Origin of the sequence: Paenibacillus oryzae (genome assembly GCF_001675045.1) — a bacterium.
Classification (GTDB): Bacteria; Bacillota; Bacilli; order Paenibacillales; family Paenibacillaceae; genus Pristimantibacillus; species Pristimantibacillus oryzae.
The window spans coordinates 1-57,671 of record NZ_LYPA01000045.1; the positions used below are offsets into that span (position 1 = coordinate 1).

55 protein-coding genes and 1 other annotated feature (1 of these 56 running past the window's edge) are annotated in these 57,671 nt (G+C 48.1%); of the genes, 14 read left to right on the top strand and 41 right to left on the bottom strand.

Annotated elements, in window-relative coordinates; translation table 11 throughout:
• Window positions 1-614: 614 nt before the first annotated feature.
• The 4 genes from A7K91_RS07885 to A7K91_RS07900 form a co-directional block, all read right to left on the bottom strand.
• The gene (locus A7K91_RS07885) at window positions 615-881 is read right to left on the bottom strand and encodes a CD3324 family protein (protein WP_068681418.1); all 267 of its coding nucleotides are present in this window, start codon (window positions 879-881) and stop codon (window positions 615-617) included.
• A gap of 3 nt (window positions 882-884) precedes the next feature.
• Window positions 885-1,832, bottom strand: a complete 948-nt coding sequence (locus A7K91_RS07890) for a hypothetical protein (RefSeq protein ID WP_068681420.1) — start codon at window positions 1,830-1,832, stop codon at window positions 885-887.
• Between the two features lie 202 nt (window positions 1,833-2,034).
• A complete protein-coding gene (locus tag A7K91_RS07895) occupies window positions 2,035-3,564 on the bottom strand; it encodes a methyl-accepting chemotaxis protein (protein ID WP_245697339.1) in 1,530 nt (509 codons plus the stop codon).
• Window positions 3,565-3,834: 270 nt separating this feature from the next.
• Window positions 3,835-4,800 (bottom strand): helix-turn-helix transcriptional regulator, encoded by a 966-nt coding sequence (locus A7K91_RS07900; protein ID WP_068681422.1) that lies wholly within the window; start codon window positions 4,798-4,800, stop codon window positions 3,835-3,837.
• A 101-nt stretch (window positions 4,801-4,901) separates the two neighbouring features.
• Here A7K91_RS07900 and A7K91_RS07905 point away from each other — a divergent pair, with 101 nt between their 5' ends.
• The gene (locus A7K91_RS07905) at window positions 4,902-5,381 is read left to right on the top strand and encodes a GyrI-like domain-containing protein (RefSeq protein ID WP_068681424.1); all 480 of its coding nucleotides are present in this window, start codon (window positions 4,902-4,904) and stop codon (window positions 5,379-5,381) included.
• Window positions 5,382-5,403: 22 nt separating this feature from the next.
• Entirely contained in the window at window positions 5,404-5,868 is a 465-nt protein-coding gene (locus tag A7K91_RS07910) for a phage tail protein (RefSeq protein ID WP_068681426.1), read from the top strand.
• Window positions 5,869-6,010: 142 nt separating this feature from the next.
• On the opposite strand, the gene A7K91_RS07915 is transcribed toward A7K91_RS07910, so the two are convergent.
• Window positions 6,011-7,087 (bottom strand): ankyrin repeat domain-containing protein, encoded by a 1,077-nt coding sequence (locus tag A7K91_RS07915; protein WP_068681428.1) that lies wholly within the window; start codon window positions 7,085-7,087, stop codon window positions 6,011-6,013.
• A gap of 199 nt (window positions 7,088-7,286) precedes the next feature.
• Between A7K91_RS07915 and A7K91_RS07920 the strand changes: the two genes are divergently transcribed.
• Window positions 7,287-8,600 carry a hypothetical protein gene (locus A7K91_RS07920; RefSeq protein WP_068681621.1) on the top strand — a complete coding sequence of 438 codons (1,314 nt, stop codon included), beginning with the start codon at window positions 7,287-7,289 and terminating at the stop codon, window positions 8,598-8,600.
• Window positions 8,597-11,602 (top strand): DEAD/DEAH box helicase, encoded by a 3,006-nt coding sequence (locus tag A7K91_RS07925; RefSeq protein ID WP_068681430.1) that lies wholly within the window; start codon window positions 8,597-8,599, stop codon window positions 11,600-11,602. The genes A7K91_RS07920 and A7K91_RS07925 overlap by 4 nt, the downstream gene beginning before the upstream one ends.
• 118 nt (window positions 11,603-11,720) lie before the next feature.
• On the opposite strand, the gene A7K91_RS07930 is transcribed toward A7K91_RS07925, so the two are convergent.
• The 3 genes from A7K91_RS07930 to A7K91_RS07940 are packed head-to-tail and all read right to left on the bottom strand — an operon-like array spanning window position 11,721 to window position 13,043.
• Window positions 11,721-11,957 carry a DUF6953 family protein gene (locus A7K91_RS07930; RefSeq protein WP_068681432.1) on the bottom strand — a complete coding sequence of 79 codons (237 nt, stop codon included), beginning with the start codon at window positions 11,955-11,957 and terminating at the stop codon, window positions 11,721-11,723.
• A gap of 23 nt (window positions 11,958-11,980) precedes the next feature.
• Window positions 11,981-12,526 (bottom strand): hypothetical protein, encoded by a 546-nt coding sequence (locus A7K91_RS07935; RefSeq protein ID WP_068681434.1) that lies wholly within the window; start codon window positions 12,524-12,526, stop codon window positions 11,981-11,983.
• A gap of 46 nt (window positions 12,527-12,572) precedes the next feature.
• The gene (locus A7K91_RS07940; RefSeq protein WP_068681436.1) at window positions 12,573-13,043 is read right to left on the bottom strand and encodes a MerR family transcriptional regulator; all 471 of its coding nucleotides are present in this window, start codon (window positions 13,041-13,043) and stop codon (window positions 12,573-12,575) included.
• Window positions 13,044-13,251: 208 nt separating this feature from the next.
• Between A7K91_RS07940 and A7K91_RS07945 the strand changes: the two genes are divergently transcribed.
• Window positions 13,252-14,106 carry an SDR family NAD(P)-dependent oxidoreductase gene (locus A7K91_RS07945; RefSeq protein WP_068681438.1) on the top strand — a complete coding sequence of 285 codons (855 nt, stop codon included), beginning with the start codon at window positions 13,252-13,254 and terminating at the stop codon, window positions 14,104-14,106.
• Between the two features lie 5 nt (window positions 14,107-14,111).
• Here A7K91_RS07945 and A7K91_RS07950 read toward each other — a convergent pair whose 3' ends face one another.
• Both A7K91_RS07950 and A7K91_RS07955 read right to left on the bottom strand, forming a co-directional pair.
• Window positions 14,112-14,753: a suppressor of fused domain protein gene (locus A7K91_RS07950; protein WP_245697340.1), complete on the bottom strand. Its 642-nt coding sequence runs from the start codon at window positions 14,751-14,753 to the stop codon at window positions 14,112-14,114.
• Window positions 14,753-15,868: a hypothetical protein gene (locus A7K91_RS07955; protein WP_068681440.1), complete on the bottom strand. Its 1,116-nt coding sequence runs from the start codon at window positions 15,866-15,868 to the stop codon at window positions 14,753-14,755. Before A7K91_RS07955 ends, A7K91_RS07950 begins: the two co-directional genes overlap by 1 nt.
• 178 nt (window positions 15,869-16,046) lie before the next feature.
• Between A7K91_RS07955 and A7K91_RS07960 the strand changes: the two genes are divergently transcribed.
• On the top strand, window positions 16,047-16,814 hold the full coding sequence (locus tag A7K91_RS07960) for a class I SAM-dependent methyltransferase (RefSeq protein ID WP_068681442.1): 768 nt from the start codon (window positions 16,047-16,049) through the stop codon (window positions 16,812-16,814).
• Window positions 16,815-16,936: 122 nt separating this feature from the next.
• On the opposite strand, the gene A7K91_RS07965 is transcribed toward A7K91_RS07960, so the two are convergent.
• A complete protein-coding gene (locus A7K91_RS07965; RefSeq protein WP_156739409.1) occupies window positions 16,937-17,341 on the bottom strand; it encodes a nuclear transport factor 2 family protein in 405 nt (134 codons plus the stop codon).
• 97 nt (window positions 17,342-17,438) lie between these two features.
• On the opposite strand from A7K91_RS07965, the gene A7K91_RS07970 reads away from it, so the two are divergent.
• Window positions 17,439-18,176, top strand: coding sequence for an SDR family NAD(P)-dependent oxidoreductase (locus A7K91_RS07970; protein ID WP_068681446.1), 738 nt, complete (start codon window positions 17,439-17,441; stop codon window positions 18,174-18,176).
• A gap of 94 nt (window positions 18,177-18,270) precedes the next feature.
• On the top strand, window positions 18,271-18,942 hold the full coding sequence (locus A7K91_RS07975; RefSeq protein WP_245697342.1) for a DNA alkylation repair protein: 672 nt from the start codon (window positions 18,271-18,273) through the stop codon (window positions 18,940-18,942).
• A gap of 159 nt (window positions 18,943-19,101) precedes the next feature.
• Here the strand turns inward: A7K91_RS07975 and A7K91_RS07980 are convergent, their stop codons facing one another.
• The 12 genes from A7K91_RS07980 to A7K91_RS08035 form a co-directional block, all read right to left on the bottom strand.
• Entirely contained in the window at window positions 19,102-19,926 is an 825-nt protein-coding gene (locus tag A7K91_RS07980; RefSeq protein ID WP_068681448.1) for a carbohydrate ABC transporter permease, read from the bottom strand.
• Window positions 19,923-20,807 carry a carbohydrate ABC transporter permease gene (locus A7K91_RS07985; RefSeq protein WP_068681450.1) on the bottom strand — a complete coding sequence of 295 codons (885 nt, stop codon included), beginning with the start codon at window positions 20,805-20,807 and terminating at the stop codon, window positions 19,923-19,925. Before A7K91_RS07985 ends, A7K91_RS07980 begins: the two co-directional genes overlap by 4 nt.
• A gap of 247 nt (window positions 20,808-21,054) precedes the next feature.
• The gene (locus A7K91_RS07990) at window positions 21,055-22,338 is read right to left on the bottom strand and encodes an ABC transporter substrate-binding protein (RefSeq protein WP_068681452.1); all 1,284 of its coding nucleotides are present in this window, start codon (window positions 22,336-22,338) and stop codon (window positions 21,055-21,057) included.
• 119 nt (window positions 22,339-22,457) lie between these two features.
• Window positions 22,458-23,609: a response regulator transcription factor gene (locus tag A7K91_RS07995; RefSeq protein ID WP_068681454.1), complete on the bottom strand. Its 1,152-nt coding sequence runs from the start codon at window positions 23,607-23,609 to the stop codon at window positions 22,458-22,460.
• Between the two features lie 23 nt (window positions 23,610-23,632).
• Window positions 23,633-25,438 carry a cache domain-containing sensor histidine kinase gene (locus A7K91_RS08000; RefSeq protein WP_068681457.1) on the bottom strand — a complete coding sequence of 602 codons (1,806 nt, stop codon included), beginning with the start codon at window positions 25,436-25,438 and terminating at the stop codon, window positions 23,633-23,635.
• A gap of 253 nt (window positions 25,439-25,691) precedes the next feature.
• On the bottom strand, window positions 25,692-27,275 hold the full coding sequence (locus tag A7K91_RS08005) for a glycoside hydrolase family 43 protein (RefSeq protein WP_068681459.1): 1,584 nt from the start codon (window positions 27,273-27,275) through the stop codon (window positions 25,692-25,694).
• Between the two features lie 26 nt (window positions 27,276-27,301).
• Window positions 27,302-29,293: a YjhG/YagF family D-xylonate dehydratase gene (locus A7K91_RS08010; protein ID WP_068681461.1), complete on the bottom strand. Its 1,992-nt coding sequence runs from the start codon at window positions 29,291-29,293 to the stop codon at window positions 27,302-27,304.
• Between the two features lie 115 nt (window positions 29,294-29,408).
• On the bottom strand, window positions 29,409-30,869 hold the full coding sequence (gucD, locus tag A7K91_RS08015) for an alpha-ketoglutaric semialdehyde dehydrogenase GucD (protein WP_068681463.1): 1,461 nt from the start codon (window positions 30,867-30,869) through the stop codon (window positions 29,409-29,411).
• A 103-nt stretch (window positions 30,870-30,972) separates the two neighbouring features.
• Window positions 30,973-31,848, bottom strand: a complete 876-nt coding sequence (locus tag A7K91_RS08020) for a fumarylacetoacetate hydrolase family protein (RefSeq protein ID WP_068681465.1) — start codon at window positions 31,846-31,848, stop codon at window positions 30,973-30,975.
• Between the two features lie 104 nt (window positions 31,849-31,952).
• A complete protein-coding gene (locus A7K91_RS08025; protein ID WP_068681467.1) occupies window positions 31,953-32,711 on the bottom strand; it encodes an IclR family transcriptional regulator in 759 nt (252 codons plus the stop codon).
• A gap of 108 nt (window positions 32,712-32,819) precedes the next feature.
• Entirely contained in the window at window positions 32,820-33,482 is a 663-nt protein-coding gene (locus A7K91_RS08030; RefSeq protein WP_068681470.1) for an aspartate/glutamate racemase family protein, read from the bottom strand.
• Between the two features lie 27 nt (window positions 33,483-33,509).
• Window positions 33,510-33,848, bottom strand: a complete 339-nt coding sequence (locus A7K91_RS08035) for a winged helix-turn-helix transcriptional regulator (protein WP_068681472.1) — start codon at window positions 33,846-33,848, stop codon at window positions 33,510-33,512.
• A gap of 285 nt (window positions 33,849-34,133) precedes the next feature.
• Here A7K91_RS08035 and A7K91_RS08040 point away from each other — a divergent pair, with 285 nt between their 5' ends.
• On the top strand, window positions 34,134-34,664 hold the full coding sequence (locus A7K91_RS08040) for an NAD(P)H-dependent oxidoreductase (protein ID WP_068681475.1): 531 nt from the start codon (window positions 34,134-34,136) through the stop codon (window positions 34,662-34,664).
• A gap of 56 nt (window positions 34,665-34,720) precedes the next feature.
• Here A7K91_RS08040 and A7K91_RS08045 read toward each other — a convergent pair whose 3' ends face one another.
• The 4 genes from A7K91_RS08045 to A7K91_RS08060 all read right to left on the bottom strand — a co-directional run bounded on the left by A7K91_RS08045 (window position 34,721) and on the right by A7K91_RS08060 (window position 37,380).
• On the bottom strand, window positions 34,721-35,665 hold the full coding sequence (locus A7K91_RS08045) for an alpha/beta fold hydrolase (RefSeq protein WP_068681477.1): 945 nt from the start codon (window positions 35,663-35,665) through the stop codon (window positions 34,721-34,723).
• A 131-nt stretch (window positions 35,666-35,796) separates the two neighbouring features.
• Entirely contained in the window at window positions 35,797-36,360 is a 564-nt protein-coding gene (locus A7K91_RS08050) for a DUF4825 domain-containing protein (RefSeq protein WP_068681478.1), read from the bottom strand.
• Window positions 36,344-37,033 carry a hypothetical protein gene (locus tag A7K91_RS08055; protein WP_068681481.1) on the bottom strand — a complete coding sequence of 230 codons (690 nt, stop codon included), beginning with the start codon at window positions 37,031-37,033 and terminating at the stop codon, window positions 36,344-36,346. The genes A7K91_RS08050 and A7K91_RS08055 overlap by 17 nt, the downstream gene beginning before the upstream one ends.
• Window positions 37,030-37,380, bottom strand: a complete 351-nt coding sequence (locus A7K91_RS08060; protein WP_068681483.1) for a PadR family transcriptional regulator — start codon at window positions 37,378-37,380, stop codon at window positions 37,030-37,032. The genes A7K91_RS08055 and A7K91_RS08060 overlap by 4 nt, the downstream gene beginning before the upstream one ends.
• Window positions 37,381-37,604: 224 nt before the next feature.
• Here A7K91_RS08060 and A7K91_RS08065 point away from each other — a divergent pair, with 224 nt between their 5' ends.
• Together A7K91_RS08065 and A7K91_RS08070 are read left to right on the top strand one after the other, a co-directional pair.
• The gene (locus A7K91_RS08065; protein WP_068681484.1) at window positions 37,605-38,597 is read left to right on the top strand and encodes a YndJ family transporter; all 993 of its coding nucleotides are present in this window, start codon (window positions 37,605-37,607) and stop codon (window positions 38,595-38,597) included.
• A gap of 132 nt (window positions 38,598-38,729) precedes the next feature.
• Window positions 38,730-40,754 (top strand): right-handed parallel beta-helix repeat-containing protein, encoded by a 2,025-nt coding sequence (locus A7K91_RS08070; RefSeq protein ID WP_068681486.1) that lies wholly within the window; start codon window positions 38,730-38,732, stop codon window positions 40,752-40,754.
• A gap of 138 nt (window positions 40,755-40,892) precedes the next feature.
• Here A7K91_RS08070 and A7K91_RS08075 read toward each other — a convergent pair whose 3' ends face one another.
• From A7K91_RS08075 to A7K91_RS08085, 3 genes are read right to left on the bottom strand one after another with little or no spacing between them, the layout of a single operon-like run.
• A complete protein-coding gene (locus A7K91_RS08075) occupies window positions 40,893-41,525 on the bottom strand; it encodes a DsbA family oxidoreductase (protein WP_068681488.1) in 633 nt (210 codons plus the stop codon).
• Window positions 41,526-41,542: 17 nt separating this feature from the next.
• A complete protein-coding gene (locus tag A7K91_RS08080; protein ID WP_068681490.1) occupies window positions 41,543-42,187 on the bottom strand; it encodes an NAD(P)-dependent oxidoreductase in 645 nt (214 codons plus the stop codon).
• A gap of 39 nt (window positions 42,188-42,226) precedes the next feature.
• The gene (locus A7K91_RS08085; RefSeq protein WP_068681492.1) at window positions 42,227-42,886 is read right to left on the bottom strand and encodes an SDR family NAD(P)-dependent oxidoreductase; all 660 of its coding nucleotides are present in this window, start codon (window positions 42,884-42,886) and stop codon (window positions 42,227-42,229) included.
• 197 nt (window positions 42,887-43,083) lie between these two features.
• Here A7K91_RS08085 and A7K91_RS08090 point away from each other — a divergent pair, with 197 nt between their 5' ends.
• Both A7K91_RS08090 and A7K91_RS08095 read left to right on the top strand, forming a co-directional pair.
• A complete protein-coding gene (locus A7K91_RS08090; protein WP_068681494.1) occupies window positions 43,084-43,677 on the top strand; it encodes a TetR/AcrR family transcriptional regulator in 594 nt (197 codons plus the stop codon).
• Between the two features lie 230 nt (window positions 43,678-43,907).
• Window positions 43,908-44,360, top strand: coding sequence for a HEAT repeat domain-containing protein (locus A7K91_RS08095; protein WP_068681496.1), 453 nt, complete (start codon window positions 43,908-43,910; stop codon window positions 44,358-44,360).
• A gap of 263 nt (window positions 44,361-44,623) precedes the next feature.
• Here the strand turns inward: A7K91_RS08095 and A7K91_RS08100 are convergent, their stop codons facing one another.
• The 8 genes from A7K91_RS08100 to A7K91_RS08135 form a co-directional block, all read right to left on the bottom strand.
• Window positions 44,624-45,439, bottom strand: coding sequence for a GNAT family N-acetyltransferase (locus A7K91_RS08100; protein ID WP_068681498.1), 816 nt, complete (start codon window positions 45,437-45,439; stop codon window positions 44,624-44,626).
• Window positions 45,440-45,485: 46 nt separating this feature from the next.
• Window positions 45,486-45,724 (bottom strand) — a binding site (T-box leader).
• A gap of 208 nt (window positions 45,725-45,932) precedes the next feature.
• Window positions 45,933-46,685, bottom strand: coding sequence for an SDR family NAD(P)-dependent oxidoreductase (locus A7K91_RS08105; RefSeq protein ID WP_068681500.1), 753 nt, complete (start codon window positions 46,683-46,685; stop codon window positions 45,933-45,935).
• A gap of 142 nt (window positions 46,686-46,827) precedes the next feature.
• On the bottom strand, window positions 46,828-47,463 hold the full coding sequence (locus tag A7K91_RS08110; RefSeq protein WP_068681502.1) for a response regulator transcription factor: 636 nt from the start codon (window positions 47,461-47,463) through the stop codon (window positions 46,828-46,830).
• Entirely contained in the window at window positions 47,447-49,723 is a 2,277-nt protein-coding gene (locus tag A7K91_RS08115) for a sensor histidine kinase (RefSeq protein ID WP_082967303.1), read from the bottom strand. Before A7K91_RS08115 ends, A7K91_RS08110 begins: the two co-directional genes overlap by 17 nt.
• Before the next feature lie 101 nt (window positions 49,724-49,824).
• Window positions 49,825-51,861, bottom strand: coding sequence for a serine hydrolase domain-containing protein (locus A7K91_RS08120; protein WP_068681505.1), 2,037 nt, complete (start codon window positions 51,859-51,861; stop codon window positions 49,825-49,827).
• A gap of 233 nt (window positions 51,862-52,094) precedes the next feature.
• Entirely contained in the window at window positions 52,095-52,574 is a 480-nt protein-coding gene (gene rlmH, locus A7K91_RS08125; protein ID WP_068681507.1) for a 23S rRNA (pseudouridine(1915)-N(3))-methyltransferase RlmH, read from the bottom strand.
• Window positions 52,575-52,756: 182 nt separating this feature from the next.
• Window positions 52,757-52,924, bottom strand: a complete 168-nt coding sequence (locus tag A7K91_RS08130; protein WP_068681509.1) for a CxxH/CxxC protein — start codon at window positions 52,922-52,924, stop codon at window positions 52,757-52,759.
• Between the two features lie 177 nt (window positions 52,925-53,101).
• A complete protein-coding gene (locus A7K91_RS08135) occupies window positions 53,102-54,466 on the bottom strand; it encodes a S1C family serine protease (protein WP_068681511.1) in 1,365 nt (454 codons plus the stop codon).
• 148 nt (window positions 54,467-54,614) lie between these two features.
• Between A7K91_RS08135 and A7K91_RS08140 the strand changes: the two genes are divergently transcribed.
• Window positions 54,615-54,836, top strand: a complete 222-nt coding sequence (locus A7K91_RS08140; protein WP_068681513.1) for a hypothetical protein — start codon at window positions 54,615-54,617, stop codon at window positions 54,834-54,836.
• On the opposite strand, the gene A7K91_RS08145 is transcribed toward A7K91_RS08140, so the two are convergent.
• The 3 genes from A7K91_RS08145 to A7K91_RS08155 all read right to left on the bottom strand — a co-directional run.
• Complete coding sequence (locus tag A7K91_RS08145) at window positions 54,805-55,611, bottom strand: MBL fold metallo-hydrolase (protein WP_068681515.1); 807 nt, start codon at window positions 55,609-55,611, stop codon at window positions 54,805-54,807. The genes A7K91_RS08140 and A7K91_RS08145 overlap by 32 nt on opposite strands.
• A gap of 585 nt (window positions 55,612-56,196) precedes the next feature.
• Window positions 56,197-57,012: a two-component system regulatory protein YycI gene (yycI, locus tag A7K91_RS08150; protein WP_068681517.1), complete on the bottom strand. Its 816-nt coding sequence runs from the start codon at window positions 57,010-57,012 to the stop codon at window positions 56,197-56,199.
• Between the two features lie 43 nt (window positions 57,013-57,055).
• Window positions 57,056-57,671, bottom strand: partial view of a two-component system activity regulator YycH gene (locus A7K91_RS08155; RefSeq protein WP_068681519.1) — the 3' end only. Its footprint extends 1,091 nt past the window's final position; 616 of the gene's 1,707 nt are visible here — the last part of the coding sequence; its start codon lies beyond the right edge, outside the window; its stop codon occupies window positions 57,056-57,058.

Below are 57,671 nucleotides of genomic sequence, written 5' to 3' on the forward strand. Positions count from 1 at the left end.
ATATTCCAGGATTTCCAGCTCCACAGATTCGTCGCCCCCACTTCCACCCCTTTAGCCCGGCTCTAATTCCGAGAGGCTATTGTATAAAAGAGAACTATGCTGACTTTTTTCTCTATTTGTGTAATTATATTACCATAAACCTCCAATACTTAGGCAAACACGCCGTTCTGCGGGAACGCAGTCTAAATTAGGGAGATGTCTAGAAAGAAATGGAAGCGCAGGTGAGGACATGAAAGAGGGTTTTAATATCGGATTTTACTTTATGGTCATTATATCCTTCTGAGGATGCTCAATTGGATGATCATGTATTTTATACTCTGGCAGAAGTTTTTCCTTATTACATCTATGGATTGAAGTTTATAATTGCTTCTATCCTCCTGAATATCATAGGTATGATTGCGGCTTTTCTTTTGAGAAAAATGAGACAATCGCCAGGTCAGCCTTCTGCAAAATAAAATGGAACAAGCACAAATAGCAGCGGTTAACAACGTATTTTCCCGTTGCTAACGCGCTGCTCAATAAGCTGTAGCGTTATTTCTCCAAGCTGTAGCATAACTTTTCCGATTTGCTCCATGCCCGGCGCGGCACTGAATCAAGAGAGAAGCCAGCAAAGCTTAGGTCTGTCTTTCATAAATAATGCTTCTAATCCGCTCTTCACTCAGATGAAACGACTCCGCCAGCTGCTGTATGCCGACACCGGCTTCAAAACGGCGAACAATCTCTTCGTTTCGCTGCTCCAGCTCCTTGCGGATGCCTGTTGACTCCCCCCAGCTTTGACGTTCCGTTTGAGGAATATAGATATGCTTTCCCTTAATATATTTTTGAATTTCCTTGATCAGGCTCTCGGGCAAAACTTCCCGGGCATTTACATATTTTTTCATCGCCTATACCGTTTTAAATAGTGTAATTGTACAATTTTGCTCAAAGCCGGGGTCCTCAAACCCTTCCCGGACGAGCATCGAAAAAACATCGAAATGCTTCAAAGTGATACGGGAGTAGACATGATAAATATCTAACTGCTTCATGGAAAGCAACGTCGCTTGAAGCAATCTTTGCTTGTCTTCCTTTTTTAAAGAATAGCCGGGCCGATAATGAACACTAAAGCCGGAGGCATCCAAAAACTCGTTATCGCTTCCCTCATTGGCTTTGATGATCCGATAAAAAGCAAGGCCAGCCAGCTTTTTTGTTTCTTCATCCATCAAGGTAAGGACAATTTGATCAGCGCTTTTTTCAACAAATTGCTTTCGGATGAGTTCTACAATCTGCTCCTCGCCGTCATCCATTAAGATTTGACTGATTTCGGATAGCGCCAGATCGGTGGCAGGATAAATATTTTCATTATGAAAATCATCCGGTACGCTCCAGCTCTTTAAATCGAGGGAAAGGGTAACATTCGAAAATTGATCACAGTTAAAGCCTAGCTGCTCCCACAACGTAATTTCCTTGTTTCTGATTTGGCCAAACTGGCTAAAAACAAATTTGAAAAGCTTTTTTCCGCCCCTTTGCTGGACGATAGAGGAGCATTTTTCTACCAGCTCATGTAAAATGGCTTCATGCCCCTCCATTACACCAAACTCAACATATCCATTAGAGGTTACTTCAGATAATGAAACTCCCATTATTGCGATTACGCTGCCGTCTTTTTCAGCAACAAAGCCGTCTTTAGTGGTTTCAGCGGCCAAATAACTATTCTTAAGCTCGCTAGCCGTCATAGCTATGCCCAGAAACTTGGGATCAAGATTAAATCGTTTGACGGTCTGATTCATCAAGCTGTGCAGCCACTCAAAGTTATCATGCTGGCCAACCCGTCTTACCATTATAGATTGTTTCATATGATCATCTCCTTTGACTCCATTATGGCGATTATTGGCTATTCATTAAATACTAAGAATTTTTATAAAAAATTTATGAGTTTCAAGGCCTGTGTCCTATGTACCGACATGCTTTTAGGGGCTAAAGCTATCCTTATAACGAAAAACGGACGCCTCTTAGCCGGCATCCGTTTTTCTTCAAATCGTTTTTAGGTGAAGCTCCTTATAGCTTACGAAGGATGTTTAAAAGCTCCTCCGACATTGTGCTTACTTCCTCGACAGAAGCATTAACCTGCTCCGTCAAAGCTGCTTGCGCCTGGGTTAAGCTGGACATGCTGTTGATCGTGGAAATAATATGATCAATCCGCCCATTCATCTCCAGCATGGTTCTTTCGATATCCGTGGATGCCGACTTGCTGTGATCAGCAAGCTTTCTGACCTCGCTGGCGACAATGGAGAAACCTCTGCCGTATTCCCCTGCATGAGCCGCTTCAATGGAAGCGTTAAGTCCTAACAGCCCGGTCTGATTGGAAACCTCGCTAATAAAGGAGGTAATTTCTTTGGTTTCATTCGTTTTTTCCTTCACTTCCATTGCGGCCTTATGCGATTGCTCCTGTACTTCCGCCATATCCTGAGCCTGCTCCGTTACGGACACGATGCCGCGCACGATGTCGTTAATTGCCGCCAGCAAGCCCTCCATATTTATATTGACCTGTTTAATAACTTCTTCCTTGTTGACTTCATGCGTAATATCGCGGATGGTACCGGCTACTCTTAAAGGTATGCCTTGCTCGTCGCGTACCGTTTCTCCGCCTGCTTGATACCATCTATACTCACCCTGCTTGGAACGCAAGCGATATTTCACGTTATAATCCGTCTGCCCCGTATAATCATTCAAATGATTAGCGAAGGCCTCCATAGTGGGCGCAAAATCATCAGGGTGCAATTGATTGCTCCAGCTGCTGAGCAGGTTAGGGAAATCATGCTCGCCTTCAAAACCAATCGTTTTTCTGAATTGATCCGACCACCAGAATTCATTATTGGGATTTACAGGGTCGCCCGCAATAACCGTCATGTCCCATGGCGCCTCAACGAGCGCGCGATTAACCAGATCATAACGAACGACTAAGGAATTAAGCTCGTCCTGCTTTATCTTTTTGTCATGAATATCCAGAAGCGCACCTGCTACCATAATGGGCTTTCCATCGGCGGAACGCGTGGTCGCCCCGATAGCCTGGAACCATTTGTACTCCCCTGCCTTTGTTTTCAAGCGGTATTCAATGTCGTATTTAATGGTGCCGGTTCTATCCAGCAAATGATCCGCAAATAATTGCAATACTGCCTCTTTGTCTTCGGGATGGAGTAGATTTGACCAGCTTTCCAATACATTAGGAAAATCATGCTCGTCTTTAAAGCCAATCATTCTTCGCAATTCATTGGTCCATCTAAACTCATTTTTTGGATTGACCGGATCGCCTTCAAACACATCCATCTCCCATAAGCCGATCTCGATAGCCTTTGTAATCATATCCAATCTGAGCTTGTAGTAATTTTCTCGCTCATGGATGACGGATGTCAGGCGGGCGAGCAGCTCGTTCAGTTCTGCATGCTCGGAAGATTCGTATGTAAGTTTCCCCTCTTCCTTGCGCTCAGCAAGTTCAACAACCTCTCTTAACGCATCCATAAACCGCTTCTCTGCTTGCGGCTCAGTTCCTTTGGCTGAACTTCCTCTAAGTTTGTTTAAAATAGACATTCCGTAAATTCCCCTTATCTCATGATGTGTGGTGTTTAATCGGACTTGCAATTGTCTGAAATTTCGGAATTTTTAGTTCGTGATTCCATAAAAAGTAAAACTTAATTAGTGGATGGGAGACGTGCGATGCGTGAGACATGGCCTCTCGTGAGGTAAGAAATGCGACATCATTAGAATACTCGCTTTTCATAAATCGGTAAATAATTATCTGGCATTTTGTACAAATATGTTTATAAAAGAAATAAAAGCACCCTACTTTAGGGAATATTATCATTGAATCCCATATTGACCCAAACGATCTTGCAGCTCTTTCTTCAATTCCTTAGGCAGCTCCTTGACCTCGATATCCTTGCCGAGGAAAAGCAGCCAGTTGGCCATCTCGGCCACCTCCTCTGAATCGTTGACGTTAACGTACGCTTTTAAGGAAGCTCTTGTCTGGAAAGGATCGATATAGGACAGATAAAACGTTAGTGGATGGTATTTTTTGAATTGGGCAATGGATTGAGCGCCGAGCTCCAAAACAAGGTTGAAGGACTGCTCCCTCTTGCTTAGCTTCTCAATTATTTTTTTACGGCTTAACCGCTTAATAGCGGGGTGCGGTTCCACTTCAATGAGATGATCGACGGAAAAAATGCGGCTTTTTTCTTCCACCAAGTCGAAACCTTCGATTAACCACAGCCCTTTTTCGCGATAAAGGTGCAGGGGATAGATGGGATATAACTTTGATTCGCTTCCTTCCCGAATCGTGATCCGGAGGCAGCTGTTCGAAAGCAAAATGCCAATAAGCTTTTCCAGAAGAGGATGAGGAAGGTCGGACAGCTCGAGCAAATCCGGATTATTGCGGTTGGTGCCTTCAAACAGCAGGATTTGATTCAGCAGAACAAGATCGTCCTGCTGGTTCTGCGAAAGGAGCCCCAGCAGTTTTTCCGCCAGAGATTGACGGCTCTTCAGATAAGGAAGCTGCTGATTCCGAGATGCCATAAAAGCGATAAACAACGCTTTGATTTCATTATCGGTAAAACGGACAGGCGGCAGAACGGAGTTGCTCATGACAAAATAACCCCCATCCCTGCCGATCTCGGCCACCAGCGGCATTCCCATAGCCTCGATTTCCCGAATGTCCCGAACGGCGGTGGAGCGAGAGATGTTAAATTCGCGCATAAGCTCGGCAATCGTAAAGAAAGCGCGGTTATTAATATACCGCATGATGATGTTGATTCGCTCCACTTTTTTCATCGCGGCCTCCTAAACCGTATCATTTTTTGACACATTTAAAGGTTATTATAAACACAGCAGGCAAAAAGCAAAACTATTTAATTGCAAAGGATGGATAAAACATGCCAAACTATCGTCTTGAAGAAAAAGAAGCCTTTACCGTATTGGGCATTGGAACGGAGCTTAAGAGCCATTATACCGACTTTGCCGGCATCAACAAGGAGAAGCAGGATTTCTGGCAGGCGGTTAAGCAAGACGGAAGGCTCGAAGCGCTAAAGGCGGTAGCGTCAAACGACTACATCTTCGCGGTCAGCGAAGCCGTCAACAACAAAATGATGTATTACGCCGGCGTATTGACGGATGCCGCTTTGCCTGAAGCTACCCGGGTCATTCAGTTTCCACAAGGCGAATACCTTATTGTCGAGGGAGAAGCCGATACGTCCGACGCCCTCGGCAATCAGCTTACAGGAATCGCCTTTGGCCAAGTGCTGCCGGAGGCTGCGGATTTCGCCTATGTGGGCGGGCCTAACACAACCGTGGAGATGGGTCAGCGGAACGGCATGGTCTTTGGCGAGGTATGGATTCCGATCGTTAGAAAATAAACACATGACTGGAGGAATGGACATGTCCTATGTAGTGGATTTTAAGCAGGTATCGACAATAGGCCTGGAGTCTTCGCCCGTACAGGAGGCGCTGGCTGGCCTGCGCGCGAACGAAGCCCGTTATTTTATGAACAAATATAGTCATGCATTTACCGTTACGCCGGCTGCCGAAAGCACGGAAACGCTCCAATACGTAAACCGGATACTGAAGGAGGAACGGGACATTCAATTTGCGGCCAAGCCGCTGGAAACGTCCAGCTTTCAAGTGGAAAATATAAGATGGACGTATGTTTTTTACGAGGACGGCCTAAGCGTCAACGTCCTGTATACGATCGACGATCCCAAAAAACGTGCGGTCGGCTTCAAGCTTTCGGAAGGCATGGAGGTGCCTCAGGAGCTGGAAGGAAAGTTCAAGTTCGCCAGACAGAAGTCCAAGCTGGCGGGAACGATTCGCGGATCGTTTTTTGTCATCAAAGGAGAGTATTAAAGATTGGAACAGGGCTCCTCTCATAGTTGCAGTCGATAAAAGGTTCACTGCGGCCATGACGGGAGCTGTTGCGTTAATAGCCTGACTTGCGGCTATATTCAAGACAGAGGCCGATAGAGGCAAGCCCCGATCTGAAATTTTGTTACAGTTCCCCCTCCATAAAACGAATAAGATAATCCGCAGGCTTTGCAACAAATTCAGAAAAATGGCATAAGTCCGCATAAGTCTTATGCTCCACATCATAACAGCCCAGCAGCTTGCTCCTGGGATTCCACACTAGCTGCAGGCTGGAATAATTGTCGATGTCGGCCGAAAGACGCAGTAGTTTTTGCCTGCCCGCCTTCATCTCAATGGTATCCATCCATGCAAAAAAGTCGATGTACCGGATGGCATATCCGTTTGGGGCAAGCTCAAGGCGGAGCTTGTCTCCCTTCAGAAAGCTTGCCAGCTCATGCGGCAGCTTGTAGCTCTTAAGCGCCTGTTTTTTGTTTTCGGCATTATGAAAATCCGCCGGCTCCAGCGCCTTCAAATAGTCCGCCATTTCAGTCTGCTTATTGCTGATTGCAATCGTATACGGACGTTCGCCGTCCTTTTCGGCTAATGTAACATCCGCGCCGTTCTCCACCAAAAAGGCAACCATGTCCATCGAGCCCTTGCGGGCTGCCACGGTTAAGGGAGTTGCTTCATAGGGATAAACCATATCCGGTTTGTTGTAATTGATGTCTGCTCCCTGCTGGAGTAAATATATAAGCGTTTTGTAGTCGCGGTTCGATACGGCTTGCCGCAGGACGGGTCCGGCATAAGACTTAATATCCAGGCCCAGTTCTTGAATGAGCGGAATATTGGCTTTGTTGCCGTAGTAAGCTTGCTGATAAGCGCCTGAACCTATGTGATTAAGCTTGTCCATCTCTGCTCCGTGCTCAACCAGATAACGAACGACGTTTTCCTTGCAATAGCGGACAGCGCTAAGGAAAGCCGGATTCTGGCGGACGTTAAGGTTGACGCCATGCTCCACGAGCAGCTTTACCACATCGAATTGCTGCGCTACAAGCGCCAGATCAAGCGGACTTAACGTTGTATGCTTGCTAAGAGCAATGCCCTCCTCGATATTCCAGCCGTTATCAATAGCGGCCTGTAAAGACGACAGCTCGCCTTTATAAATGTGCATCGCGATTTCCGGCAGCTCCTGAAATTTTCCGATATCCTTCAGAACGATCATAGGTATTCCTCCTTGTACTAACGGTTTTTGAGGCTAATTTCCATTATAGAGGGCGTTTATTTGAAATCTACCGACTTTTGGCCCTCATTTTGGAAAATAGGACCGATTTTTCGCGGGCAACATGCCATCCTGCTTATTTCTCGTTATAATTAAGAAATTGATTAGGATTAACAGGATTAAGAAAGGAATGCCCGCCGTCATGACGAAATTTGAGCCGAAATCAATCACCGCGCTAAGTATTGTCCAATGGCAGAGCCTGATCGCCGACTGCGCCGAAAAAGCGGCAAGCAGCCCGTATCAAGCTAACTATAGCAATGAGGTACGTTCCCTTGTTCGCCCATTCATGACGGAGCTGACTATCGAGGAGACTTGGCTGTTCGAGCTAAACGTCGGACTTTGCTTGCTGCACAAGCAGGCACCTGGAAGCCACACAGGCTACTTTGCCCATATGACGACATCCGAAACGATACTTGCAATCGAAAAACACCTCCATAGCGGTTTGCAAGCGGAGATTGCGGTCAAACAGCAGGCACGCTTGCTGGAAACAGCCGCGTACATTCGCAAGACAGCGATTGAGGAGGAGTCGGCTCCGCCCGCCTACCTGGATATTTACGTGGAGCTATGGATTACCTATATATCGCCTATGGCAGATAATGATGGCCTCTTTACGGAGGAGCTTGCGCGGCTGACCGAATCCGCGAAGACGGCAAACACAGCGACAATTGAAGGCTCGCAGCGTAATACGGGAATATCAGCAGCGAGCGAGGCAGCGCGAACAAAGACAGGCGCAGCGGCGGGCACGGGTGCGGCATTTGGCAGTGGGCAGGAAAAGAAGGCCAATGGCCTCTTTGCCTATGTGGCCCGTGCCTGGATGCGCTTCTGGCTGGGAGAGGATCAAGAGGCTTGGCGGCTGCTTGAAGCGGCGGAGCGGCATCGGATAAAGCCTGCGCAGGTGCTTCGCTTTCTCCGCTTGCTGAAGGATACGAGCCAGTGGAGCCGGCTGGAGACCTGGCTGAGCCATTGCGCAACCGAGCGTATCGGACGCAGCTATGGCAGTGTGGAGGAATATGGCCGCTACTGGGATGCTGTTGTAGAGCAATTGCCGGAGGCCGAGGAAAAAATGTGGGGCGCAATTATGAGCTTGCTCCCCTATTCCAGCAGCCTTTATGAGGAGAAGCTGATGCGTTTTGGCCGCTGGCGGCAGTGGGTAGATTACCAGCTTAGCCTCGGCAGCGATCCGCTCGACTTTCGGGTGAAGGATTTGCAGTCCATCGAGAAAGGTGCGCCGGAGACGTTGCTGCCTTTTTATCACCAAGGAGCGGAAAAATACCTGCTGCTAAAAAACCGCGACGGCTACAAGCGAGCGGTAAAGCTGCTTAAACGGCTGGCCAAGCTGTACAAAAAGTTAAAGCGCGAGCAGCAGTGGGAGGCGTATATAGATTCATTTGCCAGGCGGCATAGCCGGCTGCGGGCGCTTCAGGAGGAGCTGCGAAAAGGAGGATTGATTCCATGACAACAACGACCTACAGACTGGATACAATCAACGTCCGAATGATGCTGACGTCGCATGGCGACGCACTGTTTTTTGCGGACCCCGATTCGCTTCGGGAGACGACCGGACTACAGCTAAAGCATCGCCTGTTTGCCTGGCATGAACCCTCCTTCTACGGCACGGAGCTGGAGCTTGTCAAAATCGGGGAGCTTGAAGCCGTTGTATTGCCCGCCGAGGAGGTCCTCTCTTTCTTCGCTTCGAGCCAGCTCCTTGAACATATTGAATGGAAGTGGGCGGACGATGCCGCGCGCCTTGCCGCATTAGCGCCGTTGCTGGAGAAATGTCTGGAGAAGCGGCTGTTTGCGCCCGACCTTGCGGCTTACCGCGACGGCTCCCTGCGCTGGAGCTGGGACGGGGAGGCGGTTGCAGCAGCCTTTGGACAAGCTCGCCGCGACGAATTGAACCTTCAGCGCGGCGGCTGGAGCGAGGATGCATACGAGGGTCTGAAAGCGGCCTTTTCGGCAGCGGTAACAAAGCGCTTCTATGGAACAGAGGCCGATGAAGCGGATTTAAGGCGGGAATTCCCGGCTTTGTTCGCGCGCGAAAACACGGCCGCTGCAACAGCGGGACTTGATGCCGAGACCTGGCTTGTGCAGATTGGCTGGAAAGCGGACGTTGCTCCCTTCCGCCCTATGCTGCAGCTGATCGAGCCATGGGAAGGCGACGACTACTCCCGTTGGCGGCTTCGCCTTGTGCTGCAGGACAAAAGCGATCCCGCTTCGCTGCGCAAGGTTCGGCTTGGCGATAACGGCAGCGCATCCGGTAAATGGCCGGATGCCTGGACAGACGCCGTCAACAGCCGCTCCGCCGGATGGCTCAAGCGGCTGCAAGCCAGCCTTCCGCAGGGGCGGCTGTCGCGCGGCGAAGATGTGCTTGGCAAGCCGCTTGACGATGAGGCGGCCTGGCAGTTCCTGCAAACGGACAGCCGGCAGCTGCTTGAGGCCGGCTGGCAGGTACTGCTGCCCGCATGGTGGGAAGCAGCCAGCCGCAAAAAGCCAAGGCTGCGCGCAGCGGTGCAAACGGAGGAGGAGTCCAGAAAACGCGGCGGCGGCAAATCGCTTTTTGGGCTGGATGCCATCCTGAACTTTGACTGGCGCATCTCTATCGGCGAGGCCGATCTGAACGAGCAGGAATTTGATGAATTGCTGTCGCGCGGAGAGCGTCTTGTCAAGTTTCGGGACCGCTGGATCGTGCTCGACCCGGCGCTGATTGCCCAAATCCGCCGTATGATGGAAGGCATGGACAAGAGCCAGGGGCTGAGCTTTCAGGACGTGCTTCAATTGCATCTGCTCTCGCTGAGCGAGGCGGATGCAACCCCAGACGCCGGAGCAATGGAGGCCCTTGCAGAGAGAGACTCTGCCCAAGCGGCCCGCGTTCAGCTTGAGGTTGAGCTGAATGAACAGCTGACCGGGCTGATCGCGCAGATCAATCAGCAAAGCCAATGGCCTCGCCTGGACCCGCCAGCCGGGCTGCGCGCCGAGCTGCGCAGCTATCAGCTGGACGGCTTTTCCTGGCTCGCTTTTCTCCGCCGCTTCGGACTTGGGGCCTGTCTTGCCGACGATATGGGCCTTGGCAAAACCGTTCAGCTAATCGCCTACCTGCTGCATGCCAAGGAGCAAAGTGACGAGGGGATGGAGCTCCCTTCCCTGGTCATCTGTCCCACATCGGTGCTGGGCAACTGGCAAAAAGAAATTTCCCGCTTCGCCCCGTCGCTGCGGGTCGCCATGCATTACGGCTCCGGGCGAAAAAGCGGCGATTCATTCCGGGAGCAGGCGCGCAGCGTCGACGTTGTGCTGACCTCCTTTGCCACCGCCTCGCTGGATCAGGAAACATTGGCCGGATTCTATTGGGGCGCTGTCGTACTGGACGAAGCCCAAAACATTAAAAATGCCGGGACCCGACAAGCCATCGCAGTCAAAAGCTTGCCTGCTCGCCATCGCATTGCGCTCACCGGGACGCCGATCGAAAACCGGCTGGCGGAGCTATGGTCCATCTATGATTTTATCGTGCCTACTTATCTCGGCACCGCCAAAGCATTCCAGGACCGCTTCGCCTCCCCGATCGAGCGTGAACAGGACGGGCGCCGCACGGCGGAGCTGAAGAAGCTGGTAAAGCCGTTTATGCTGCGGCGCAAAAAGAAGGACCCCGCCATTCAGCTCGACCTGCCGGACAAAAATGAAATGAAATCCTATGTTCCGCTTACCGCCGAGCAGGCGGCCCTCTACGACAATTGCGTCAAGGAGCTGATGGAAAAGCTGAAGAAGCTGGACGGCATCCAGCGCAAAGGCGCGATTCTGGGCACGCTGACGACGCTTAAGCAGGCATGCGACCATCCCGCTTTGCTGGATGAGGATACGGTCATGGAGCCGGAGGATGGCCCTATCCCGCCAGAAGCCATTGTTGCCCGCTCCTCCAAGCTGGAGAGACTGCTGGCGATGGTCAAGGAGCTGCGCGAGTCGGACGAGCGCTGCCTTATATTCACGCAATATATCGGCATGGGCAAAATCATTCAGGATGTTCTGCAGCGGGAGCTGGACGAACCCGTGCTGTACCTCAACGGCAGTACGCCGAAGGCGCAGCGGGACCGGATGGTTGAACGCTTCCAGTCGCGCGACCTCCCGCCCGGCGAGCAGCCGAATGTATTCATCCTGTCGCTTAAGGCGGGAGGCGTCGGGCTTAACCTGACTGCGGCCAACCACGTTTTCCACTTTGACCGCTGGTGGAATCCCGCCGTTGAAAACCAGGCGACCGACCGCGCCTACCGGATGGGCCAGACGCGCGACGTGCAAGTACACAAATTCATCTCGCTTGGCACTCTGGAGGAGCGCATCGACGAAATGCTCGAAAGCAAGCAGCAGCTCAGCGACAACGTCATCTCCAGCTCGGAGGGCTGGATTACCGAGCTGTCCACAGAGGCGCTGCGGGAGCTGTTCACGCTGCGGCGCGATTGGCCGGGCGAATAAAAGTCCGGGGAATAATAAGCCAATCCGCCAACAAAAAAACGAAAACGCCAAGAGCGGTCCTAAGACGGCATTCTTGGCGTTATCTTTTTTTAATCCGCTATTTTTAAATCTATCCATTTTAGGTCCACGCCCACATGAAGCTGTCGCGCTCCCAGGCTATTTTGCCGCCGTGGAGCTTGCGGAAAGCCTTGATTACCTCTTTGGACAACGACGTATTGCCCTTTTCATTCACGAATACAAAATGCTCGCCAAAATGACTCCTAATATATTCAATCGCATCCGTCTGGTACAGCATCCCCTTAAACCGGGTCTCCTTGACCATCCATTCCGCCACTTCCTGTGCGGTTGCTTCCATATTATTTTCCTCCTTTTATCTCTTTATCGGCCAGTCCGATAGCGATCAATGGTTTCATCGCTCCATATATGAGCTTCAATGTACCGTTCTGGGCCGTGTTTGCCATCATCGTTCCAGTCTTGAGGCAAGCCGTATTTTTTGATGATCAATAAGATTTCATCATAGGTATATACTTTGCGCCTGTATTCTTTGCCGTCGTTAACGATTGGACTAAATGTCGGCATGGAGTCGCCGTATGTAAAAGAAACCGTCTTTAAATCGAATTCCATGGCAGGGATTTTGATATAAGCGCTATTTTCAAACCATGTGCTTAACCAAGGGCTATGCTCAACAACCATATAATGCGGCGTTAGCCGGTTTACAGTGCCGCCTTGCTTAATAAATTCCGTTCGTATTATATTTTCGCAATTACGCCGGTACTCGACATAATTATCATGCCTTTTGGAGCTTTGTGAATGGGGTTTGTTTTTTTTAATCTTGTCCAGCACCAGCTTTGCTTCCTCAACGGGCAAGTCTGACAAGCTGACAAAAGAGCCTATTGTGTTATCAAAATAATGATATAAAAACATGATTTGGCCTCCTGGGGATAGCATCTATTATCTCATCTCATCCCGATCACAACCCTGTCTTTCCCGGAAAATATATCATTTCTGCAGGGGAAACAGGCCTTGGCTCGGCTTCTCCCGACATGGATTCCCGGGTATCCTGGGAGCAGTCTCTGCGGATTTTGCCAGCCTCTAATTTTGAGTCGATAAAATCGACTACCTGCTGCAATGAATTGATTTGGGAAACGATGCTTTGCCGATGATTTTGCATAAGCGCCAAAAGCTCGGGATACTCTGCGGGATCGGCATCGGCGGACACCTCCAGAAAAGGCCGCATTTCCCCCAGCGGCATCCCTGTTTTTTTCAGGCAATAAATCAGGCTGATTGTATCCAAATCCTCCTGCCGATAGACGCGATGTCCATTAGGCTTGCGTGTGGCTTGCGGCAATAATGCGATTTTTTCATAATACCGGATCGTATCCTCGGATATGCCGATTTGCCCGGCGATTTGCTTGATCGTAAATGTACGCTCTTCCTTCAACCTGTATGCTCCTTTCGGAGATGATGTTAGTGCATTATATATCCAAATACTGGCTCTAAGTCAAGTCTCTTGTATTTCGCAGCCCCTCCTGCGCCACATCTTCCTTCACCTTGGGAAAAAAGACAGCCCTCCGGCCTTGACTTGGAGTCGGCTCCAACTTATAGAATGGGTACCATCAATGGAATCAACGGTCTGGAGGAGTTGTGGAATGAACAGGAGAGAGGATCAAAGCATTGCTTTTATTACAGGGGCAAACGCTGGAATCGGACTGGAGCTGACCCGAAAGCTACTCGCAGAGGGCTGGCAGGTCATTGCTTTGAATCGCTCGGACTATCCGGCGGGAGATGAAACGATTGGGGCCGCACTGGCGCTTGGCAAGCTTCGCATTTACAAAACAAATAATCTTGCCGATTACTCCAGCCTGAGGAGCGCCTTGAAGGAAATAAAGGAAAAGGAGCAGCAGATCGACATTTTGTTTAACAATGCCGGAGGCTCCTTTCATGAGTTGAGCTATTCAAAGCAAGGGCGGGAGCTGCATTTTGAGCTATTAACGGTGGTTCCGTTTATTATTTTGATGGAGTTAACAGAGCTTTTAAAGCGCGGCCGCTTAAAAACGGTCATCAATACCTCATCCTCCGCGCAAAAATGGACAAAACAATTTACTCTTGAAAAGCTGGAGCATCCCAAAACGTTTCGCAAGCTGCTTGGGCCTTATGCTACATCAAAGCTGGCCCTTTCATTATGGACCGAAGCCATAGCCCCCCAGCTTGCAAAAGACGGTATTCGGATTCGAAGTGTTGATCCGGGCGGCAACAATACACTGAGAAGAGGAAAAAAATCCGGGTTGCCTTTTTTGGTTGCCCTGCTAATGAAGCTATTATTCCCTCCGCCCTCCCACGGAGCCAGCAAGCTGTATGAAGGAGCCATTGGAGAGCATCGGGATAAGACGGGCGTATTTTTGATGAATGGCCGGGTTGCAGCCTTAACCTTCCAGCATCAAGCGCAAAATGTGCTGAAAAGAGTGACTGACATTTATGAGCATGAATTTTCACTCTATCATTAAGTGGATTATGGCCTGCGGGGATCAATGATGGAATATTCGATCCCTGCCATGTAGGAATCGAAGGCTTCCACACCCTCCTGCAAAATAAGGGCGGCTTCTTGTCCGGTGACAGGCACCGCCCATATTACCTGAACAACCTCGTTGCCTATCTTGATTTCCTCCAGCTCTTCGCTTTCTCCCCTCAGTTCATCAAGCAACAAGGCTTTAGCGGACCAGCCTGCCGGAGCAAGCTCGCTTTCCCCCATCACTCTAGGTGTCCGGGAATCAGGGGCGGCTTCAATATGATGGGCAAGTACATCGCATACATACGAAAAAATTCGATCGGCAGATTCTCCGCCTAGATCATGGGGCAAAGCCATCATCCATTCTGTCCCAGCCGGTTGTCCATTGGAGCGGAGGGTGCTGGATAAACCAACCGTCGCAAATCTTGCCGCATCGTTATTATCTATTGCCGGAAAATAATAAATTTCGACGTGGGCTCCCCTCTCCGGTTTGGTCAGGATAACCCGGTACTCTGGCATACCCCATTCTTTCATAAACGCGCCTAAGATAACCGTCCTTCGAATATCGAAGGAAAGCTCCCTTTCCTTGCTCGATTCCGTAGACATGGCAGCCACTTCTCCTTTTTGCTCAACTCCATAATTCATCAAACCTTGCCCCTATAAAACAACTCAAATTCATCTACAGAGCTAAACTGATTTAAATTGATATCCTCCGCACGGAGATGAGCCTCCAGCTTTTCCATGAGCTGCAAAACAGCCAGACGCAATGGCTCAAAATCCGTCGGGTCCAATAGCGCAATCAGATCCGGGTACCCGTAGCGTTCATAAACCTCGCGATGCTCGCCTAAATCAACAGCACTGGGCCAACGCCCCTTTTCCGCCCCATACAAAAGCCATGCCAAAAAATCTTGTACACCAATTGCAACAAAAAACGCGGTTTCGTAATGGCCTTTTTCACATGCGGTTAGAAGCTTGTTCAGCATCCCTTTTTCCTCTTCATAATACCCCGTCATTCGTGCTTTGAAAGAACGGATTTCTTCCAAGCTGTTTTGCCGCTCCGAAATAAGGGAAATGGTATCTGCAATAAGCCTGTCGCATGCTGACATGATTTCATCAGGCCTTGTGCTGAACATAATCGTATCGAGGTGCTGGTCCAGCCGATCCGGCTTTATGGGGAGAGTTCTGACCTGCTCGCGATAATGGCCCCACATGCGCTTATAATAGGTTTGGTTCAAATAACCAAGCGATTTAAAAATATTTACTGCAATCTCCTTCGCCTGAATACGGCAGTAGGACAATTCTTTAGAGCTTTCGGCAAGCCTCATCTTGGCTATCGTCATAAGGGAGTCCTTTAATGCGGCTTCGGCTTTACTGATCATATCCGGTGTCCTGGCTTCGCTGCCCATGCCGGAAATTGTTTCACGAAGCGCCATAAACCTCGCAAGATCATCCCCCGACCGTACATATAACAGCTCACAGTCTGCTATGATCGTTGTGTTCCACTCTTCGGATAATGACATGCCCTTGGCACGATCCCAACTGATTGGCCAGAAATCAAAGCTTATGCCGTCGATGATAAACGGACACCCAACCTGCATCCCTCTATCTGTGGCAGGAATGAAAAAGAAATCCAAATCCGAGCGTTCGGTTGCCCGCCCCTGCAAATAGGAGCCGTAATAGCCTACAATCGCAACATCCTGCGGGTAATGAGCTTTTATATGCTTGATAATAATATCGGCTACTGCAAAAACATCAACCATGACATGACCTCCTTATTGCATACCGGGCTTCGGCTGCACCTCAAGTGTAGGCAATCATTTCGTGGAAGTGAATGGAAAAGATAATTAAAAACAAACTTTCACTTTAACCCGCCCAGAGCTTGTATCTATAATTAAACATAGATATAAAAGCGAGTGAATCTCATAGGAGGGAACATGCATGTCCTATAGCAACTATGGAGAATTATGTACGGAAGTCTATGACCTTACTAAAAAAACGGGCCAGTCCATTGGCGGAGATATCGAATATTACCGTGAACGATTAAAGCATTGCAAGGGACGCATTCTGGAAGTCATGGTTGGTTCCGGACGCGTTATGATTCCGCTTCTGGAATCCGGTTTGACTGTGGATGGCGTTGATTATTCTCCCGAAATGCTGGCATCCTGCCGCCAACGCTGTGAAGAAAAAGCGTTAACCGCCCAGCTGTATCAATCCAATCTTCAGGACCTTTCTTTGCCCCATACCTACGAGGCGATCATTATTCCGGGCGGATCATTTCTGTTAATCGAACAGCGGGACGAATCGCTTAATGTCTTGAAGCGTCTATACGACCATCTTCAGCCAGGCGGACGTCTGGTGCTTGATATTTTTCTGCCAGATACTCAGTTCCAGTGTGGTCCAATCGGCGGAACGTCAACGTTCGAGTTGGCGAACGGAGACACCATCACTATGGAACAGCAGCTTATTGAAGCGGACTTCTACCAGCAATACAAAGTTTCATTAATAAAATATGAAAAATGGCGTCAAGGCGCTCTGATCCAGACCGAGCTTCAACGCCTAGCTGTTCGCTGGTATGGCGTGGAGGAATTTAAGCTCGTGCTAGAAAAAATCGGTTTTTCGGATGTTGTAATATCCGCTGATTTTGAATATGGCAAGTCGCCTACACAGCGGAACCAGCATTTTGTATATGAAGCCTATCGCAAGTAAACAGCCTCAGGGGTCTGGTCATCGCCAGGCCCCTTTCTCTTTAATACGTTTCAAAAAAGTGCGTTTTGCCTTATGATTTTGAACTACTAGCAATGTTCCTGCGTGGTTCATTAACAAAACGCTTAATCAGTTAACTCTCTGGGAACACGGAGTATTTCCGAAGCTGCTTCCATTAACTCTGGACAGAAGTAATAACCTTTAATTCCTACAATACTGTTATCCTCAGTTTCAATTGTGGCTATTTCATTTAAAGCAATTGATATTCCCAACGCATCTGTTTTGAAAAAGGCAACGGCGGTTTTCCCCCAAAGATTGATCATGACGGCCTTAAGGTCGCTTCGTTGATAATGCGAAGGGCTGTGGGATGCCTTCATGATCGTGTCGCGACCAAACTTTTTACTAGACTGTGTTACAAAACTAAAGACAGCATTTTCAGCCAACAAGCTAGCTATGCCATCGAAATTTCGTTCGTTAAAGAAATCCACGTATTTCTCAACCATTTTCGCATCAGGTACGATTATTAACAATATACTAACCTAATGTTCATTTTTTTCAATTATACAAATCATATGGAGACACTTACAATGAAATTAATCAAATTATGGAATAAGGAGGATGTTCAACATGGAATTAAGAAACAAGATTGTTCTCATTACAGGCGGGGGCACTGGTATTGGTAGAGCAACCAGTCTCATGTTAGGTAAGCGGGGAGCCATCGTTGTCGTGAATTATTCGCGTTCCCTGGTCGATGCCGAAGGAACCGTTCAGTTAATCAACAACCAAGGTGGGCGAGCTGTAGCGATTAAAGCAGATGTTTCGCAAGACCATGAAGTTCGGAATATGGTCGACACTATAGTTCAACAATTCGGAACAATTGATTTACTTGTCAATAACGCCAGTATTACCAGACATATTCCAATGGACAATCTGGAGGCGGCAACCGAAGAAATATGGAATGAGATGTTTGATGTCAATGTGAAAGGGATGTTTTACTGTGCAAGAGCTGTTACCCCTTTCATGAAGAAGCAGACTGGTGCAATCGTCAATCTGGGGAGCATAGCTGGTCAAACAGGATTAGGCTCCTCCCTTCCCTACGCCGTATCCAAAGCAGCCGTCCATGGACTTACGAAATCCTTAGCGCGTGCACTCGCTCCTACTATAAGAGTTAACTGTATCGTGCCTGGAGCCGTTGCGACAAGGTGGTGGACTGGGAGGGAAGAGCAAATGAACAATCTCGCTCCCAATCTTCCTTTACAGCGCATTTCGACGCCTGAAGATATCGCTTCAATGATCTGCATGGCCTTGGAACAGGAAGCAATGACCGGTCAGATCATAACTGTAGACAGTGGTCAAACCTTATAAATCAGACATCACTTACCCAATTGTCATTAAATACCATGCCCATTTCTGTCAACACCTGCCTTGGTGGGTGAATTTACAAGGGGTGATTTCACAAATGATGAATGAATCTATTAATTCGTTAGTCAAAGTGTATGAGTCGCACAGAGACCCGCAAACTGCTAAATCAATGGCGGCATACATGAAGAATCAATTCCCGTTTCTCGGAATAAAGACTCCTCTTAGAAGAGAAATCTTAAAAGATTTTATGGTAACCAATCCACCCAATAAAGATTGGGTGCCCCTACTATGGAATCTTCCCGAAAGAGAATATTTATGTGTTGCCATTGATATTTTAAGCAAAATCAAAAAAACATTAGAAGCAAATGACATTATTCTTATTGAAAATTGCATCGTTACTAAACCATGGTGGGACACCGTGGATGGTCTTGCTACGAATATTGTTGGATACCTATTCAAAAAATATCCATCGCTACAGGAACAGTACTCCATAAAGTGGAATCATTCCGATAACATATGGCTAAACCGAACCGCAATATTATTTCAACTTCACTATAAGCAAGAAACGAATGAAACCTTGCTTTACAATTTTATTTTAAACCATGCTTCATCTTCAGAGTTTTTCATCCAAAAAGCAATAGGATGGGCCTTAAGAGAATATTCTAAAACCAATAGTGCATCTGTCGTGGAATTTATCCATAATCATGATTTGAAACCTTTAAGCAAGAGAGAAGGCTTAAGATGGTTGAACAAAAGAACAATTAACTAAACATATTGATTGAAGGCCTCTCCAGAGACTCTGCAGCAGAATTATGTTCAGCGGGTTAGAATGTCGACACAACGCGGACAACCGCCCTTGTTTAGGGCGGTTTATTGACCAGCTGGCGCTTTTTCAGCCAGTTTTTGGCTCCACGGGAACCGCATCCAATCAGCCTTTGACCGCGCCGGCGGCTATTCCTTTAACAATATGCTTTTGCATGACAATAAAGAAAATAAAGATCGGCACCAGCGTAACTACCGTAAGCGTCATAAACATCGGCCAGTCAACGGTAAATTCGCCTTTGGCCTTATAGATTTGCAGAACGAGCGTGGACTTGGAGGACGAATTCAGGAACAGCATGGGCGCCAAAAAGTCGTTCCATATCCACATCGTCTGAAAAATAACGCTTGTAATCGTAATAGGTTTAAGCAGAGGGAAGATGATTCGCCAGAAGATTCCCCATATGCTGCAGCCGTCTATAACGGCAGCCTCGGATAACTCCCGCGGGATCGTCTTCATATAACCCGACATCAGGAAAAACACAAATACAGAGCCGCTCATATACAGAACGATCAAACCGACTATTTTGTCGATCAGATTCAAATCGCTCATGAGCTGGAATAACGGAATAAGCGTCGCCTGGAAAGGAATCATAAATCCGGCAAGCAAATAAACCGTAGCGATACGTGTCAGCCGGTTTCCGTTAAATACAACTGGGTACGCCCCCATCGCGCCAATCAAAACGATAAACAATACAGCAAACAAGGTGATGGTTACGCTATTTACGAAGCTGCGCAGGATCGCTGTTTCCTGGAATACCTGGACATAATTCGTAAAAATCCACTTTGACGGCAGGGACATCGGATTTTTTGCAGCGTCCTGCATCGTTTTGAACGTATTGACGATGATCAAATAAAACGGGAAAAACGCAATGAATCCGGCAGGGAGCATAAGAATATCGAGAATCCACAGCCGCTTGTTGGAGTTCGTCATTGTATGCCTCGCTCCCTTCGTTGCATGACCGTAACCTGGAAGATAGCGATTGCCAGCACGATCAGGAAAAATACGATCGACATCGCCGATGCAAGGCCGTATTGCGCTTCCGTTATGCCTCTTAACATAATGACCTGAGTAATGGAGTAGGTTTCAAAGCCCGGTCCGCCCTTGGTCAACGCAAATGGAATTTCAAATACTTTAAGTCCGCCCGTCAGCAGCAGCATGACGCTAATCGTCATGGCCGGAGCAAGCAGCGGCAGCGTAATAAATCGAACCTGCTGCAGACGGCTTGCACCGTCAATGGAAGCAGCCTCGTAATAATCCTTTGGAATGGATTGCAGAAAAGCCAGATAAAGCACCGCATGCCACCCCGTAACCGCCCATGTCGCCACAACAATGGTTGACAGCTTGGCGAGCAGCGGGTCAGCCAGCCACGGCTGCGGCCCGATATTAAACAGCTCTCTGAGGATAGTGTTTAATACACCCGAGCCGATGGGCGCAAGGATAAAGCCCCAAATGTAGGCAAGCAGCAATCCGCTTGGAATCGACGGAAAGAAAAAGATAGCCCGATGCACATTTCTTGTCAGAAACTTTTGATCCAGAATCATAGCAAGCGGGATAGCCAGCACTGTTACGAGCAGCGCTTTGGCAAACGTAAAAAACAGAGTATAAGAAATAGCGGAAGTAATAGCATCATCAGCAAAGATCATGACATAGTTTTTTATGCCTACAAAGTCGTAAACTTTGGAATAGCCGTTAAAGTTAGTGAAGCTGAGAAAAAAAGCCTTGATCAATGGAAAGATCGTAAACAAAGAATAGATGGCCAGAATCGGAAGCAAAAATAATAGAAATTGCAGCTGCCGGGCATATTTGGTCATTACTTGCCTCCTAACATCAAACGTCATGACTTAACATGGTTGAATGGGTAATTAGTTGAAAAGAGGGGTTGTCTAAAAAGTCATGTGGAACGAATAACTGTTCAGCAAAGAGATCGGACGGGAAAGGGTGTCTTGAGGGCGAGTTTTTTTGTCCGCTTTTACCCACTAAAAAATAGGATCAAAATACAGCGGACAAATAGGTTTGAGCTTCCAAGACACCCTTCCCCTCAACATAATTGGTTTCCGTTTATTTATTGTCCATTTCCTTAAGCTTCTTATCCAGAGCTTCCGTTGCCTGCTCCGGTGTAATTTTGTTTACTGCGATATCCTGCAGCCCAACCAGGAACTGGTTGCGCAATGCTTCCTGATGTCGCTCCCACGATACCATAGGCAAATAGATGCGTCCTGCCATCAATCCGTCTCTGTATGCAGGCTCATACGCTGGATGCACCTTTGTTTCATAGCCATGAGCGGTAATAATTCCACCCGTGCCTTCCTCGAATTTTTGCAGACCTTCTTGCGTTGACATATATTCCAGGAACAGCAAAGCTTCCTCTTTGTTTTTTGTTTTGCTGTTTACGGCGAAGCCAACGCCTGGCGCCCCGTTAAAGTACTTGTTGCCCGGCTCTTTGCCTGGAATCGCCATGATTTCAAAGTCGATGTCCGGGTTGATTTTTTCGACTGTAGCTATATTCCAAGGACCGCCCGGGAACATGGCCACGTTGCCCAATGCGAATTCGTTCATAACCTGATCGCTTGTCATTCCGATCATGTCCGGCGTCAGAATCTTGTTGTCGATCAGGCCTTCCTTCCACATCGTCAGCACTTCGGTCCATCCATCTGCAAAGGTTTTTTCGCCCTTGAACAGCTTTTCGTCAAACGACGGGTCCTTCGACAATACATTGCTGCCAAACATGGCGGAATGAATGATTGTAATATCATGCATTCTGTCATACAGCGGGAGAATGCCCGCTTCCTTGAGCTTCAGACAAGCCTGAATGAATTCATCCCACGTTTCCGGCAATTGAGTAATACCGGCCTTTTGGAACAGCTCCTTGTTGTAGAACAAGCCGCCTGCCCATCCCGATTGTGTAAAAGCGTACGTTCTTCCGTCTTTGCTAAGCATCGGCTTGTTGCTGTCCAGCATGACAGACATAAACGGCTCGTCGGTCAAATCAAGCGCGTAACCGCCGTCAATAACTTCGTTGCGGTTTTCCGCGGCGATGATGAAGATGTCAGGCGCCGAATCGGACAACAGCATCGTTTGCAGCTTGGCGATGTAGTCGGCTACCGGCGGAGAGAATTGAAAATCAAAGGAAATATGCGGATATTTCTTCTTAAAGCCGTCTATGACCGGCTTCATCTCATTTTCATTGTTCCAAGAAAGAATGCTCAGCTTAACCGATTTTGGCGCATCCGAGCCTTTGGAAGCTTCGCTGTTGTTGCCTTCATTTTCTGAGCCGCCGCATGCCGCGAGCACGAAAGACAAACAAAGAGTCGTAATTAACACCCATATCGTTGGTTTTTTCATGTCTGCTTTACCCCCTATTGAGATGATTAAATGTAAGCACTTACATTATCAGTATAGTGACATTTTGCACTGATCTGAATTCATAATGTTGCATGGTTTATTGTCAATTGTTGCGCTCTTCACTCCGCCGATCCATTAGAGGGAATGGTTGAGACGCGATATTCCTTGGGGGTAACGCCATAATATTTTTTGAATGCCCGGCTAAAATGACTTTCATCCAAAAAGCCGGTCAGCTCCGCGATTTGGCCATTTTTCCAATTGGTCCCCACTAGCAATTCGGCCGCCTTCTCGATACGCACCTTGATGACGTATGCCCAATAATTGACGCCAAATTCCTGCTTGAATGCCCGGCTTAGCTGATACTTGTCAATGTCAAACCGCTCCGCCACGGATTGCAAGGATAAATCCTCCCGATAGCTGCTGTCTACGTAGGGTTTAATTCGCCACACCTTTTCCTTCAGTTTGGAGCCAGATTCAGGGCTTCTTACGGCCTGCGCGCTGTCCTCGATTAGCTGCGGCAGAAACGCGGCGTCCTGAGCAATTGCACTAATGCCGATGGACAGCTTGCGCGGAGGCGAGGCTGAAGCAGCCTCGGCAAGCATGGATTGACTGCAAGCACGCAATCGGGTCTCGGTCAATTCGTCCCGTCCGCCAACAAGAACAACCATTTCCTGCTTCGATCTGCAGCCAGCTATGCAGTTGATGCTTTTATCCGCATACTCCTGCACCCAGCCGGCATAATCGATCTCCAAAGGAGAGTCGTCCACAAAGGTCATAATTGCAAAACGGTCGGCTGCTAGAAAATCAAGGCCTTTCCGGAGGATCGGCAACGATTCCGGTTCCATAGAGCCGGAATAGACAATTCGGCTCAATTCTTCGCAGATCGATTTGCGTATGGAGGAAACGGATTCTTGAATCAGTTCTCCCAGAACCTCTCGAAGCTGCTCGGCATCGACCGGCTTTAGCAAATAATTGGAAACCTGAAGGCGGAGCGCGTCTCTGGCATACTCGAATTGATCATATGCGCTAAGAATGATAGTCCGCGGCATATGAAACGACTGTCGAACCAGCTTCAACGCTTCAATTCCGTTCAAAACCGGCATTTGAATATCCATCATCATAATATCCGGACTGAAGGCTTCCACCAAACGGGCCGCCTCCTCGCCATCATAAGCATGCTGCACTTGCGTAAAACCCATCTCCTCCCAGTCCATCACTTTATCCAAATATCTATGCAAAGAGATTTGATCGTCTACGATAAGCAGCTTCACGCACATTACCTCCCTTTATGCTGTCAGACTATCGGCCATACGACATAAACGGTCGTATACTCCCCGTGCTTGCTTCTAATTTTTAATCCGTAATCCGGACCAAATTTTAATCGAATCCGCTGATTCACATTAAATAGCCCTATGCCCTCCGGTTTAGCATTTTGAAGATTTAATTGTCTGGTTAATTGACGGCATTGGCTTTTGGTGATGCCTTTTCCATTATCGGATATCGCAACCATGATCCCTTTTTTGACGGCCACGACGCTGATTGTCATTTTTGCTGAATGCGGCTTTTCGCCGAATCCGTGAACAATTACGTTTTCCACAAGCGGCTGTAAAATAAGCTTAATCGTTCTATGCTTTAATAAGGATGGGTCCGGTATGCGAAACGCTATATCAATTTGATCATCATATTTTTTATTCAAAATATACAGATAGTCCCTCACATTCTGGACCTCCTGCTCCAGCTCCACCATCTCTTCCGATTGCTTCATGGAGTACCGCAGCAGACTGCTTAACGAAAGAATCAATTGGTTGGAATCCTTCGTATTGCCGCATACGATTTCGGTTTGCAGCAATTGAAGCGTATTAAATAAAAAGTGGGGGTTGATTTGCGATTGCAGCGTTTTGAGCTCCACTTCCTTTAAAGCGATTTCCGACCGGTAATTTTGTTGAACCAGCGTACCAATCCGGATGACCAGCTCCTTGAACTTGTTGCCGATCAGATCCAGCTCCCGATATTTGTAGCTGTTCGTAATGACGTAGATGCTGTCTCCCCCGATTTTATCCAATGTGGAGAGCAACCGTCTGAACGGCCTGGATATTCGAATGGTAATTAATATAGAGATGAGCAAATTGAGCAGCAGGCAAAAATAAATAAAGCCGATCAGGTTGGACTTTAGCGGGTCCGCTTGGCGGCTGATGACCGACATCGGAATCGTCGAGATCATTCGCCAGCCCTTAACGGCGGTAGGGTGAAAAATGACAAGTGTTTCCTCCCCTTCTATCTTCGTAACGAAGCTTCCGGAGTCGTCGGCATAAATTTGCTGGATGCCCGAAAAATCAAGCTTTGTGCCAATTGCGGCGGCATCCTTATGAACGATGATCGTTTGCTCTGCATCTATCATAAATACGCTTTCATCTCTTAGGTAACTCGTTAATTCAAACATGCCGTTTACTTTGTCCAAATCCAGATTGGCAATGACCGCTCCGATAGGTTTGCGGTTGTAATCCTTGACGGTCAAAGCAATGGACAGCGTCGGCTTGTTGTATTTGGATATATTGGTTTCCGAATAGTAATCCTGCATATGGAGTCCAAGCGTAATAAAGCCTTTGTCCGGAGTCCCCGAAATCGCTTGCTTAAACCAAGACTGTTCAGTAAACCGGTAATCCCAGCGAAGCGATTTTCTGTTGTCCAGATTATTGACGTATCCATTTTTGCCCAGAATCAAAATATCGCTAACCAGAGATTGCAAGGAGGATACGCCGAAGGCTACCTCTGCGATATTCCTTTCATGCTGAATGCGCCCTTCAACATCCATTTCTCTGCCCGGATTCATCATGGCGGTCACTGAATAATGGCCGGCCATAAGAACGAGCGGACGAGTCGCCTCTTCCAGATTAAAGCTGAGCCCTCGCGCCGCTTGCTCCATCATTTTATAGCTGTGCTGCGTAATTTCCTTTGTCAGATTTTTTGTCGAATCCCTTACGGACAACAAACCAAGCAGCAGCAGGAGCAGGATATTGACAATGAGATAGGAGAACATAATGGTTCGAATAATCGTTTTTTCCATTACGGAGCGAATCAAAGATTGAATGGCATTGCGCATAGATGAAAGCTCCCCCCAATAGCACGCAAATGGATGCAGAAGGGACTGCCCGAAAAGTCTGTTACGGTAAATAATGATTCAGCAAAACCAGTCCCTGCTGAAAAAAGGTGTCTTGGAAGCTCAAACAAAGCGGACAAAAAAACTCGCCCTCAAGACACCCTTTCCCCTCCGGTCCTCTCTGCTGAATTATTATTACTTCCGCTAGACTTTTCGGACAGCCCCTGCTTAACAGGACATGTCGGTAACCCCAGAACTATTCATTCAATGAAGGCTCCTCATGCTCCTTATATTGGAAATAGTCGAAGTCGGCATAATTGCGTTCGCCGCTTAAGTCCTGGACGCACAGCCCGATAAAATTACCCGTAAATCGAATGTAATCCCCATATTCATCGGATAGATGGCTTACATCCAGCTCCGGCCCGATTTTGTTCCATTCCCCGTCCTGCACCGCGTACATAAATGTCGCTTTTTCGCGTTCAAGTCTGACCTTCAGCCGATAGGCTCCTTCTCCAAGCGGAATATCGCTGTCCAGAATTTCATTATAGACTCCGTTTATGGACTGAATGATTCCTATACAGACTCCAATTTCCTCGTGGTGGGTTACGCGCAAATAGACATAATCCCGAGTGTCGTAATACAGGATCAAACCCGCCATTTGCTGATAATGCTCCGGGCGAAACTCCATAGCCGTCTCCGCCTCGCAAAACATAGACTGCTGCCTGCGCGCTACAAGGCTTTGTCGATGCGTCGAGCTCATGGATTCCTGGCCCCAGAGCCGCAGCCAGCCCGGTCTAGCCGTTAAGGATAACCAATCGGGACTTGCAGGTATGCGAAGCGTGCTCCATTGCAGCCCAAGCTCGGCCCGGTCAAAATGGTCCAGGCCAGGCTCTGCCTGGAATGGATGAAGCGGCAGCTTTGGCGCTTGCACAACAGCCTGCGGATTAGCTCCTCCATCCACCGCAAGCCAGTCCTCCTCCGTCCAATGACAGCGCTGGATGGCGGTTTCCCTGCCGAGCATGCACAGCTTATCCTTTACGGGACGGCCAACGAGATGCACCATGTACCACTCGCCGTTTTGCGTTTCAACCAGCGATGCGTGTCCTGCTTTCTGCAGCTCCAGCTCCGGCTTCCCTGCAGACGTCAAAATCGGATTTGCAGGATCAACCTCATAAGGTCCCTCGATATGACGGGAACGAGCCATTGTTACGGCATGCTCGTATTGCGTTCCTCCCTCAGCGGTCAACAGATAATAATAGCCATTCCGTTTGTATAAATGAGGTCCCTCAGTAAGTCTAAGGCTCGTGCCGCGGAAAATATTTCTTTTTGGACCAATCAATCTTCTCTCTTCCTTGGAATATTCCTGAAGAATAATGCCCGCAAAGGAATTGGTTCCTTTCCTATGGTCCCAAATCATATTAACGAACCACTGGCGCCCATCTTCGTCATGAAACAAGGAAGGATCGAAGCCGCTGCTATTCAAATAAATGGGCTCCGACCATGGCCCCATAATATCCTCGGCCGTCACCATATAATTGTGCGTATCCTTGAATGCGCCCATCCGGCTCTTTACATCCGTATATATCAAATAGAAGGTGCCTTCATGGTAGCTCAGACATGGCGCCCATGTGCCTCCCGAATTGATATTGCCTTCCATATTCAACTGAGAGGTACGCGTCAATATCGAGGTAAGCGGACGCCAATGCACCAAATCTCTGGAATGGTGAACGAGCACGCCGGGAAACCATTCGAAAGTCGAGGTCGCAATGTAATAGTCATCTCCTACTCGCACGATAGACGGGTCGGGATGAAATCCGCGCAGGATTGGATTTGCAATCATTTTTTTGGCCCTCCTCTCTATTCTGTTTAGCCCTTGATAATCGCTTGGCCTTCTTCTGTATTCATTCCCGCTTCCAGCAGCTTGACGATTCGATCAACATCATATACGCATCCCCGCCACGTGCCGCCGCTCGCCGCTTGCAGCGCCGCCCATAGACGCGTATCGTCCGGCAGCGCAGGATCTTTTGCAAGCTCGGGATGGGGGGCTCTTGAAGCCAGTATCTTTGATCCCGCTTCGGAATCCTCCGGATTTTCGCCGCTGCCCACCATCTCCACATGCCCCTCCAACCGGCGCAGGTCAATGCGGATATCAATCCAATCGCCATCGCGGAGTTTTCCAACAGGACCACCGGCGAGGGCTTCGGGTCCGATATGCCCGATGCAAGCGCCGGTTGATACTCCCGAGAAGCGTGCATCCGTAAGCAAGGACACTTCTTTGCCGTACGACAGATGCTTAAGCGCCGAGGTCAGCTGATACGTCTCTTCCATTCCAGTGCCGGATGGGCCGCGCCCGATAAGGACCATAATATCTCCGGCGGCAATGCCTTTGGTCTTGATCGCACGGATCGCGGCTCGTTCCGTTGTAAACACTTTTGCCCTGCCGACATGACGGAAAACGCCGTCCGCGTCCACCTTGGACGGATCAATCGCCGTCGATTTAATGACGGAGCCTTCGGGACATATATTGCCGGTCGGGAAGGTCACCGTCGAACTCAAGCCTTCCTGCTTGGCGCGTTCCGGGCTAAAGATCACGCGGTCGGGGTTAATCCCTTCGTTCTCCAGCAAATGCCGCCGCATGCGATGGCGTCTTTCCGACGACTCCCACCAATCCAGCGTTTCGCCTATCGTATGGCCCGTTACCGTAAGCGCTTCCTCGTCCAACACGCCAAGCTTGCGCATATGCAGCATAACCTCGGGCACGCCTCCGGCTAGGAAGGCTCTTACGGTTGGATGATGCTCGGGACCATTGGGAAGCACGCTGACCAATCGCGGAACGGAGCGATTTATTTCTGCCCAATCCGCAACCGTCGGCAAAGTAAGCCCGGCCGCATGAGCGATGGCAGGGATATGGAGCAGCAAATTCGTCGAGCCTCCGAAGGCCGCATGAACGGCCATTGCATTGCGAATGGAACGGTCCGTTATGATCATTCCAGTCGTCACTCCGCTTTCCGCCATGCCCAGAGCGGCCCTTGCGGATTGCTTCGCCATTTCCTTCCACACCGGCTGTCCTGACGGCGCCAATGCCGCATGAGGAACGGTCATGCCAAGAGCCTCGGCAACAACCTGCGCTGTTCCCGCCGTACCAAGAAACTGGCAGCCCCCGCCAGGCGTTGCGCAAGCGCGGCAGCCAAGCTCGGCCGCTTCCTCAAGCGATAGCTCTCCATTGGAATATCTAGCGCCAATGGTTTGAATTTTGCCCGCATCCTCGCCATTTGTCGGCGGGAGCGTAACGCCGCCCGGAACGATTACGCCAGGGAGATTGCTCATGCCCGCAAGAGCCAGCATCATGGACGGCAGTCCCTTGTCGCAGGTTCCTACACCCAATACCGCTGAACGCTGCGGCAGCGAACGAATAAGACGCCTTAATACCATGGCGGCATCGTTGCGGTACGGCAGCGAATCGAACATGCCTGTCGTTCCTTGGGAACGGCCGTCGCAAGGATCGCTAACAAAACCGGCGAAGGGAACGCCGCCGCGGCTAGTAATTTCTTCGGCTGCGGCCTTCATCAGAATCCCGACTTCCCAATGTCCGGTGTGATAGCCCAGCGCTATGGGACGGCCATCCTCCTCCCGGATTCCGCCCTGCGTTCCCAGAATGAGAACCTGCTTTCCAAGCAGGTTCCCGGGGTCCCATCCCATACCGACATTTTGCGTTAAGCCGAACAGGTCGCCGCTAGGCGAATCCCGCAGCATATCCGGGGTAAGCGGCAAGGAGCCGCTTGGTCCCGGAGCATGCGTATAAATATCAAAATAAGTATCGGAGTCATTCCCCATTATCGTCTCAAAACCCGGATTCATATGACCTCACCCGCTCCTAGTGTTATGACTCTTCTGCTCGCTATGAGTTAATGCGTTAAGACTTGATAGGTTAAGGCTTCATGCGTTAGGGCTTAATATGTTATGACTTTATGCATTAAGGCTTAATAAATACGGTTTTGATCGAAGTGTAGAACTCAATAGCCGCTTGCCCTTGCTCTCTGGAATGGGAGCTGGATTGCTTCATGCCTCCGAACGGAGCTTGCAGCTCAACACCGGCTGTTTCCGCGTTTACGCGGACAAGTCCCGCTTCCATCTCTTGAACAAACAACATTGCGTTGCCGATGTTGCGAGTATAAATCGATGCGCTAAGACCATAATCGGTATCGTTCGCAAGCTCTATGGCTTCCTGCATGTCATTCACTTCAATCAACGTAAGCACAGGCCCGAATATTTCTTCCTGAGCAATCGACATTCTGGAGGTCACTTTATCAAAAATAGCCGGAGTCACATAGAAGCCATCGGCTAAATCGCCATCCGCTGGTCTTGTGCCGCCATGCAGCAATACCGCTCCTTCTTCCACACCCTTGTTGATGTAAGACAATACCGTGTCCATTTGCTTTTCGTTCGCGCAAGGCCCCAGCCACGTTCCGCTATCCAGCCCGTTTCCAACCTTCAGCTCCGCAACCTTTCCAAGCAGCTTGGACTTGAACTCCTCGTATACATCCTTCTCCACGATGACCCGGCTGGTCGCCGTACATTTTTGACCCGTTGAACGAAGACCGCCGCTGATCGTTGCTTCAACTGCCAAATCTAAGTCCGCATCCGCAGCGATAATAATTGGATTTTTGCCGCCCATCTCAAGCTGGTATTTCGCTCCACGCGCCAATGCCGCTTGCCCGACCGCTTTTCCTACCGCATTTGAGCCCGTAAAGGTGATGCCGTTAATATCCGCATGTTCAGCAATTCCCTGGCCAATAACGCTGCCGCTGCCTACGATCATATTCAGCACGCCAGAAGGCAAGCCCGCATCATGGAAACATTGCATTACTTTAGCCGCTGTCACCGCCGTTTCTGTCGCCGGCTTCCATACAACCGAGTTGCCATAAATAAGTGCGGGAGCAATCTTCCAAATTGGAATGGCAACCGGGAAGTTCCAGGGGGAAATGACCCCTACCGTTCCAATCGGCGATCTCGTTGTATACAAGAAAGCATCGGCATCGGAGGAAGGAATAACATCTCCGATTTTACGCATGCCTTCTCCAGCGTAGTAGCGAAGAATAGCGACGCCGCGCGCGGTTTCTCCTTTGGCCTCGGGCAATGTTTTTCCCATTTCCATGGTCATTGCTTCGCCGATTTCATTCGTTCTGCTCTCCATAATATCGGCAACCTTGAACAGAAAATTGCCGCGTTGCACACCGGCGAGCTTGCGCCATGCCAGCTTGGCTGCCTTAGCGGCGGCCACGGCATCCTCTAGGTCCTGCTTGGACGAATCCGGGATGATGCCTACGATTTCATTTTTATTGGCCGGATTGATGCTGTGCTGCGTTTTGCCGTTTTCGGAGTCTCTCCATTCGCCATTAATATAGTTACGATATACCGGGGTTGAGTTAGTCATAAATGATCTCTCCTTTAATGGTTGTTTACTTTAATGGCTCAAACCAGAAATCAGTGCTTGACTTGGGCCGAAATGAAACGCTACGTGACAAAGGGGTCTTTCCCTAGCTCATAATAGCCGTATTCACTAGCGTTCCAAGTCCGGTAATCTCTATTTCAATCCGATCTTGGGGCGCAAGCGTGAATTTATTCGGCGGAACGATGCATGTACCCGTAAGAAGCACAGTGCCGCCAAACACAATGTTATCTCTGCGCAGGAAGGAAACAAGCTCTCCCAGCTTGCGCTTCAGTTGTCCGGTGCTTGCCGATTGATCGACGACCTTTTCGTCATTTCTATAGATTCGCAAAGAAATTTGCAGCTGATAGGGGTCTTCCACCGTTTCGGCTAATCGAATAAATGGTCCAATAGAGCAGGATTGCTTCCACACCTTGGCTTGCGGAAGATATAACGGATTTTCCCCTTCAATATCCCGGCAGCTCATATCGTTGCCGATAATGTACCCCACAATATCGCCGCGGCTGCTCAATACCAGTCCCAGCTCCGGCTCGGGAACCTGCCAATTGGAATCGTTTCTTAAGCAAACCTGATCCAGATGGCCGACTGTGCGGGCTGCCGTCGACTTCAGGAACAGCTCCGGTCTTTCCGCATCATAAACCTTGTCATAATAGGTGGTGGCATCCATTTTGCCCGCTGTCGCTTCATAGTTTCTAGCTTCCTTGCTGTGCGCATAGGTTACGCCGGCAGCCCATACCTCAGGAGCTTCAACGGGAATCAGTAATTCAAGGCTTTCCAATGCTGCGTCCAGCGGCTGAGCAGAACGGATCTGCTGATTTACATCTTCAAGCGGCGTTGCCCCCGTCTTTTCTACTCGTTCAAGAAAGGAGATAAAGTCCGAATCACTTAACGCATATACCTCATCCTCATCCGTTACTGCTGCCAATCGTTGTTCCGCGCCATTTTGAAACCGGATAATTCTCATTTTAACAACTCCTCGTTTTATAATATAAAACACCGTTCTCATAATAGGACAAAGATTGATCAGTCTGTTAGGACGACTGGATCTATCTTGAACTAGTCCAAGAACTAGTGACGATACCCTAATTGCCTGGAAATTTCGCTTGTTGCCTGTCGAAGCAGCTCGATTAAGCGTTCCAGCTCATCATCGTCAACATGCGCTACCATTGTAGACACGCTCATTGCCGCGATCACTTGCCCGTTGTGATTGAATATCGGAGCGGCGGCGCACCGGACTCCCGGCTCATTCTCTTCATTGTCGATGCCGTAGCCTTGCTTCTCGACCCTCTTCAACTCTTCCAGAAAACCATCGACGCTATCAATCGTTTTATCCGTATGCTTGACGAACGTATACCCTGCCAGCATCCGAGCCTGCTCATCGCCAGGCCGAAAGGCCGTCAACACCTTGCCAACCGCGCTGCTATGCAAGGGAACTCTGCGACCGATACGCGAATACCGAATGGCTGCCTTTTGCCCTTCCACTTTATCAATATATATGCCTTCAACGCCATCCATAATAACCAAATGCGTGGTTTGGCTAGTTGCAATAGACAAAGCTCTCAGATGAGGTCTGGCAATTTCCACAATATCGAATTGCTTGAGAAGCAGCTCCCCCTTCTCTATGAACCTTATCCCAAGGCGGTACTTCCCGGATTCCTGGTCCTGGACAATATAGCGGTGAATTTGAAGCGTTTTCAACAACGAATGCACCGTACTCTTATGCAAATTCATGGCTGCGCTTATTTCGGACAGCTTATACTCCTTGTGCTGCTCGTCGAATAAGTCGATAATTTGTAATGCTCTATCCAAGGCCTGAATAATTGGCATATCCCTCTACTCATTTCCCTCCCAGCATTTGTTTTATATTATAAAACAAGGTATTGTAATCTCGACAGTTCTATCATAGCAGACACTAATTTCTATGTCTATCCTGTGTTAGCTGAACATCACGTTCTCGAAGTGTGTTATCAAGGAATCCAGCGGATTTCCGATTTTCACATTTAACTCTCGCTCAACCATAGCGGCTGTTTCCACCATAGATAATTGAGCAACAGAAATTTTCTTATTTTTTTCCGATGCAAGTATCGCCTTTATGTACGTTGACACTTCTTCTACATATTGCTCTGTTTTGCCTTGCATGATTAACTCAAATGTATTCTCTATGACACGTGCCTCAATAGTACCAAGCGGCTTATTATGGATAGAAGCAAATTCATTAAGCCTTCTCATTGTCCCTTCGACGGTTGCTGGATTGGTGAATAGAAGAACCTGTGGTTCAGTACTATTGCAGACAGAGCTAAAGAAAGGCTCGTCAATTTTTATGATAGGAATAGATGTATTCAGCCGATTCTCTTCAAGAAGAGCAATATAATTAGTACATGTGATCAGAATAGCCTCAACGTTAGCTTGAGCTATCCATTCGATTTGCTCGATAACTTTATTTTTGGCTTTACCTTCATCAAAATGTTTATCTGATGAAATTCTGCTCATCAAACCAGGATCCACAAAATGAACCAATTCCAATTCATCAGAGGCAAGAGCGTTTTGAATATACGGGATATTTGAATAGTGGGCGTGTAAACAAGCAATTCTTTTCATTGTGAAATGATCTCCTTAAACCGTATTTTAGTCCCTCATAAAGTCGAGATGCTTAAACCCCCAGCTACACATATCCGTCAACACCGGGTCCAGCGTTTTTCCATGCGCGGTTAATTTGTATTCCACCTTAGGAGGAATCTCCTGGTAGACACGACGTTCAACTAGCCCATCCCGTTCCAGCTCCCGAAGCTGATTGGTAAGCATACCTTGTGTGATTAAAGGAAGCATCCGCCTCAGTTCACCAAATCGCTTGGTCCCCTCATGCAGCAATATAAATAAAATTAAAGGCTTCCATTTGCCTCCAATTACTTCCAATGTTGCTACTATACCATCCGTCGTCTTATCGTCCTGGGCTCCTAGCCGCAATAGGATCAACTCCTGACCATTGTAAGAAACCGCGCTCCTTCATCACAATAGTAACAAAATATCTCCGATCCAAACAGTACTCCTTTTTCACGTACTTAGTACGTTGCTGCGGACTATGCACCGATGGTTCTGCACCAATTAGGGTCACTATGGTCTGTTATAAAGGACTAAGTATGAATAAAAAGCGTACTTGTTAAATTCCTAAAAGCGCGGATAATTAGGGCAGTGAAGCAGCAGGACGTTAGCCAAAGCTGAAAATCAAACTATGTGTAAGGGAAGATGCTTATGAAAACAATGGTAATTGTAGCCCATCCAAACCTGAGCGATTCCGTGAAAAACCAAGCGCTTCTGAGCGAATTGAGAAAACTGCCCGATACTCACATTCGCGATTTATATCAAGAGTATTGTAATTGGAGCATCAACGTCGAACGAGAGCATCAATTGTTGTTGGATCATGACCTGATTATTTTTCAATTCCCATTTTATTGGTACAGCTGCCCGCCTCTTTTAAAAAAGTGGTTTGACGATGTGCTGACATTTGGTTGGGCGTTTGGACCGGAAGGCGAAAATATGAGGGGCAAAGAATTTATGATCGCTACGACAACAGGCGGCTCAGAAGGCGAATATCGTGCTGGCGGCCGCAACTGGTGCACCATCAGCGAATATATTCGGCCAATTCACAGTACCATTGCCCGTTGTAACGGCACGTTCCTGCCCCCCTTTATATCCTACAACTCATCTGCTGAGGCCCTTAAGGAAGACGCAAAGCGATATGTGGAGGTTGTCCGTTATTCTCAGATGAAGCTCCCACAATGAAAGGTGAGGTCTAGCATGCCTTTATCTTTAAGTCTCGACCTTGAACGACTCAGAAACTAGTTGGAGTCCTGCTGCTTCAGCCACCTCAAAATAGCTTGGTTTGTTTCCTCCGGCTTTTCTTGCTGAATCCAATGACCGCAATCCAGATTAACCACCCGAGCATTAGGGACAAACTCTTTTAGCTTTTCAAATTTCGGAATCATATCCCTGTCGCCGTAGATCATGAGGGCTGGATGTTGGATGATTGGGTTAACACTTGCCAACAAGCGCCAATTGCGGTCAAGGTTCCTGTACCAATTAATGCTTCCCGTGAACCCCGATGCTTCAAAGGCGGAGACAAAAACGGCCAGCTCGCTATCGCTCATCAAGGGTTCGCCCAGCGGAGCTTCTGCATTGGCAAGATTGATCATCATCATTCCCGGCTCTGGTTGTTTTAATGGTTCGTTTTTTCGGTACAGGTTGCGAAGAAAACGAAACGTATTGTTATCCAATACGGTGTCCGCGACGCCTGGCTGCCGATTGAAGTGGACAAAATAGTAGTCGCCGCCAAGCAGCTCTTCCATAAGCTCAATCCATGGTTTTTCTCCGCGCTCCTGATAAGGCAAGCTTAGATTTATCACTTTGTTTACACGGTCTGGATGCAATAAAGTCAGCCCCCAAACGACCATTGCACCCCAATCATGGCCAACAAAGGTTGCATCTTTGTACCCGTAATAATCGAGAAGCGCGATAAGATCGCCCGACAAATGTTCAATGTCATAGTCGGTTACTTCGGCCGGACGGGAGGAGTTGCCGTAACCCCGCTGGTTTGGAACGATAACATGGTAGCCGACTGCGGCAAGGGCGGCCATCTGATGGCGCCAAGAAAAGGCATGCTCTGGCCAGCCGTGACAAAGGACAATAGGTTTTCCGGCATTTTCCCGGCCTGCCTCAAAGACTTCAAGCTGTACACCATTAACAGAAATAAGGACGGGCTTGGGAAACTCGATTGAATTCAGCAATGTTTTTCCTCCTTAGCTTTTATACATGAAGTATAACGGGCAATAGGCGACATCATATTGTCGCCTTTCTGAAATCATGTAGAAAAAAAGAGGCAATGCAGGATGCTGGACAAAGTGTAAGGCTTTGGGGCTCATTTTTCCTTAATTAAAATCAATTTTGCACAGTTGAGCACATACTCGCTGTCGTAAAGTTTACTCTGGACGGATTTCTTCCAAACATCCTGATCTAATAAGCTGGGCAATTTAACCCCATACCAAGTCTCAACATCCGTTCGTGAAACGTGATAGGACATTCCCGTAAAATTAAAGTTTATCACTTCCAGGTTTTCGATTAGTGCAAAGGCAGCTGTTGCATTGTAAATTAACGCTTGTGCAACTTCATTTTCACCGAGACTGCCTACCGTTTCTTTGTAGTTTACATCAACAGCCAATTCATCCGGGTACAGTTGAAAAGACATATCTACATGGTTTAACGGTAATGAATAAAACAGGTTGATAAAATTGGATGAATTGCCCATATAGTTGTTTTTGAAGCTTAATACATTATTAATATCATGGGTAAGCGGATTTTGCTGCTCCGCTTCATACTGCTTCTTTTTTTGTTCCATTTGCGGCAGGACAACACCTTGTATGACTCCGAATAAAGCAACCCCGAATATAAGCAAAACGACAATTATTTTATTCCTGGCTTTCATATTGCTCATTCACCTCATGTTTTTGAATTAGTTTCAAAGAAGTATTGAATAACAACGGAATGAGTATAGAAAGAACGGGTAGTGCATATTTAGTTGCTATTATGGCAAATTGGTATGGTCCCGTTATACTTATCGTCCTTGAAAACCATATATCGCTCCCGAATAGAATCGCGGTATTGCCAAGTACCGATACTAAAATAAACAAGCCCCAAATCAACCACGCCATTTTTCGATAACGCAGGACATTCTGAATGTTGAAAAAGGACGTTTTTTCCAAGTAGTGACTTTCCTTCTTTACATGTAAGGCCAGATATATAATCCCTATTGCAACAACAACTATCAGCAATAGGAAGTTGAGAAGCATTCCAATTCCCATAACGCTAAGCGGCATGCTGATGATCCACGCAATCAAAACATACAACAAAGCTGCTTGCATTAACTCAATCCGGAATTTGTTGATGTAGACCATTTTGTTCCCATCAATTAATATATCAACGCTATTGATGTTTTGGGTGGCTATTTGTACAGCTTGGGTATACTCCGTGCCATTGGCTGTGAGATCAGCAACTTTGGCTTCGAGATTACTTAGGATTTCATCTTTCAGCTCTCTTGTTTGTTTATTGTCTTTATGTCCCTTAAATAATTGGTCCACATATATTTGTAAATGATTCATACTGGTCCCTCCTGCCTATCAATTAACTGGTCGATTAGCATTTTAGCTATTCTCCAGCTTTCAGCATTACGATGAAAGGCTTCAATGCCCGCGTCCGTAATCCTGTAGTATTTCCGTCTGCCGCCTTGGCTTTCATCGCCCCAATAGGACTGAATCAGTTTATTGGATTCCAGCCTTTTTAAGCTTGTATATAAAGAGGGTTCCTTTAATTCGTATTTACCATTACTTTTTTTGAAAATGGTCTTAATGATTTCGTAGCCATAGTTATCGCCATCCAGCAGAACACGAAGGATGACGGTGTCGATATTGCCGCGAATCAATTCGCTGCTTATTGTATTTTCGATCATCACTTACTCTCCTTTCGCGAACATCGTATCAAATATTACTATGTGTGTCAATGTACTATTTGACAAGTAACAAAAACAACAAAGCCCCCGTATGCTCCAACAACTTTGCTTTAGTTCTGTATATGTTAAACTACTGATAAGGACATGCCCATCTACAATAGTGAATGCTCTAAAGCGGAATGCAGGCTTGGTATCCTGCCAAGCATAGTTAGAAAGGAGTCTCCATGAATAGCTTCCTCAAACCAATCATGAAATCATTAATAGCACCGGCAATTCCAGGCGGAATCATCACCATATTTATTTTTTATCTGGATTATTTCCAATTCGCTCTTGTTGAAAAATTTCTGCTGTTTGCGGCTTTCGTCATTGCGCCTCTTGTCATTTCACTTTTAAGCCATGACGAAGGGAATAAGCTGCAACGGATGGTTTTTGCTGCGATTAAGCTGTTCCAATTTCCCGCGGCGCTCCTTGCCTTGGCCTCTGTAGCCAGCAATAAGACGTGGGGGCTGGGCGACACCTACATACCAGGGGTTCTCTCCCTTGGATGGCTGCTGTTCACTTTGCTGCTTTGCATCTATGGAGTAACCATTATAGTCATTCACAAGGGAAAAATAGCGGAAATAGCCATTGGCGCGGGGCTCGTGTATTTTTTTATCGGGGGCGCTTGGTTCACCTTATATCAATATCAAGTTAACCTCTTCCAAGCTAATCCTGCGACGCATGCATTAAGCTCGGTTCACTTTCATTTTTCATCTGCCATCGTTCCCCTTTTTATTGGCATGCTGGGACGGATTATGGCCAAAAAAAGCTGGTATCCCTGGGTCGTTGCCATCGACATTATCGGGCCCATACTGATCGCTATCGGTATGATATTCTCCAAGCCAATTGAGTACATTGGAGTCACTTTGTTTGCCTGCAACATTGTGATTTACACTAGCTATCTGCTTACTTACTTGAGGAAAAACCCTTTGCACAAAAAAGCAGCCTTCTTTCTAGTTCTTTCTTGTCTGGCCTTCTACACGGTTGTTGTCCTTTCTATTTTCTATCCTTTGCTGAAAAAAACACTTTCCTTAACCATCCTTGATTTTATCCCGGTTTACGGAACACTGCATGCGTTTGGCTTTGTTTTATGTGGACTAATCGGGTGGGTGTATATAGCAGACTCTATTAAGAAAAACCGCTTGCCTTCAGGTTCAGTCAGGGAACCGATTGCATAGTTCTTTTGATCACTCCCATGATATCTATTTTTTAGTATAATAGCTAAATACAGCAATAAAACCAAAATGAGCCTGCCTTCAGCTTGCAAGGATTGTAACAACCTTTTTAAGGCGGGAAGAAGGAGAGTTGTTATGGAATATCATGTATCCGTACATGGGAATGATCATCAAAAAGGAACAGCAGATCAGCCTCTACGTACAATATCGCGCGCTGCGGCTTATGCCATGGCTGGTGATACGGTTATCGTTCATGCCGGAGTATACAGGGAATGGGTTAACCCGGCTAATGGAGGAACAGCGGAGCATAGAATCATTTATCGATCCGCAGGAGACGGAGAAGTTGTCATTACGGGTGCTGAACGAATTACCGACTGGAGGTCTGAAGGGGGTCAGGTCTGGAGCACAGAAGTCCCCAATTCCATTTTTTCCGTTCGTAATCCCTTTGAAGTAGAGATAAGTGGAGACTGGTTGTTTGACGGCCCCTTCCCGGTTCATCTCGGCGATGTATATTTGGATGGCAAATCATTGTATGAAGCCGCTAGCGTTGAAAGCGTTCACAAGCCCGAGGTTTGGCCCGAAGCCAAATATCCCAAGGACTCGCTGTTAAAATGGTATGCCGAGGTTGGTTCTACCACAACAAAAATTTGGGCTAATTTTGGCGGAAAAGACCCTCGTAACGAAAATGTAGAAATTAATGTCCGCCCCCATTGCTTCTGGCCTGAAAAACCAGGCTTGAACTATATAACGGTAAGCGGCTTCACCCTTCGTCAAGCCTCTCCTCAATGGGCGCCGCCTACAGATTACCAGGAAGGGTTGATCGGACCTCACTGGAGCAAGGGCTGGATTATTGAAAACAATATCATCAGTGAATCCAAAAACGTTGGCATCAGCCTGGGTACGGAAATCGGTACAGGTCACATCCATTCGTTGGAGAAGCGTAGTAAAGGCGGGACTCAACGCGAGCAGGAGGTTATTTTGCGGGCATTACGCTCCGGCTGGCATAAGGATACCGTCGGCAGTCACATTGTTCGAGGCAATGTGATTCATGACTGCGAGCAAGCAGGGATTGTCGGTCATATGGGAGCTGCTTTCAGCCGCATTTATCAGAACCGCATTTTCAACATTCACCATAAACGGCTCAGACATGGCGCCGAGGTAGCGGGGATTAAGCTGCATGCTTCTCTGGATACGCAAATTAATGAAAATGTAATCTATAGCTGTTACCGTGCCCTTTGGCTTGACTGGCAGGCACAGGGCACCCGCATCAGCCGCAATGCCTTTTTGGACAACCTTTCTGAAGACCTCTTTGTTGAGGTTTGCCATGGTCCCTATATGGTGGATCATAACTTGTTCCTCTCTCCGATGAACTTCAGAAATATGTCGCAGGGCGGGGCATTTGCCCATAATTTGTTTGCAGGCCGATTTGTCGTTCGTTCCGAGATCACCCGCATTACGCCGTATCACTTCCCTCACGAGACAGCAATGGCGGGATACTCCAATATCACTGGAGGCGACGACAGATACTACAACAATATCTTTTTGGGTGATCATGACGACAATAAGAAGCCTGTTCCAATTACCTTTTTTGAGCATCTTCCCCTTAAACCAAGAGAAGCGGTTGGAGAGGACGGGAAAACGGTCATGGATGGTGTTCCGGACAATTCCATTTGCTATCTGCATCCTGTGGGACTGGGCGGCTACGATAAACATCCTGATGTAAAGGATAAGAAATGGTGGGAATACACCAAAGAGGAGATTGCCCAGCTCGGCGATGCCGCGAAGGATTTCTTCATAGGAAATGCCGTTCTTCCGGTGGCTATGGGCGGGAATTTGTTTCTTAACAACGCGGTTCCAGGCAGTCATGAAGCCAATGCGAAGAGCTATGTGCAGAAGGGCATAAAAGTGGAGCTTAATGCTGCGCAAGGTAGTGTGAAGATTCAGGTCAATGAGCCGGAATTGCTTCAGGGAGCCTCTGCAATGCTGGTTACCACTGATCTGCTTGGAAAAACGTATCACGCCGATATGAAGTTTGAGGAGCCGGACAGCACGCCGTACCGTTTTGACTCCGACTTTTTCGGAACAAAAAGACCCGATGCCAATGTCACACCTGGTCCTTTTGAATTAACCGGAAATGGTACTGCTGCATTTGAAATTTAGTTTAATTGTGAGGGTCCAATCCTTTTAGGTGATTGGGTCCTTTTTGTGCGTAAAAACCGTAAAGCCTCTACTCAACTTCCCATTCACTCCAACCAGGAGCGATAAAATCTCTGCTTCTATAGAAGCTATAGGCTTTACTTATTGAGATGCTTGGTTAAGGGCATTTATAAATACCTCTGTTGGTTGTGCGCCGGATATCGCATACTTTCTGTCGATCACAAAGAAAGGTGCTCCTTTAATCCCTAATTGCTTTGCTGCAGCTTCATCTGAACGCACTTCGTTAGCATATTGGGATGGATCCTGGAGAACTGCCATTGACTCGTCCCTGTTCATTCCAACCGATTCAGCAATATCTGCTAAAGTTTCATGATCGCTAATTAGCTTGGCGTCCGTGTAATAAGAATAGAACAGCTTCTCTGCTAATTCCTTATCTTTACCAACAGATTTGGCAAATTGGGTTAAACGATGAGCATCAAACGTATTGGTGGGCTTCATTTGGTCGAAATTATACACTAGACCCATCTTAGCCGCTTGTTGTCCAAGCTCAGCATTTGCTTTTTTCGCTTGCTCGATACTCAAACCATGTTTCTCAGAGAGCATTTGATGCATATTTTTACCTTCGTATAGGGATGCATGCGGATTAAGTTCAAAGCTTTTATATTCAATAACCACTTCATTCTGTGGAGCGAATTGCTCCAATGCAGACTCTAATCGTCGTTTACCAATATAACAAAATGGACAAACATAATCCGACCATATCTCGATTTTCATTTTGAATGCTCCTTCACTTAACTATTAAAAATAATGGGCATTTTCCTGATTAATTGGTTGTCACGAGCGGCAGAGTACATCAATTTAGCAACATTTTCTCTTGAAACACCGAATTTAGCCGGTTTATCACCGAATGAATAATCATAAGATTGTCCTTTGTGCTTAACATTGGGATTAATAATTCGAACGACTGTCCAATCCAGATTCGATTCCTTAATTATGCCTTCCATTTTCTTCATTTCTGTATAACCGTTTGGAAGGAAAGCTTTGGCTAATATACCTGGAAGTATCGTGGACATGTTTTTCTTATCGTCATCTGATTGCAAAGCTGGTGTGGCGAGTGTAATTAGTCTCTTTTTGTCAAGCTTCCCCATAGCCCTAATAATCAGTTCGTGTCCGTCAGCAATCGGTGTGCCTTTAAGCTTTCTTGACATATTGGATGCTGGTCCCAATGTGCTGATTACTACATCTGATTCAGCAACGGCCTTCTCAATGGTTGAAGCATTCGAAAGTTCCCCTTGTACAAGGCTCAAATGTGGATGTTTGAGGCTGATTTTTTTGGGGTTTCTAACGTATGCCGTAACGAAATCTCCGTTATCTAGAGCTAATTGTGTTAGAAGCTGTCCAATTGCACCGCTTGCACCAAAAATGGTGATATTCATATTTTTCTCTTGTATCTCCTTCACAATAAATTATTCAAATCAGACTCTATCTTCAGTTATAAACTCTTCTACTCTGTCTCTTTTGGTGTACATGTCGTACCAAATATCAGCGATTTTATCCTGAACTCCTGAATTCGGCTGCATCCAAATTCCGATCGAAAGGTGACCCGCATAAATACCTTTGTCAGCTAATTCGCTGTTCAAATTAAAAATGTAATTACGAAGTCCTGAAATTGCAATTCCGACATTACCCATCATCGGTACTGGGTGGACTGAGGCGCCTCCAGTTGTAAATAACAGAGCGCCGCTTTGCTTATCCAACATATCCGGAAGTACTTGTTTAACACTCGATAAAGCACCTAAAACATTATATTGAAATTGGTATAACGCATTTTCTTCAGTTACATCTAATGTTGGCGCTACTGAGTCAAAGCTCGGCGTTGGACTGTACTCAAGAACATCAATAAATCCGTACTTCTCTTTAACAGCAGCAAATGCCTTCTCAATTTGTTCTTTGTTTAATATGTCCGCTTGAAATGAAGCGGCTTCGATTCCCAGTTGTTCTAATTCAATAACCAGTTGGTTCAATTTTTCTTCATTTCGTGCAATAAGCGCTACGCGAAAGCCATTTTGTCCGAATTTCCTTGCAATGGACATCCCTAATCCTGCTCCTGCTCCAACAATCGCTATCGTTTTCATCTAAAATCTCTCCTTTAGTTAGAGTTAATTATCAATCAGATAAATAATGGTCATTGTGTTGTATATTTATCTTTTGTTCATTATAATTAATGAAAGGTCGGCATTCAATGTTTAATAATTGTGGTTTTGAGAGATAAAATACAGTTTAAGCTCAAATGTCGTATATGTAGCAAAAAAATATAAGGGAATGAGCCATTATGAACAAAAAAACCGATTTGCGCATCCTTCGCTCCAAACATTCGATAAAAAAGGCATTTATACAACTTCTTAATGAAAAGGGATATGAAGGGATTACGATCCAAGATATTGCCGACAAAGCGATGATTAACCGGAATACTTTTTACCTTCATTATCAGAATAAGCCCGATTTGTTAAACGTAACTATGGACGAATTATTAGAAGAACTAAAGAGTACACTCACGCTTTGTTCGAGCAGCAAATCTCCTATAAGTGGATCTATGCTTGAACAACTAATGCAAACCATACTGGAGAAAATTAAGGGCAATATTCCCTTTTACCAAGCATTGTTACTTGATGAGAATAGAATTTATGGTTTTCAATCAAAAATGGAGGACATTATAAAAAATACAGTGGACGATGGCTTGGATGATATTCACCTGAAGATTTCAAAGGAATTATTACTTCAATATATCGCCTCTACTTTTATGGGCATTGTAATTTGGTGGGTTAAAAATGATTTTTCTTATACGCCAAAGGAACTCGCTTCTCAATTTGGAAAAATTCTAACTCATGGACACTTAAAAGCCGCAGGCATTGTCATCAATGATTAAAGCGATAAAATCCTACTTTTTCCAAATCCATGGGAGTTCCCACAAACTAGCCGTTACTTTCCATCAAGGAAAATAGATTGATTTGTACATCTTTATAAATTTGGTGAATGTGATTTCAAGCTAACCCATCGGCTTTAATGAAGTAGTTAAGCCAGGTTCGTGTTATAATGGTGTTTACCTGATAAACATTCATCATTTGCCGAGATGGCGATGATTAAGGAGATTGAACTTTGACGAACAACCATGATGTTGGAGCAGTGAACGAACTACCAGAAAACTTTGAAGAGCTCAAACGTGCGGCTAATCGGAAGGGAAGCTGGAGAGATAGACTGAATGCGGTGAACGAATTGGGAAACTGGGATACAGCCCCAACCATACAGTTGCTACATTATGCTTTGGCAAGTGATCCAGTGTTTCAAGTGCGAGAAGCCGCATATCTCAAGCTCAAGCAGTTGGGTGAAGCTGTACAAATGCCTGCCAAAACCAAAGGCGAGCTATTTAAAGGCCTTAACAAAATTTTGCTGCGGATTAAAAAAAGCCTGCCTGAAGGTCACACCTTTGAGCAGTTTAAGGAAAAACTGCAAAAGACACGGCTGGATATTTATGATACTTACGAGGGTGACAAAGATGCTGAGTTCGACTCCTGGCTCCGTGGCATTTGGGAGGCATTAGGTGGAAAATAGCCGTTGTTAAAGCTACAATGTATTCTTTGCACATTCTCCATCGGGCTGGATTAACATTGTAGCTTTAGCTTGGCCCTTTGCTTTATCCACGATTGCTAGTCCCAGTGATTAGTCGCTACACGAAAAAGGTAGGGTTTAGGGTTCAAGACCTGTGTACGTACAGATAGAGAGGATAAAGACGTGAAGCTCTTCATTATTGTGTCTTGATACAAATCTTCCCCATCCCATGGGTCCCCGTTAATTTGCGGCAGTAATTCCAAAGCTCACCTTGAAAAGAATTTGATGTCAACAATTTTGCCTCTTTCTACAAAGCCAATGTTTTGGTATACCTTATTCGAATCTGGGTTCTTCAAATCAGCATACAACATTGGTTCTAATTTTTCAGATTCGAGGAACAAACATAATTCAGCTACAATTGCACTAGCATAACCTTTCTTACGGAAGACGGGCGGAGTATATACTGCATTGATTCTAGCATGTCTTGGAGAACGATGTGCAATGTTAGCCATTGAAACAGGCTGATCGTCTACATACCAAAGAAATAAATTTCCTGTCCCAATGAGCCCCTCTGCCGCTGGAATTTGACTTGCCGGATCAACCATAACTCCATACGCACCATCTGAGAATCCAGCCAAGAATTTCGCAACTGTCTCCACATTTTGTCTCGTAGCTCGATGCAGCTCCCCATTTACATGTATTGGTTTCCTTACCTCTGAGCAAGAATAAGCTTCCATGGTCATATGAGGAAAATATTGAAGATTATTAGCCTCGGAATACACCTGTGCAAAGGATTCTACTATTATAGGGTCACCAGTTACACCAGGTAATGTAGATCCTTTTAAAATTTCCAGAAGCTCTAGAAGTAGATTATTCTTTTTATCATATGCAAGTTCTTTCGAAATCCACAACCAACCGTTTTGACCTTCTGACTGGGCAAAAACCATTGTTCCGTCGGTTGTCTTTAGGCAATTAGAACTCTTTGACTCACAAATTCGGTGAATGAGATTGTACTGAACTTCATCATTAATAAACATATTCTGACCAAGCACTCGATCGTTTACATCAAATTTTTGCAGCATCCCAATTCCTCCTAGGTTAGTTTGAAAACACAAAAAACCCCGTCCCATAAGGGACGGAGTCCACTCCGCGTTACCACCCTGATTAACGTTTACAAAAAACGTCCTCTTAGCCATCGTCCAACAACGATGCTTCTTTGTAACGGTAGAATCCCGGGCCCGTCTACTTTTATTTCGGGGGCCTGCTCAGAGGTGATTATTTTGATTCGAATGTCCGCTGCCTCGCACCAACCGGCAGTTCTCTGAACGGCATTTTCCGGATCTACTTATCCTCTTCTTTGCATTTGAAAGCAATGTAATTAGATTCACTATATTATCAAGAGAATATTCTGTCAATACAGGAAATCTAAATCGATCTCCCACCCCCTATCCAATTCTATGACAGTTCATTTACTATGTTTTCCAACAGTATTTTTTCGCCGTCACTTATGTTACGGTTCTCCGCGCTGTCTGTAATGGCAAAAAGTTTAAGGTCTGACACAAGGTTTTGTGATAATTATCTACCGCCACTAACGGTGATGGTCTCCCCCAACATATAATTCGCCGCAGCCGAAGCAAGAAAACAGATCACTTCCGCTATTTCCATGGGGGTTGCCGCCCGCTGAAGAGGGACGGACGCAATCAGCCTTTCGAGACGATGTTCTTTTGGAGCAAACTTTTCATGAAATGGTGTATCCACCATTCCGGGAGCTACACCGTTTACTATAATGCCATGTTCAATAAGCTCTCTCGACATACCGACGGTTAACGTATTTACGGCCCCCTTCGCAGAGGCATAGTGAATACTTTCGCCCGCGCCCCCAAGGCGGGCCGCAGCCGAAGATAGATTAATAATTTTACCTGATTTTCTCGGGATCATATATTTTAAAACCGCCTGAGAACAGAGAAGAATGCTTTTTACATTTAAAGCATAAGTCTCGTCCCACAATTGTTCCGTTATTTCCATAAATGAGCTCTTCTTGACACCCCCTCCAGCGTTATTAATTAATACATCCACAACCCCATACATGGATATAACCTCTTGCACCATCGCCTCGACTTCATCTTTCTTAGTAATATCGGCCTGAACGATATGACCATCGCCCCCCGCTTCTTGAATCATCGTTAGCGCTTCGGTAGCACCTTGTATATGATTTCGATAATGTATAACAACCTTTGCTCCCCTTGCTGCCATCAATTCAGCCGTCGCCCGTCCGATTCCCGAACTCGCCCCTGTAATTAGAACGACCTTCCCGAAAAAACTTTGCATACCGACGCCCTCCCTTTACCCCAGAATGCATAATTTGCAATGACCACCTGAAGCTTGCCGCTACTTGTGATAGGGTTCACCATAGCATCTATAGAGTGAAATCGAAGGAACCCAATTAGATTCCTATAGCCCGAAAACTCCTCTAACTATCGTCCGTCCCCTCCCAAAACGAACCGAGCAGTCCTTTTTCGTAGCCTTTGGCGACGGCGCCGATTCGCGTCTTTACACCTAGCTTCTGGTTGATGGACGTGATGTGATACTCAACCGTTCGCTGGCTGATGGACAGCTCGGCTGCGATTTCCTTGTTCGTCTTTTCCTCCGCGACTCTTCGCAGCACGTTTCGCTCCATGTGCGTAAGCTTCTCCAGATCGGCACGCCATATGTTCTCCGCGACAAGCGCATGGCCCAGCATGCTCTGCTTGATCGCGTTAATGATTTGCGGATAGGGGCTTTGCTTGGACAGGTAAGCATGGACACCGATTTCGTACGCTTTCTTATAGAACTCCTCGTACATGTAACCGGACAGCACAATAATTTTTAGCGTATGGCCGTACTTCTCCTTCAGCCTCTGACCGAGCTCGAACCCGTTCATCTGCGGCATCGCGATGTCCATGACAAGCACATCCGGTTGGCAACGCTCGATTCCCTCTATCAGTTCTACCGGATTGCTGAACGTACGAGGCACCTCGATATCCGACTCCTGCTCCAGCCGTCTCTTCAGCCCTTCGAGCACGAGGGGATGGTCGTCGAGCAGGACGACTCTAATTTTGGACTGCATTGGTTAGCTCCTCCCTATCGAGTGGCAGCATAAGATGAACAGATGTGCCCTTCCCTGGTATCGAATGAATGTCCGTCTCCCCGCCAAGCTGCCGGATTTGATTGTAAAGGGAATGGAAACCAAAGTGCCTCTCCCCTGCTGCAGACGGGGCCATCACGGTCGCAACGTCGAAGCCGCGCCCATTATCCCGAACGCCGCAATACAAATAGCGTCCGTCTCGCCACAGATGAATCGTTAATCGAGTGGCTCCGGCATGCTTGAAGACGTTGTTCACCAGTTCACGAATCGCCCGGAACAAGTTCGATTTAATAAGCTCATTCCGGGGCTCGTGCGGCTCCAACTCATAGACCAGCTCGGCTTCGACCCCGTCCTGCGACCTTTGCTTCATACTGCGGATCAGCCACTCGACGGCCAATCGCAAGTCCCCGTGATCGATAATCGGCGGATGAAGATCGTCGCAGAGGGCGCGAATGTCGCTCTGGGATTCGTAGATGCTTTTTAGCCACAGTGCGACTCGCTCCTTGTCCGGCTTTCCGGTATCATAAAGCTCTTCCAGATCGCGCGATACAAAGATCAGGTTCTGAAGCAGCCGGTCATGCAGGAAATGCGAGGTGCGAATCCGTTCCGCCTCCTGGGATTCGAGCAGCGACCTGTCTAGCGGAGCGACACGCTGCCCGGAAGCGGCTTGGTACATGAATCTCACAACCAACTCGGCAGCCTCACGTAGCAGCTCCTCGACCTCCTTTTCCGAGAATGCTGAAGAGTCGTTCCTTATCCCTATATAGCCAAGCGTTACGCCACTGCCTGATGGACTTCTCAGCTCGATCAACCGGTTCAACCCAATAGAAGTGAGCCAGCTCATCACTTCCTCCGGCCTCCGATAATCTGGTTCAAGCGGCTCCCCCTCGATCCCCTTGTAGGATCCCGTGCCTTTAACGATTGTAACCGGACTATCCTTCCAGAGTAGGCAGACATCCTGAATGCCTATCCGCTTGCTCACAATCTCGGTCAGGAGCGCCAGAAGCTCGCGGGTCGCTTGCCTGGATTCCAAATCTGCGGATAGCGCACGCTTTTGCCGATCCAACTTTTCTCCCTGTACGACCGTCTTCCTCCGATAACGCAGCAGCCCTTTTTGATATAGGAGCGTGAGCGCAATAAATACGATAAACAGGACATAAAGCTGTAGCTGCACGCCCCCGGCTGATAGCACAAGCAGCATAAATGTAGCCGTAAAGTACAGCACATGCACGACGAGTCGAGGGAAATGAAGTCGCATATCGAGCATACTCCGCTTTACGAGAATAAAAGTAAAGATGAGAGAGAACGGGACAAAACCAATGAGCGCATACTTCAACGGCAAAATAAAAGGCTCCTGGAACAGGACGGGTATCGCGTAGAGAAAGGTGTATGGTAGCAGGCTGAGAAGCAGTCCGGCGAAGAGCATGAGCAGTTGATTGCGTTCGACCCGGTCGAACAGCCTCCAGCTTCGGAAGGTGACGCCCGCTAGCAGTAGAGTCGTTCCGAGCAGCGCCCAATTGAGCACGTCTGAGATCCACTTGAAGACCTCGATCTCCGCGACAACAAAGTAAGTCATCACAAGCGTAAACGTGAAGGTACCGAGCAAAAAGACGCTCTTCAGCTTCTGAAGACGGAAGACGGAGGCGCGATAAATAAACTGCAAATAGAAGGATAACAGTAAATACGGAAGCCATATGGAGCAATAGGTCAACAGTAGCTGTGACAGACTGCCCTCCGGCGAGTAAATGCTGAGAATAACAAGCGCAAGCAAGTAGTTTAAGTTGAAGAAGGAACGAATGACCGCCGATTCCGGCTGTCTCAGAAGCGCGTAGACAGCAAGTCCGAGCAGCAGCGCCTCCATCGTTAGCGATAGAATGAAAGCTGAAAAGAGTCGGTTCGCCGGATGATAATTATTGATAAGCCCCTCCGCATGTCGCGCTACCGATAAATAGTCGGCTTGGCGTAGTCGGTAGAACTCCCCTTCGCGGGTCAGCTTCGCATCCGGATCCAGCATGACGACTCGATCGCCGGGCTGAAGACGCCAATCCGTGGCTAAGCCGCCCTCGTCCACGGCTTCAATCCGCCAACCGCTTCCCGGTAACGGCTTTAGGACAAGGCCGATATACGGGGATTTGAGGGCTTGAATATGAATATACGCGGCTAACAGTATGAAGAAAACGAGAGACATATAGAGACGCCGCCCATATTTATGCAGGGTAGCCAGATGGGACACTGTAGTCATCGCGATCGATCCTCCGGTCCAAGTATAGCATTATTCTACCAAATACGGATAACAGCCATGCCAGAGTGGCATGGCCGGGCATTATGCGATTGAGAGGCTCCTTACGGGTAACGATGTATCATAGCGGCCGCTTCTTGTCGCAGCATCGGCTGCTTTGAACGATAATCGAACGCCCCGTCCGCATCGGGGGTGACCTCCGGGCCATAGTAGCCGCTCGCCACAATATGTTGAACTCCGTCAAGCGCCCAAGCGTCGGTTTGCCCTTTTAATTGGACTTCAGCAGACGGCATGATGCCCAGTCCAAGCTGTAACAACCGGGAAAGAATAACGGCTGCCTCCTCCCGAGTAATTGAGCGATTCGGCTCGAAGGTTCCATTTGGCATGCCGGTGACGACGAAGCCCTCGAGAGCGGTTTGAATCTCCGCCGCATACGGGCTGTTCATGGTATCCTTGAACATAATCGGCTCCTCGGACAACTTGATGCCGAAGGTCGGAATGAGCCACCCAATGAACTGGGCTCTCGTAATCGACTGCTCCGGATTGAAGTTCAGCGGATCTTCCCGCTCCAGCAATCCCTGCTGCCGCAAATATCGGATATCCTTTGCATAAGGCGAATCTAGCGGCACATCGGCATACAGCTTCACGTCCGGCAGCCGCTCCGACCAACTGTCAGCTTTGTTGTACTCGAAATAGGCGATGCGACCCTTATCGTCTTTCTTGAACGCGGCTAGTCGGCCTGTGTCGTCTATGAATAATAGATCCTTGAGTTGCTTCAGTTCATGCACGCCGTACGCGTCGGTCACGAGCAATCCCCCATTGGTCGCTTCAACCTCGTAATGCCATGCCGGCAGGCGTAGATCGCTGTAGGTACCCTCCAAGTATTGGAGCTCGCTCTTAAGCGTGTTCATATAAGAAGGTGGAGACGTAATAGGTTTGGGGAAGTAATGATCCATGAAGCTTTGAAACAGCAAGCTTCTAATCTTGCGGGCGTCCTTTGCGCTGTTGAGCGCGATAAACAAACCCGTCTTCTGCTTCGGAAGCAGCCACTGCTGAGACTGGAAGCCGGATCCCGCTCCGCTCTTGTCTATAACGAATTGTCCGTTATTGAAGTTGGGGAAGCTCGACTCGAAACCATAGCCGACGCCCGGGATATCTGGATGAATCGACACACTGTACTGCTCCATCGCCTGCATGGTCTTCTCTTGCAGAACCGCCTGGTTATCTAGCTTGCCTCCGTTTAACTCAGCGAGCATAAACCGCGCCATATCCCCGCTAGTCGACATCAAGCCCCCGTCCGGGGAATTGTACGGATAAGTCGTATACTGCGCGATCGGCTCGCCGGAAGCGTCATAAGGCGTAGCCAGCTTGGCGGCCAATTCCGACGTATACACGAACCGGCTATTGTCCATACCGAGCGGTTTAAAAATATGCTTCTGGATATAATCCTCGAATTTCTGTCCGGAAACGCATTCAACGAGATACCCAAGCAAATTGTAGCCGTAATTGTCATAACGGAACGCCTCTCCCGGCTTGCGGATTACGGTCGGCATGTGGTCCGCCACGAAGGTATCCAGCCTGTAGACCGGACCGTCCGGGTCGCCCTCATCCTCCGGTATGTCGGTAAAGTCAAAGCCGCTCGTGTGCGTCATCAGATCTCTAGCGGTCAGCGGCGAGCCTGTTCGATTGGCGATCTTCATGCCCTTTAGGTAGCCGTTCACATCGAGATCCAGATCCAGCTTCCCCTGCTCGGCCAACTGCATGACCGCCATCGCAGTGAACGTCTTGGAGATCGATGCCAGTCGGAATAACGTATGGCTCTGGTCTATCGGTTCCTTGGTCTCCACGTTCGCATAGCCATAGCCTTTGTTCAGCAGCACCTTGCCGTCATTCACTATGACAACCGATGCTCCCGCCAGCGCAGCCCTCACTTCCGGACGCGCGAAGAAGCTATCCATAAAAGCAGCGACCTCTTGAGGGTCGGACGGCCCTAGCGCGGCTGTGGATGCGGAAGCCCCAACCGATTGGGCTGAAGCGACGTTTGGTTTTACGACATACAGGACTGGGGTGAACAGGCCTAGCGAAAAAATCAATGCGGACGTAAGCAGCGTTCTTGGGACGTTCATGATCTTGAAAGTCATTTGCGGTCTCCTTTGTGATCGGCTTGATCTAACTTCCTACTTATAAGTCAAGCATACCAAATGACCGTAATCCGCGAATCCGTATAGAAGGGCCAAATTGGGACGTATACCCGCCATCTTTTTTGCGGGATCGCGCAATATGCCGATTAAATATCCCCGTATATGAAAGATGTAAAAATTCCCGTTGCATTCTATCTGAGAACCGAAAACGCCCAGCAAGATCATATTTCGCCCTACTTGTGATAAGGCTCCCCCCGATTTATCTTCACAGCCCGATAAATCTGCTCCACTAGCACCAGCCGCATTAGCTGGTGCGGCAAGGTCATGCGCCCAAAGCTGAGCTTCTGTTGGGCGCGCTGCAGGACGGCGGGAGAGAGACCCGTGCTCCCGCCAATAACAAAAGCCACGTGGCTCCGCCCATACGTGGCCAGCTTGTCGAGCTGTCCAGCGAGGTCTTCGCTGGACCACAGCTCTCCCCCGATCGCGAGCGCGACAACGTGGGCATCCGGCTTCAGCTGCGCCAGAAGCCGCTCCCCCTCGCGCTCGCGAACCTGCGCTTCCTCCGCCGGACTCATCGTCTCCGGCGCTTTTTCATCTGGGACCTCTGTGAGTGTCAATTTCACATACGGTCCCAGCCTTTTGGCATATTCGGCTATGCCTTGAACCAAATATTTTTCCTTCAGCTTCCCCACTGCCGCAATCTGTATATGCATTCGCGCACTCCCTTATTTCATTCTTAGTCCTATTCAAGCCATCCGTTGCGCTTCATTCCACTTTCCACCCAGCATATCAAAAGCATCACGATACACGCAATGATCTCCAAAAAAAGAAAAGCGCCCTGCCACAAAAGGCAAAAGCGCTCCTCTCCTTATATAACTGGCGTTTGCTCCCGTTCTCAAACGACCAGAAACGCAGCAGGCTCTTCGCAAAAATCGCATTTGCGCGGCGGGTCCCAATTGGCGAATTGGGTTTCCTCCAGGTTGACGACATCCGGCGCATCCTCATATTCGTCAACAAAACGCTCCAAGGCCTGTTCAATGCAAGGTTTGCATACACAATACATATACTCATTCGCTTTCTGTTCTGGTGTAGTGTCCTATTTGCTATTGTAACAGATTGCCCCGATTTCGCCCAATATTCATTCCACATATTTTACACCCGCCAGCTTGCCTTAAGCTCTGTAAAGGCGAGGATAAATGCTCATGGGAGAGGATTAAAGAGGGTTGAAGACACGCCTAACCTACTCTTCTTCCTCCGGACGATCCGTAAGCTTCACCTTAACCGTCTCCAGCTTGCCGTCCCGGTAGTAGGAAACGACAACAGGATCTCCGATGTTCTTCTGATTATAGAGGTATTTGCGAAGCTCCTTGGTGCTGCCCACGCTTTGATCATCCAGCTTGACAATAACATCGTTGAATTGCAGCCCCGCATCCAGAGCCGGACCCACCGCCTCAAGCACGATGATACCCGAAAACACCTCATCCGGCAGCTTCAGCTTAGGCGTTTCTCCGTCGGTATTGGTTTCAGCCTTGCCGCCGGAATCGTCTTTACCGCCGCCATTTTCCGCATTCTCGCCCTCCAGCATGCCCTGCCACTTCTCCTGCTCCCAATATTGGGACAGATCCATCGTGTAGACGCCGAGGTAGGGACGCGAAACATATCCTTTTTGAATCAGCTCATTAACAACGGTCATCGCATTGTTGATGGGAATGGCATAACCAATACTCTCCACGCCAAAATCGGCGATTTTCATACTATTAATACCCACGACGCGGCCATTCAGGTCGATCAGCGGTCCGCCGCTGTTGCCTTGATTAATCGCGGCATCCACGCGAATAACCTCCTGCTCCCAGTCGATCACGCCGTTTTGGTTCAAGGATACCGGAATAATCTCATGAATGACGCTGACAATGCCCATAGTGATGGACTCGCCCATGCCTAGCGGGTTGCCAATCGCCATAACGAATTCAGCCGCGCGCAGCCCGGAGGAATCTCCGATTTCGGCCACCGTATCGATGCCTTTGCCGTCGATCTCCAGAACGGCCAGGTCCGTAATTTGATCCACGCCCACAATGCGCGCTTCCCGAATTTCGCCCGTTGTCAGCACCGCTTTTACCTTTTGCGCATCCGACACGACATGGTAATTGGTTACAATATACGCCTTACCGTCTTTTTTCTCTATAATAACGCCGGAGCCGACGCCCGCCTCGCGAAGCACGCCTTCTCCCTCTTCGCCGTCCTTCAGCACTCCTCCGCCCAGTCCAAGCGAAAAGGCTTGTTCATTGATAATACTAACGACCGCAGGACGCACCTTGGCCGTAGCTTGAACCGTTCTCTCCGACGGGTCCATTCCCTGAAGAATGCTGCCGGAGGTCGTACCGCTGGACGAGCCGCCTTTTCCAGGACCGCCTAAAACGCCCACGAACAATCCGAACAGCAGCGCAACTGCCAATGCGCTTGTAAAAGAGGACACAAAGGCGATCCGCAAGGTCGACCAGTTGCGCTCGCGGCTTTTGAACGGAAAACCATTTTCCTCGCGACGGCTAACCCTCGTTGTGCGCCTTGACACCTTGGTTGAATAGAAATTGTCGTCGAATATGCTCATCGGACTGCCTCCTCTCCGGACTCACGGGCAATGTTTTTGCAAGCTTTCGCTGCAATCTAGGAATAATTTCGGAAGATTGGACTAAAATAATAATAGATTAAGTGACGCTGCTTCACATTTTTTTAAAATCAGCCAAGGAGGCTATCCCATGACTAATCCCGATATGTCCGCCTGGGAGCAGGTGCAAATCGTTGCCCGGCTGTCCGATCTCAAGGAGGATCACTACCGCGCGCTGCTGACGCTTAGCGCCATGATGGAGCTTCTGATCGAAAAAGGACTGCTGACCCGCCAGGAGCTGGATGAGAAAGCCCGCCAGCTGGATTCCGAGCTGGAGACACTTATTTCAACCGAACTTCATCCCATGGCGTAGGCCGATCATAATACGTCATGCGGAGCGGAAATTCCTCTTTTTTATAAAATATTCCGTGGTTCTCCAATATAGAATTAACGGTAAGTAAAGCCAGGTCCATCTGATTGTGATCCAGACTGAGATGCGCCAGATAGATGCGTTTCGTCCGGTCCGTCATCAGCTCCACCAGCGCTTCTCCGGCCGCTTCATTGGACAAGTGTCCGATATCGCTCAGGATTCGCCGCTTGATATTCCAGGGATACCGTCCCATGCGCAGCATCTCGGTATCATGATTGGATTCCAGCACCAGCACATCGGAGTCGATGATTTGTCGCTTCACCTTTTCGCTGACATAACCCAAATCCGTTGCCAGACTAAGCTTTTCGCCATTTTCCTGAAAGCAATACCCTACCGGCTCCGCAGCATCATGCGAAATTGGATAGGACTGCACTGTCATCTCACCAAATTCGAGGCATTCCCCCGTCTCCATAATGACGCGTTTTTCGGGCGCAATTGTACCGATGTGGCGCTCCATCGCTCCCCACGTCGCCTCATTGGCGAATACGGGCAGCTCATATTTACGGGCAAAAGCACCCAGCCCCTTGATATGATCGGAATGCTCGTGCGTCACCACAAGCCCGTCCAGCTCATGCCCGGAAACTCCGCGCTCCTTCATCATTTCATCCATTTTTTTGGCGCTAAGTCCAGCATCCACCAATACCATCTTGCTGCTCCCCTTGACGATAGTGGCGTTCCCCGTCGAACCGCTTGCCAATACTGTAAATCGAAGTCCCAACTGCTCCAGTCCCTTCTCCCCGAACACTAACCCCATGTCATGCGTTGTTTTTATGAATGAACCTCGGACTCGCCTAAGAGCCAGTCTCTACTTCACGTGATAAGGATGCGGCAAGAGAAATCCTCACGCAACCAACAAGGAAGGCTTGTTAGATGTTCCACTCAAAATACCATTCCCGTGCACAGCCATGAATACAGCTTGTATGAACTATCGTACAAAAATAAAGATTCTTTTGGCTGAATGGGTGATTTTGTACGTTGAATCGCACAAAAATAGAGATTCTTTTAGCCGAGTGAGTGATTTTGTACGTTGAATCGTACAAAAATGAAGAATTTTTTGCCCGAATGGGCAATTTTGTACGATTGATCGTACAAAACTATCCAAATCACATTCAAAAGCTCACTCTTTATACGAAAATTCATACAAAATGCGGGACATCGCGAGATCGCAACATCGCCATATCACACCACCATACCATCGCACCACGCGCTATCTCCTCTAATTCTTGTACATGCGCGCCCCAATTTCAAGTACGTCTTTATTGCAAATCAGTCATAAAATCCCGCTGCGCCTGATTGTTAAACATCAGCGCTTGTCCGATGCCGCGTTGCTCGCCAGCTGCTTGTCCGATGGCGCATGGCTGGCCAGCTCATCGTCCCCGTCCTCGTCGCCCGCATCATCTGTGGCAACCTCGCCGCTGATCGCATGGATAAAATAAACCTTGCCATCCTCCAGCGTTACGCGCCAGGTCGGTGCCGACACCTGCTTTTCGGAATCGAAAATTTGACCGTGATAGCCCAATTGAATGTCGGTTATGACCGAACCTTCCTCCAGGTAGGTTTCGATCAGGCTGGCTACAACCTTGGCGGCGGGCAGTACCTGCCTGGGCTCCCCAATTCCCACCAGCTCGACCTGATCCTGAAGGAAGCCGGTTATTTTCAAGTTACTGATAAACAGCTCCAGCTTGATATTAAACATCGGCCTTCCTTCAACCATCCGGTTTAACACAAAAACCCCGTCCCTGCTGCTATGCAGATCATAGGCATATTGATCAATTTCGGGAATTTGGCCGCTTAACCTTTTGTTCAGCTCCGATTTGGAAAAGTTAAGCGCGCTGTCCACCGGCGTTTTCAGCGGCAGCGGCTCGCCCTCTCCATGCTCTGGCCTGCTCGTATGGAGCAAATAAGTCAAATCGCCCAGCTTTGGCGTATCCAGCGGAAGATTAGCGGTAAGCGATATTCGCTTCTGCTGCATAAGCAGCAGCTTGTCCTGGGGCAGCTCCGCAAATTTGATATTGGCGTCTAATTGCTCCCGAACATCCAGCCAAAGCTGATAGCCTAGCAAAATATTCAGCAGAAGAAACGATATAATCATCACGCTTTTGGCTCTGCCCCAATCCAAGCACTTCACCTCCGCCTTATCAGCTCATAATCATCGTTTCATTTCATTGGGACGAGCCCGTTCCATCCAAAGCATCCCGGTCTTCGTCATCAGGCTGCCCGCTATCTGTCTCGCCATTTGCTCCGACGCTGTAAGCATCCTCCTGCTCGCCCGCTTCGGTTCCGGCCTTCCCAAGCTGGCCATCCTCGCTGCCATTGCCTCTAGCGGAGGCAAGCTCGGCTCCAGAAGCACCCGCGCCCGGCTCCAGCTCCTGAGCTGTTCCGTCACTGCCCAATCCGAAGTCACTGCCGTCCTGGCCGTTACGGGAAACCCCATCCGGCGAATTTTCGCTTGTTGCAGAACCGGATTCAGACGTTCCTTCTACCTCTGAGCCGTCTTGTCCCGCAGGCGCTCCATCCCCATTTTCGCCGCCAGGGCCCTCCGGCTTGTCGACGCTTGGCGGAGGCTCATACCCTGCAGGATACGCCTCCAGCAGAATTTCCTCGGTGCCATCCTTCAGGCGAACCGCCCAGACCGGCACAAACTGCAAGCGGCTATTGTCCAGCGGATTTGCTCTCAAGGCCGGGAATATTGCTGCCACCTGATCTCGCTTCGCATAAGACGCAAGCCGATTCTCCAGCGTTTCCCCGCCCTGCAGCCACCGCGGGTTGCGAGCTTCC

Excerpts from the sequence above, each read along its gene's own strand:
- A7K91_RS07920 (WP_068681621.1), top strand. The coding sequence starts at position 7,287 with ATGACGAAATTTGAGCCGAAATCAATCACCGCGCTAAGTATTGTCCAA.
- A7K91_RS08120 (WP_068681505.1), bottom strand. The coding sequence starts at position 51,861 with ATGACTTTCAAGATCATGAACGTCCCAAGAACGCTGCTTACGTCCGCA.
- A7K91_RS07925 (WP_068681430.1), top strand. The coding sequence starts at position 8,597 with ATGACAACAACGACCTACAGACTGGATACAATCAACGTCCGAATGATG.
- A7K91_RS07895 (WP_245697339.1), bottom strand. The coding sequence starts at position 3,564 with ATGTCTATTTTAAACAAACTTAGAGGAAGTTCAGCCAAAGGAACTGAG.
- A7K91_RS08010 (WP_068681461.1), bottom strand. The coding sequence starts at position 29,293 with ATGAATCCGGGTTTTGAGACGATAATGGGGAATGACTCCGATACTTAT.
- A7K91_RS08115 (WP_082967303.1), bottom strand. The coding sequence starts at position 49,723 with ATGACTACAGTGTCCCATCTGGCTACCCTGCATAAATATGGGCGGCGT.
- gucD (WP_068681463.1), bottom strand. The coding sequence starts at position 30,869 with ATGACTAACTCAACCCCGGTATATCGTAACTATATTAATGGCGAATGG.
- A7K91_RS08070 (WP_068681486.1), top strand. The coding sequence starts at position 38,730 with ATGGAATATCATGTATCCGTACATGGGAATGATCATCAAAAAGGAACA.
- A7K91_RS08055 (WP_068681481.1), bottom strand. The coding sequence starts at position 37,033 with ATGAATCATTTACAAATATATGTGGACCAATTATTTAAGGGACATAAA.
- A7K91_RS07960 (WP_068681442.1), top strand. The coding sequence starts at position 16,047 with ATGTCCTATAGCAACTATGGAGAATTATGTACGGAAGTCTATGACCTT.
- A7K91_RS07885 (WP_068681418.1), bottom strand. The coding sequence starts at position 881 with ATGAAAAAATATGTAAATGCCCGGGAAGTTTTGCCCGAGAGCCTGATC.
- A7K91_RS08065 (WP_068681484.1), top strand. The coding sequence starts at position 37,605 with ATGAATAGCTTCCTCAAACCAATCATGAAATCATTAATAGCACCGGCA.
- A7K91_RS08040 (WP_068681475.1), top strand. The coding sequence starts at position 34,134 with ATGAAAACAATGGTAATTGTAGCCCATCCAAACCTGAGCGATTCCGTG.
- A7K91_RS07915 (WP_068681428.1), bottom strand. The coding sequence starts at position 7,087 with ATGATCGTTCTGAAGGATATCGGAAAATTTCAGGAGCTGCCGGAAATC.
- A7K91_RS08085 (WP_068681492.1), bottom strand. The coding sequence starts at position 42,886 with ATGAAAACGATAGCGATTGTTGGAGCAGGAGCAGGATTAGGGATGTCC.
- A7K91_RS07990 (WP_068681452.1), bottom strand. The coding sequence starts at position 22,338 with ATGAAAAAACCAACGATATGGGTGTTAATTACGACTCTTTGTTTGTCT.
- A7K91_RS07955 (WP_068681440.1), bottom strand. The coding sequence starts at position 15,868 with ATGGTTGATGTTTTTGCAGTAGCCGATATTATTATCAAGCATATAAAA.
- A7K91_RS08080 (WP_068681490.1), bottom strand. The coding sequence starts at position 42,187 with ATGAATATCACCATTTTTGGTGCAAGCGGTGCAATTGGACAGCTTCTA.
- A7K91_RS08135 (WP_068681511.1), bottom strand. The coding sequence starts at position 54,466 with ATGAGCATATTCGACGACAATTTCTATTCAACCAAGGTGTCAAGGCGC.
- A7K91_RS08020 (WP_068681465.1), bottom strand. The coding sequence starts at position 31,848 with ATGAGAATTATCCGGTTTCAAAATGGCGCGGAACAACGATTGGCAGCA.
- A7K91_RS08000 (WP_068681457.1), bottom strand. The coding sequence starts at position 25,438 with ATGCGCAATGCCATTCAATCTTTGATTCGCTCCGTAATGGAAAAAACG.
- A7K91_RS07980 (WP_068681448.1), bottom strand. The coding sequence starts at position 19,926 with ATGACGAACTCCAACAAGCGGCTGTGGATTCTCGATATTCTTATGCTC.
- A7K91_RS08025 (WP_068681467.1), bottom strand. The coding sequence starts at position 32,711 with ATGCCAATTATTCAGGCCTTGGATAGAGCATTACAAATTATCGACTTA.
- A7K91_RS07975 (WP_245697342.1), top strand. The coding sequence starts at position 18,271 with ATGATGAATGAATCTATTAATTCGTTAGTCAAAGTGTATGAGTCGCAC.
- rlmH (WP_068681507.1), bottom strand. The coding sequence starts at position 52,574 with ATGCATATACAGATTGCGGCAGTGGGGAAGCTGAAGGAAAAATATTTG.
- A7K91_RS07890 (WP_068681420.1), bottom strand. The coding sequence starts at position 1,832 with ATGAAACAATCTATAATGGTAAGACGGGTTGGCCAGCATGATAACTTT.
- A7K91_RS08100 (WP_068681498.1), bottom strand. The coding sequence starts at position 45,439 with ATGCTGCAAAAATTTGATGTAAACGATCGAGTGCTTGGTCAGAATATG.
- A7K91_RS08050 (WP_068681478.1), bottom strand. The coding sequence starts at position 36,360 with ATGAAAGCCAGGAATAAAATAATTGTCGTTTTGCTTATATTCGGGGTT.
- A7K91_RS07900 (WP_068681422.1), bottom strand. The coding sequence starts at position 4,800 with ATGAAAAAAGTGGAGCGAATCAACATCATCATGCGGTATATTAATAAC.
- A7K91_RS08030 (WP_068681470.1), bottom strand. The coding sequence starts at position 33,482 with ATGAAAAGAATTGCTTGTTTACACGCCCACTATTCAAATATCCCGTAT.
- A7K91_RS08075 (WP_068681488.1), bottom strand. The coding sequence starts at position 41,525 with ATGAAAATCGAGATATGGTCGGATTATGTTTGTCCATTTTGTTATATT.
- A7K91_RS07935 (WP_068681434.1), bottom strand. The coding sequence starts at position 12,526 with ATGTTTTTATATCATTATTTTGATAACACAATAGGCTCTTTTGTCAGC.
- A7K91_RS07950 (WP_245697340.1), bottom strand. The coding sequence starts at position 14,753 with ATGAATTATGGAGTTGAGCAAAAAGGAGAAGTGGCTGCCATGTCTACG.
- A7K91_RS08060 (WP_068681483.1), bottom strand. The coding sequence starts at position 37,380 with ATGATCGAAAATACAATAAGCAGCGAATTGATTCGCGGCAATATCGAC.
- A7K91_RS07985 (WP_068681450.1), bottom strand. The coding sequence starts at position 20,807 with ATGACCAAATATGCCCGGCAGCTGCAATTTCTATTATTTTTGCTTCCG.
- A7K91_RS07930 (WP_068681432.1), bottom strand. The coding sequence starts at position 11,957 with ATGGAAGCAACCGCACAGGAAGTGGCGGAATGGATGGTCAAGGAGACC.
- A7K91_RS07945 (WP_068681438.1), top strand. The coding sequence starts at position 13,252 with ATGAACAGGAGAGAGGATCAAAGCATTGCTTTTATTACAGGGGCAAAC.
- A7K91_RS08110 (WP_068681502.1), bottom strand. The coding sequence starts at position 47,463 with ATGCAGTCCAAAATTAGAGTCGTCCTGCTCGACGACCATCCCCTCGTG.
- A7K91_RS08005 (WP_068681459.1), bottom strand. The coding sequence starts at position 27,275 with ATGATTGCAAATCCAATCCTGCGCGGATTTCATCCCGACCCGTCTATC.
- A7K91_RS07910 (WP_068681426.1), top strand. The coding sequence starts at position 5,404 with ATGTCCTATGTAGTGGATTTTAAGCAGGTATCGACAATAGGCCTGGAG.
- A7K91_RS08090 (WP_068681494.1), top strand. The coding sequence starts at position 43,084 with ATGAACAAAAAAACCGATTTGCGCATCCTTCGCTCCAAACATTCGATA.
- A7K91_RS08105 (WP_068681500.1), bottom strand. The coding sequence starts at position 46,685 with ATGCAAAGTTTTTTCGGGAAGGTCGTTCTAATTACAGGGGCGAGTTCG.
- A7K91_RS08140 (WP_068681513.1), top strand. The coding sequence starts at position 54,615 with ATGACTAATCCCGATATGTCCGCCTGGGAGCAGGTGCAAATCGTTGCC.
- A7K91_RS07970 (WP_068681446.1), top strand. The coding sequence starts at position 17,439 with ATGGAATTAAGAAACAAGATTGTTCTCATTACAGGCGGGGGCACTGGT.
- A7K91_RS07905 (WP_068681424.1), top strand. The coding sequence starts at position 4,902 with ATGCCAAACTATCGTCTTGAAGAAAAAGAAGCCTTTACCGTATTGGGC.
- A7K91_RS08130 (WP_068681509.1), bottom strand. The coding sequence starts at position 52,924 with ATGTATTGTGTATGCAAACCTTGCATTGAACAGGCCTTGGAGCGTTTT.